Here is a 52,643-nt window from a genome sequence, read left to right on the forward strand (position 1 = left end):
GCTGGCGCGCAGATCATAGGTGCCGTTCAGCGCGTTGGATTGGGCGATGGGGCCAGGGGTCGGTTCCGGCGTGGCAGGGGCGACTTTGTCGCAGGCAGCAACAGCACCGACCAAAGCGAGGGCTGCCAGCGGAAGCATGAGTTTCTTGGTGAAGACCATTCGAATTCTCCCTTCTGTCAAGAACGCGCGGTTTCCAGACCGCGTCCTCTCAACAAAGCGTGAACCCCCGGTTTTCGTTCCCGAAATTTTAGCCAAAGTTCGTCTGCGGGCAGGGAATCGCCTTTCGACAGGATCCATTGTTCCAATTTTGCCGCAGTCTCGGGATCGAAGGCATCGCCCTTTTCCATGAAGGCCTCGAAGGCGTCGGCATCCATGACCTCGGACCACATATAGCTGTAATACCCCGAGGAGTAGCCGTCGCCCGAGAAGACATGCGCAAAATGTGGGGTGGCATGGCGCATCGGGATCGCGGCAGGCGCGCCCAATGCCGCAAGCACCTCGGCCTGTTTCGCCATCGGATCGGCGGCAGGCTCGCCCCGGTGGAAGGCCAGATCGACCAAGGCGCTTTCGAGATATTCGGTCGTGGCAAATCCCTGATCGGCATTGCCGGCCGCAATCATGCGATCGCGCAGCGCGGCGGGCAAAGCCGCGCCGGTCTCGGCATGGCGGGCATGGCGGTCGAGCACTTCGGGCTGTTCCAGCCAATGCTCGTAAAGCTGGCTCGGCAGCTCGACGAAATCGCGCGCGACCGAGGTGCCCGACATTGAGGGCCAGGTCACATCCGACAGGATATTGTGCAGCGCATGGCCGAATTCGTGGAAAAGCGTATGGGCATCGTCCCACGACAAATAGGCCGGAGCGCCGGGCTGTTCGGGCGGGGTGAAGTTGCAGATGTTCATGACAATGGCGCGATGACCGCCGCCGATCTTGTCCTGCTGGGTCAACGTCGAGCACCACGCGCCCGAGCGTTTCGACGGCCGCGCGAAATAGTCCCCGACGAAAATCGCCATCAGCTTGCCGTCGCGCGTGATCTCCCATGCGCGGGCCTCGGGCACCCAAAGCGGCGCCTCGAATTCACGGAACTCCAGTCCGAAAAGCCGGGTCGCCGTGTCAAAGACCGCGCCGATCATCGCCTCGAGATTCAGGTAAGGCTTCACCTCGGCCTCGTCGATCTCATGCTCGGCGCGGCGGCGGCGCTCGGCATAGAAGCGCCAGTCCCAAGGTTCCAGTGCGCCGTTAACGCCATCCGCATGCAGCGCCTGAGTGAAGGCCTCGGCGTCCAGATTGGCGCGGGCGACGGCGGGCTTCCAGACCTGCATCAGCAGATCCTCGACATTCTGCGCGGTCTTGGCCATCTCGGGATCGAGCTTATAGGCCGCGAAATCGGCATAGCCCAAAAGCTGGGCGCGCTCATGGCGCAGCGCCAAAATCTCGGTGACGAGCGGCAGGTTGTCGGTCTTTTCGCCGCCCGCCCCAGCCCCCGAACCACGCGCGCCCCAAGCCCGCCACGCGACCTCGCGCAGCGCGCGATCCTCGGCATATTCAAGAAACGGCACGATCAGAGAGCGGTTGAGCGTCACGACCTGCCCCGCCATGCCGCGTTCCTTGGCCGCCGCCCGCATCGCGCGCAAAAGCCAATCGGGCAGACCGGCAAGCTTGTCATCGGCGACCGACATGACGAAATCGCGCTCATCGGTCAGCACGTTTTGGGTGAAATCGGTGGTCAGAACCGCCAGCCTTTCGCGAAGCGCGGCCATGCGCTCGCGGTCGGCCCCGGTCAGCGCCGCCCCCGCCCGGCGCAACCCACGCAATGTCAGCTCGGTCAGGCGGCGATCCTCGGGGGCGAGCCCCTCGGCCGTCTCTGCCACCGCCTGCACGCGTGCGAAGAGACGCGGGTCCATGCTGATTTTCGAGCCATGCGCGGCCAGACGCGGCGCGATCTCGCGTTGCAGCTTTTCGCGCGCCGGATTCGAATCGACTCCGGTCAGCGTGTAGAAAATCGCGCAAAGCCGGTTCAGCCCCTCTTCCGAGGTCTCGATCGCGGCGATGGTATTGGCGAAAGTCGCGGGTGCCGGATTGGCGGCAATCGCTTCGGCAGCCGCTTCGGCGTCAGTCAGGCATTGATCGAAAGCGGCGGGGAAATCCTCGTCCTTGATCAGATCGAACCGGGGCAGACCCTGCGGACCGGACCAATGGGTGATTTCGGGATTCATCGCGATCTCCTTGATGGGCGGGGCTTTCCCCTTTGCTCAAGGATGTAACCCGCAGGCGCGGCTTGGCAAGGGCGGCAGGCCCCTCAGAGATGCACGCCGCCGCAAACCGGGCAACCTTCGCGGCGGCGGATGGTGATCGTGCGCGTCTCGCCCCAGAGCCCGTCGAAAATCGTCATGCGCCCGCGCGACACGGCGCCCGCGCCGGTGATCGCCTTGATCGCCTCGAGCGCCATCATCGAGCCGATCACGCCCGGCAAAGCCCCGACCACGCCCGCTTCGGCGCAAGAGGGCGCAAGGCCGTCGGCGGGTGCCTCGGGGAAGAGGCAAGCCATGCAGGGCGCGCCGCGCGCCGGGTCCCAGACGGTGAGCTGCCCCTCCCATTGCGCAATCGTGCCCGAGACCAGCGGCACGCCCGCCGCGACGCAAGCCGCATTGATCGCCTGCCGCGCGGCGAATGTATCAGTGCCGTCGAGCACCAGATCGAAGCCGCCGATCAGCGGAGCATCCTCGGCGGTGACGAAGCGCGGCAAGCTCGTGACCTCGACATGCGGGTTCAGCGCGGCCAGCGCCGCGCGACCGGCCTCGACCTTGGGCGCCCCGGCGTCGCTGCTGCGAAAAAGGATCTGGCGTTGCAGGTTCGAGATGCTGACATGATCGGCATCGGCCAAGGTGATCCGGCCAAAGCCCGCCGCCGCCAAATAGAGCGCAACCGGAGAGCCAAGCGCCCCCGCCCCCACGATCAGCACATTGGCGCGGCGCAGCTTGGCTTGGCCCGGGCCGCCGATCTCGCGCAGGACCATATGGCGGGCGTAGCGGTCCAGTTCGTCATCAGCAAGCAGAGCTTGCGGCCTGGGCGTCGCATTGGGAGCGCTTTCAGGATGGGGAGAGGTCCCGCCCGTCACCACCGGAACGGCCGCGCGATGGGCCAGTCCGACCAGACGGCGATAGGCCAGCACCAGAGCGACGATCACGCCGCCCATCACCCAGGCTTCTGGCCCGCCGCCGATGGCATGGGCGAGGCGGCTATCCGGTTGCAGCAGCTGCACAGCGATCACGCCAAGCCACAGCCCCAGCGCCGCGAGCCACAGATAAAGCGCGCGCAGACCGAAAAACCGGCCCGCCGCCCAGATGGCAAGAAAGAGGAACAGGACGAGCATAGCCCGCCCTCGTCAGCCGCGCCCGGTCGAGCCGAAGCCGCCAGCCGCGCGGTCAGAATCCGAAAGCACCTCGGCCATGACATAGCTTGCGCGCGTGACCGGGGCGATCACCGCCTGCGCGATCCGCTCGCCATGTTTGACAAGGAAGGTCTCGCGGCCAAGGTTGATCAGGATCACGCCCAACGGGCCGCGATAATCGCTGTCAATCGTGCCCGGCGCATTCGGCAGCGAAATGCCATGTTTCAACGCCAGCCCAGAGCGGGGGCGAAGCTGCATTTCATAGCCTTCGGGAATTTCGACGCGAAGTCCGGTCGGGATCAGCTTGATCTCACCGGGCGCCAGCGCAATCTCACCGCCGCCCAGATCGGCGCGCAAATCCGCACCGGATGCGCCTGCGGTCTGATACTCCGGAAGCGGAAGCGAGGGGTCGGCCCCCTCGTCGCGCATGACCAAAATCCGAACTTCCGGCATCATGCGCCTTCCCTTCCAAGTCTGTCGTCGTCGATGGTCCCGCCCTTATTTGGGCGAGATCATCATCACCATCTGGCGGCCTTCGAGCTTCGGCATCGACTCGACCTTGCCATTCTCGCCGACATCGGCCGAGACGCGGTGCAGCAGTTCAAGACCGAGCTGCTGGTGCGCCATTTCGCGACCGCGGAAGCGCAGGGTGATCTTCACCTTGTCGCCTTCTTCAAGGAACTTCAGCACGCTGCGCATCTTGACTTCGTAGTCATGGGTATCGGTCCCGGGACGGAACTTGATTTCCTTGACCTCGATGATCTTCTGCTTCTTGCGTGCCTCGGCCTCGCGCTTTTGCTGTTCATATTTGAACTTGCCGAGGTCCATGATCTTGCAGACCGGCGGCACGGCATTGGGCGAGATTTCGACCAGATCGAGACCCGCGGCCTCGGCCAGCTCGATCCCTTTTGCCGGGGTCACAACCCCGACGTTCTCACCATCCGCACCGATCAGGCGAATTTCCGGGACGCGGATTCGTTCGTTGACGCGGGGGCCGGTGTCACGGACGGGCGGTGCGTTATGCGGTCTGCGAGCTATGGTAGTGTTCCTTAGATGGTTGAGAATCTGTTGGGTTTAGATAGCGATCAGTGCCTGTGCTTTCAACCTGTTTCCGTGGTCTTTCGCGCCTTTTACTGGCGTTTTGGCGGCCTCCTGCGTGCAGGTATCGCGCGGGTGCATCGCGGGCGTGCACCGATCCGAGCCACGATCCTCCGATGCGGCGCGGTCTCTGCCGTCAAGCGGACTTTCCCGATGACGCCGCCCATGCGATAGAGGGGCGAACCCGCCCCGGTTGAAGCCGGGCCCGTCGAGGAGTGCGCGCCGATGTCCCGTTTCCTGACGCTTGCCGTCATCCTCATTCTCGCGCTTGGTGGCGCCTGGGTCTGGACCGAGGGCGACATCAGCCGCGCCACTCGGCTGATCGACACGGTCTTCCAGAAGGACGGCTCTGAGCAGAACGGCCTCCAGCAAGATGGCCAGATCGCGGCAGAGCCGGGCGACGGCACGCCGCAGGAGGGCACGGCCAACGTGCCCGCCGCCCCGGTTCCGGCGCCCATCACGGCCGCGCGTCCTGCTCCGGCGCCTGCCCCACAGGCCACGGCTCCGCAAGCCTCTGCCCCGCAACTTAGCCCTCAAGGGGCCGAAGGTGCCGCAGCTTCTGCCGCCGACCGGGCAGCGGATGCGGCTGCGATTGCAGTGGATGCGGCGGCGTCCGCCGTGGCCGCCGCGCCGTCAAGCTCGGCTGCGCGCGATGCCGAAGCCGCAGCGGAAACCGCAATCCGGGCCGCTGATCGCGCAGCAGCCGCAGCCGAAACGCTGGCCGAGACCCCCAAGCCGGAAGCTGCCGCCGCCATCGCGCGCGCGGCGAACGACACGGCAACCGCCGCCGCGGTCGCCGCAGGGCAGGCCGCCGACCGAGCCACAGACCAGGCCGCGACCCCGTCCCCAGATCAATCTGCGGGCCAATCTGGCGGGCAAACCGACCCATCGGGCGCGGATCAGCCTTTCGACCGCGAGAAGGTTCTGGCGCTGATTGCGGCCTCAGATCTGCCCGAAGCCCAGAAAAGCCAGCTGCGCGCCAAGATTGACGCGGCGGGCGACAAATCCGATGCGCTGATCAATGCGCTTGAAGAAGCCAAGGCCTCCCTGCAATGACCTCGACGACCATTCAATCTGCGACCCCATCCGAGATCCAGCCCGCTCTGAGCACCCCGGCCGCGCCGCCGTCCACGCGCCCGGCAGCGCCGACAACCCCGCCGCCGCATCTCGACTTCTCGGCTTTTTTGGCCGGGCCGACGCTCAAGAAGGTGAAGGGGCCGGTGGCGATTATCCTGATCGAGGATCCGGCGGCGGTTTCGGCGACGATCGCGCATCATCTGAAACTGGGCTTTCCGGTGATCCTCGTGCTCTCGGACGATCCCCTGCCCGCAAGTGTGCTGCCGCCCGAGGCCGTTGACCGGGTCTTCAGCCTGCGCTTCCCGGCCCGCCAGCCGAATTCCCATGTCCCGGCGGTCAATGCGGTGATTGCCGCCGTGCCGGACCGGAGCTGGCTTTACTACTGCTACAATGCCGAATTCCTGTTCTTCCCCTTCTCGGATTCGCGCAGCATCGGCGAGATGCTGACCTTTCACGCCGAAGAGCGGCGGCGGGCGATGCTGACCTATGTCGTCGATCTCTATCCGCCCCGGATCGAGCATTTTCCCGAGCGGATCGACCTCGACCAAGCGATGTTTGACCGGACCGGCTATTACGCTTTGGGTCGGCCGGACCGCTTCGGCGGCTTTCACGAACGCCAGCTCGATTTCTTCGGCGGCCTGCGCTGGCGCTTTGAAGAGCACCTGCCCGCAGATCGCCGCCGCATCGACCGAATTGCGCTGTTTCGCACCGAGCCGGGGCTGAAGATTCTGGCCGATCACCGCTTCAATGACGAGGAATACAACACCTACGCCTGCCCCTGGCACCACAATCTGACCGCCGCGATCACCTCGTTTCGGGTCGCGAAGGCCTTGGCGCGCAACCCGGGATCGCGCGCGGCGATCCGTGACTTTACCTGGGGGAACTCGCGGACCTTCGCCTGGAATCCGCAGCAGCTCATGGATCTTGGGCTGATGGAACCGGGGCAGTGGTTCTGATACAGGATTTTCTGCGCTATCCTGCCTCGGTCGCGAGACTTGCACCTAAAGGATACAGGGTGATAGACGGGAGCGCATCATTCCCATGGGGGCCAACCCCCATCCCAGACGACAGGCAGGCACATATATGACAATGACCCGGACCAGTTTCGACAAGGAAGCCCTGCTGGCCTGCTCGCGCGGGGAGCTCTTTGGTCCCGGAAATGCTCAGCTTCCCGCGCCGCCGATGCTGATGATGGATCGCATCACCGATATTTCGGGCGACGGCGGCCTGCATGGCAAGGGCCATGTCGTTGCAGAATATGATATCAACCCCGAGCTGTGGTTCTTCGAATGCCATTTCCCGGGCAATCCGATCATGCCGGGCTGCCTTGGCCTTGACGGCTTGTGGCAGCTCACCGGCTTCAACCTCGGCTGGCGCGGCTGGCAGGGTCGTGGCTATGCGCTTGGCGTCGGAGAGGTTAAACTGACCGGGATGGTCCGTCCGGACCGCAAGATGCTGCGTTATTTCGTTGACTTCACCAAAGCGATCCAGACCCGCCGCCTGACCATGGGCGTGGCCGATGGCCGCGTCGAAGCGGATGGCGAGACCATCTATGAAGTCAAGGACATGAAGGTCGCCCTTTCGGCAAGCTGACCTGAGAAGAAGGAGGACACCATGCGTCGCGTGGTTATTACCGGGCTGGGGATCGTCTCGCCCATCGGCAACAATGCCTCCGAGGTGCTCGACAGCCTGCGGCATGGCAAATCCGGCATTTCGGCAGCCCCGGAATATGCCGAGCTTGGCTTTCGCAGCCAGGTTCACGGCATGCCCAAGATCGCGGTTGAGGATCACATCGACAAGCGCAACCTGCGCTTCATGGGTCCGGGCGCGGCTTACAACTTCATCGCCATGGAGCAGGCTATTGCCGATGCCGGGCTTGAGGAAAAAGACGTTTCGAACGAGCGCACCGGCCTGATCATGGGCTCGGGTGGGCCGTCGACCTCGAATCTCTTCGAGGCCCATAAGATCACGCTGGAAAAAGGCGCGCCGAAGAAGATGGGGCCGTTCATGGTCACCCGCGGCATGTCCTCGACCAATTCGGCTTGTCTCGCGACGCCCTTCAAGATCAAGGGCGTGAACTATTCGATCACCTCGGCCTGTTCGACCTCTGCGCATTGCATCGGCAATGGCGTCGAGCAGATCCAGATGGGCAAGCAAGACATCGTCTTCGCGGGCGGCGGCGAAGAGCTCCATTGGACGCTCTCCTGCCTCTTTGACGCGATGGGCGCGATGTCGTCGAAATATAACGACACGCCCGAAACCGCCTCGCGGCCCTATGATGTCACCCGCGACGGCTTTGTCATCGCAGGCGGCGGTGGCGTCGTCGTTCTCGAAGAGCTGAGCCATGCGCTGGCGCGCGGCGCCAAGATCTACGGCGAAGTCACCGGCTACGGCGCGACCTCGGACGGCTATGACATGGTTGCCCCCTCGGGCGAAGGCGGCGAGCGCTCGATGCGTCTGGCGCTTGCGACGCTTGGCGAGCGCAAGGTCAATTATGTCAACGCCCATGGCACCTCGACCCCGGTCGGCGATATCGGCGAGGTCGAAGCGATCCGCCGTGTCTTCGGCGCAGACAAGATGCCGAAAGTCGCCTCGACCAAATCGCTCACCGGCCATTCGCTTGGCGCGACCGGCGTGCATGAGGCGATCTATACCCTACTTATGATGCAAAATGGCTTCATCGCCGCTTCCGCCAACGTCACACAGCTTGACCCGGCGCTGAAGCCAGAGGAAATCGCACTGGAACGCATCGACAATGTCGAGTTCGACACGGCTCTGTCCAACAGCTTCGGCTTTGGCGGGACCAATGCGACGCTCGCCATGTCTGTCTACCGTGATTGATCGAGAAGGGTGAGGCCATGACCGAACTGCTCAAGGGAAAACGCGCTCTGGTCATGGGAGTCGCGAATGACCGCTCCATCGCCTGGGGCATTGCCAAGGCCTTGCATGAGGCGGGGGCAGAGCTTGCCTTTTCCTATCAGGGTGAAGCTTTCGGCAAGCGGGTCGAACCGCTGGCCGCCTCGCTTGGCTCGGATTTCCTGATTGATCTCGATGTCGTCGATGACGCCTCGCTCGATGCCGGTTTTGCCGAGATCGAGAAGCGTTGGGGCAAGTTCGACATTCTGGTCCATGCCATCGCCTTCTCGGACAAGAACGAGCTGACCGGGCGTTTCATCAACACGACGCGCGACAACTTCAAGAACTCCATGACGATCTCGTGTTTCTCGCTGATCGACGTGGCGCGGCGCGCGCATGGGCTGATGAATCCGGGCAGCTCGATCCTCACGCTGACCTATGCCGGCTCGAACCGGGTGACGCCCTACTACAACGTCATGGGCGTGGCCAAGGCAGCGCTGGAATCGGCGGTGCGCTATCTGGCCAATGACCTCGGCCCCGAAGGCATTCGCGTCAATGCGATCAGCCCCGGCCCGATGAAGACGCTGGCAGGCGCGGCCATTGGCGGCGCACGCAAGACCTTCCGCCACACCGAGGCGAACGCGCCCCTGCGCGCCAATGCCACGCTGGAGGCGATTGGCGGCACGGCGGTCTGGCTGAGCTCGGATTGGGGTGCCTGCACTACGGGCGAGACCATTCTGGTCGATGGCGGCTACCACGTTCTCGGTATGCCGCAATCGGAAAACCTCTGATGGAGACGCGCCATTACCTCGCAGCCGATGGCGCCCGACTTGCTTACAGCGATGAGGGCGAAGGGCTGCCGGTTTTGGCGCTCTCTGGCCTGACCCGGACGGGTCGGGACTTCGACTATCTCGCGCCCCATCTCAGGAACATCCATCCCGCGGGCGTCCGGCTGATTCGCCCCGATTATCGCGGGCGCGGCGGCTCGGATTGGACCGGGGCGGCGAGCTATACCGTTCCGCAAGAGGCTCAGGACGCGCTGCGGCTGCTCGACGAGCTCGGGATCGAGAAAGCGGCGGTGCTTGGCACCTCGCGCGGCGGGCTGATCGGCATGTTCCTCGCCGCGACCGCCAAGGACCGGATGCTCGGCCTTGCGCTGAACGATGTCGGGCCGGTGCTCGAGCGCGCGGGCCTTGAGAAGATCATGGATTATGTCGGTCGCAATCCCGCCGCAAAGACCCATGTCGAGGTCGCGGTGAAGATGCCGAAGCTGATGGCCGGTTTCGCCCATGTGCCGGAAACCCGCTGGTTTCAGGAATCGCAACACCATTACATCGAGACACCCGAGGGGCTGCGGATCAACTACGACCCCGAGCTGCGCACCTCCTTCCTCGAAGCCTTCAAGGTCAGCCCGCTGCCCGAGGTCTGGCCGCTCTTTGACGCGGCCGAGGGCCTGCCTCTGGCGCTGATCCGGGGCGCGAATTCGGATCTGCTGTCCGAGGCGACCGCCGATGAGATGCGCCGCCGTCGCCCCGACATGATCTTCGCCGAAGTGCCCGACCGCGCACATATTCCCTTCCTCGACGAGCCCGAGGCGCTTGCCGCGCTCGAAAGCTGGCTTGCGGCGGTGGCTAAGGCGTAGCTGCGGCTAGGGCGTAGCGGTGGCTAAGGCGTAGGGCTCGCCTCCAACTCGGCATTCTCGCGCTCGATTTCATCGAAGAGAAAACTGCGAAACTGGCGAATTGCCGGGCGGTTGCGGCTGGTCGTCGGATAGACCAGCCAATGGGCAAAGCCATTGGTGGTCGTCAGGCTGAACGGCTGGATGAGCGAGCCGGTCGCCAGCTCGAAGCGGAAAAAGCGTGGGGTCAGCATCGCGACCCCCTGCCCCGCCACCGCGGCGCGCCCCTCATTGACCTGACTGCCCAGCCCGAGCCCCGGAATCGGCACGAGCTCGGGATAACGGACGCCTGCCTTGCCCATCCAGACTCCCCAATCGGGATTGCCGCTGTCGATGATCGGCAGCTTCAGCAGATCCTCGGGCACGCGCACCCCGGCTTCTTCGGCCAGACGCGGCGAGAGCATCGGCGTGATCGTATAGTCAAAGAGCAAATGGCTCTCGACGCCGGGCCAATCGCCCTTGCCGTAACGGATCGCCGCATCGAAATCGTCGCGGCTGAAATCCATCATCCGATCCGAGGATTCCAGCCGCAGCGCGAGCTCGGGATGGGCGAATTGGAACTTGCCCAGCCGCTGGCTCAGCCAATGGGTCGCGATGCTGAGCGGCGTGGTGATCGCGAGCGTGGTGTTGCGACCCTCGGTCGGGGCATAGGTCTCACGCAAGAGATCGAAGGCCTCGGTCGTCGGCCGCGCCAGCTCTTCACCCAGACGGGTCAGGCGGACCTCGCGCGGGCGGCGCAGAAAGAGCGGCCCGCCCAGACGCTCTTCGAGCAGCCGGATTTGGTAGCTGACGCCCGCTTGCGTCATGCCAAGCTCTTCGGCGGCGCGGGTAAAGCTGAGGTGACGCGCAACGGCCTCGAAGGCACGGATCGCGGCAAGGGGCGGAAGATGCATAAGTCCTCCTTATGGCCGCTTATCGGGGTTTGGTTGGTCAGCCAGCCCATAACGTAGCATTCTGTGTTCATCGATCAACAAGGCAATTCGCCTGAGGAGATGAGACATGAACGCGATCACGCAGAAAAGCGCTCGCAGCGCGTCACCTTTCGTCGCCCGGCTGCTGGAACGGCTGCACGACTGGCAGGCGCGCCGCGCCTACCGGAAATCGCTGGCTTTGGTCCCCGAAGATCTGCGCTGGGACGTTGGCCTTGATGGCGGCGCCGAGCTTGAAGCTCTCGATTTCAGCCGGGGTCGGAGCTTCGACCATCTGAGCCGACCGGTGCCAGCGCCCCGCTTCTTCTGACCGGTCCACCGCGACCGGACTGGCCCTCCCTGGCCGGACTGGGCGCCCCCGAGAGGAGGCGCCCTTTTTCGTCGGACCAATAGCTCCGCTTATTTCAACCCTTCGCAGAACCCTTTGATCCGCGCGCAGGCATCGGCGAGAATCTCGTCCGAGGTCGCATAGGAAATGCGGAAGCAGGGCGAGAGGCCGAAGGCCGCGCCAAAGACCACCGCAACCCCGGTCTCGTTCAGAAGCGCGGTCGCGAAGGCTTCGTCGTCGGCGATCAGCGTGCCACCGGCCGAGGTCTTGCCGATCAGGTGGTGGATCGAAGGATAGACATAGAAGGCGCCTTCGGGTTTCGGGCAGGTGATTCCGGGGCAATCGCGCAGCCCGGCCACGACCAGATTGCGGCGACGCTCGAAGACCGCGCGGCTTTCCGCGATGTAATCCTGCGGCCCTTCCAGCGCGGCCAAAGCCGCATATTGGCTGATCGAGCTCGGGTTCGAGGTCGATTGCGATTGCAGCTTGCTCATCGCCTTGATCAGGATCTCGGGCGCGGCGCCATAGCCGATGCGCCAGCCGGTCATGGCATAGGCTTTCGAGACGCCATTCATCGTCAGGACGCGGTCCTTCAGCTTCGGCTCGACCTGCGCGATCGTCCAGAATTTGAAATCGTCAAAGACGAGATGCTCATAGATGTCATCGGCGAGCACCCAGACATCGGGATGGCGCAGCAGCACATCGGCGAGCCCTTGCAGATGCTCGCGCGTGTAGCCCGCCCCGGTCGGGTTCGAGGGCGAGTTCAGGATCACCCATTTGGTCTTGTCGGTGATCGCCGCCTCAAGCTGCTCGGGCGTCAGGCGGTAGCCGTTCTGCATCTCGGTCTCGACCGCGACCGGCGTGCCGCCCGCGAGGAGGACCATATCGGGATAGCTCACCCAATAGGGCGCGGGAATGATGACCTCATCGCCCGGGTTCAGCGTCGCCATCAGCGCATTGTAAAGGATCTGCTTGCCGCCAGTGCCGACGGTAACCTGCGCGGGCGTGTAATCGAGCCCGTTCTCGCGCTTGAACTTGGCGCAGATCGCCTTTTTCAGCTCGGGAATGCCATCGACCGCCGTGTAACGGGTATGGCCCGCATCGATCGCGGCTTTGGCGGCCTCGCGGATATGCGCGGGCGTGTCGAAATCGGGCTCACCGGCCGAGAGGCTGATGATGTCACGACCTTCCGCAGCCAATTCGCGGGCGCGGTTGGTGATGGCGATGGTCGGCGAGGGTTTGACGCGGGCGAGCGTCTGGGACAAAAAGCTCATCGGACATTCCTGCAACTGATGCGGCTCTCTTCTAGGCCCGCGCGGCGATGCAGGCAACCGGGGCAAGAAAGCGTGACCGAAGAAGAAGCAAGACTGAAGCGGCTGTCGATGCGCAGCTGGCGGCGCGGCATGAAAGAGATGGATCTGATTCTCGGCCCGTTTTCGGACAGCGAACTCCGCAGCCTGACGCCGGAAGATCTCGATCTTTACGAGCGTTTGCTCGAAGAAAACGATCAGGACCTCTACCCGTGGATCACCGCGCGGACGCGGGGAGAGCATCCCGGACCCGAGGGGCTTGAGCCCCTGCTCGACCGGGTTGCGGCCTTCTCGCTTAACCGTTTGAGAACCTAGTTCGACGTTTGTCACAGAAATTTCGTGGCAATTAACTGAAGATTGGGGAAATTGCGGCAGATTGATCCGTGACTGAACTTCCACGGATATGCCATGTCTCGCATGACTGCCCCTGCCCTGCGACCGACGCTCGCCCGCGATAGGGCGGGCTCTTACGTCGAAAGCCTGCAGATTCTTGAACGGCTGCACCGCCTGCTCCTTGATCTCATCAAGGATGAATTCGAACGGCTGGGTCGCGATGACCTGACCCCGATTCAGGCGCTGATCCTTTACAACCTCGGCGGCTCTGAGGTGTCGGCGGGCGAATTGCGCTCGCGCGGGATCTATCAGGGCTCGAATGTGTCCTATAACCTCAAGAAGCTGGTTCAGATGGGCTATGTCAGCCATGAACGCAGCGAAGCCGACCGCCGCTCGGTCCGTGTCCGCCTGACCACCACGGGCGAACAGATCCGCGACACGGTGACCGAGCTTTTCCTGCGCCACAGCGCCGGGCTAGAGGTCTCGGGCATTCTCGACGATCCGCCGATCGAGCAGGTGAACCTGCAATGGCGCCGGATCGAACGCTTCTGGTCCGAGCAGATCCGCTACATCTACTAGGCCCTAACGGTCGAGCGCGCGCAGCTTTGCCAGCGCGGGCCCGTCCAGCCGATAATGCCCGGTCAGGGGATAGCGCCGCAGCGCATCCTCTTCGCGCGCGCCCGCCCCGATATTGTGGATGACCAAGGGCCCTGCCCGGCCCGCCCGGTCGCTCACCACCATGATATGGGGCAGATTGCCGGGCAGCATCGAGGTCACCAGATCGCCCGGCAAAAACGCCACATCCTCGGGCAACTTCGCACCGACGCGCGTCAGCAACTTCTGGAGGTTGGGGACGCGACGGTGGTCAATGTTCGAATCCGGACGCTTGAGGCCCCAGCTTTGCGGATAGCTGGCGAAATTCCCGGCCATATCGCGGTTGACCGCCCGTTGCAGATCAAGCCCCGCGCCGTCGCGCAAGGCTCGGATCACCACATCCGTGCACACCCCGCGATCGCGCGGCGGATCCCCGCCGGGAAAAGCCAGCCGCAAATAGGCCGGGTCATAGGTCACCGTCTGACCAACCTGAGCCCGCGCGGCCCCAATCACCGCCTCGGCAACCGCGCTCGCTTGCCCGGGCGCAGAGGCGCGAACCTCCGGACGGGCGGGCGGCCGGGTGTCGGGTCTGGCTTCGGCCACAACCGGCAGCGCCAGAAGCACTGCCAAAGCCAGACCCGCGCCGCGCATCACCAATGGCCGACGTTCGGCAGGCTGACCCAAGGCTCGGCGGGCGGCAGATGGTCGCCTTCCTGCAAGATCTCGATCGAGACATTGTCGGGCGAGCGTACGAAAGCCATATGGCCGTCGCGCGGCGGCCGGTTGATGGTCACGCCCGCATCCATAAGTGTCTGACAAACCGCGTAAATATTCTCGACCCGATAGGCGAGATGGCCAAAATGGCGGCTGTCCGACGGCAACCCCTCATCGCCATCCCAGTTATAGGTCAGCTCGACCGGGCATTCCGGCTGGCCGGGAGGCGCCATGAACACCAAAGTGAAACGCCCGTTCTCGTTCTCGATCCGACGCGTCTCTTCCAGCCCGAGCAGCGAGAAGAATTCCATGGTCTTCCCCAAATCCTTCACGCGGACCATGGTATGCAGATAGCGGATTTTCATGAAACCTCTCCGGATTGGCAAACTCTGACGACAGAGTGCCACGCCCTCGGGCCGGGAACAACATCACCTGACCTCCCTTTCAGCGTTGCTGGACCGGCCTTGACATGACAAAAGAGCTTGACAGAATTTAGGATACTGCCATGCCTCTGACCCCCGAACAACAAGCCGAAATCGAGGAGCAGCGCGCTCATCCGCAGCCGACCCTGCGCGCCGTCGCACCGGGGATGGAAAAGCATCTCTACACCGCCCATCAGGTGCTCGACCACGGCCTCGTCCGGGTCATCGACTATATGGGCGACGACAATGCGATCACCCAGGCCGCCCGCGTCAGCTATGGGCGCGGCACCAAATCGGTCTCGAATGACGAGGGTCTGATCCGCTACCTCATGCGCCACTGGCACTCGACCCCGTTCGAGATGTGCGAGGTGAAGTTCCATGTGAAACTTCCGGTCTTCGTCGCGCGCCAATGGATCCGCCACCGCACCGCCAATGTGAACGAATATTCGGCGCGCTACTCGATCCTCGACCGCGAATTCTACATCCCCGCGCCCGAACAACTCGCCGCGCAATCGACCGTGAACAACCAGGGTCGCGGCGCCGTCCTTGAGGGCGCAGAGGCCGCCCGCGTCCTCGATCTCCTGCGCGAAGACGCGATGCGCAGCTATGACAATTACGAGCAGATGCTCAGCCAGGACGGCCAGCAAGGCCTCGCCCGAGAGCTCGCCCGCATGAACCTGCCCGCCAATATCTACACGCAATGGTATTGGAAGGTGGATCTCCACAACCTCTTCCACTTCCTGCGCCTGCGCGCCGATGCCCATGCCCAGTTCGAAATCCGCGCCTTCGCCGAAGTGATGTGCGCCATCACCCGCGACTGGGTGCCCTACGCCTATGCCGCGTTCGAGGATTACCGCCTCGGCGGCACCCAGCTTTCCGGCAAAGGCGTCGCCATCCTCAAACGCCGCCTCGCGGGCGAAACCGTGACCGCCGAGAACTCAGGCCTGAGCAAAGGCGAATGGCGCGAATTCGCCGCGATCTGGGGCGAAAACTAAGCCCCCCTGACGCCCCCGCACCGACACAACCAAAAAGGCCGCCCCTCACCGGACGGCCTTTCTTCATCATCCAAATACCCAATGAACCGGGCAAACGGCCCTACATCGCCGTCCAGCCACCATCGACCGAGATCGTCGTCCCGGTGATCTGATCCGCCGCCGCCGAGCACAGGAACACCGCCGTCCCGCCGATTTGCGCGGTGGTGGCAAACTCGCCCGAGGGCTGGCGGTCGAGCATGACCTTGGCGATCACATCCTCGCGGCTCATATTATGGGTCTTCATCTGATCCGGGATCTGCTTTTCGACAATCGGCGTCAGCACATAGCCGGGGCAGATCGCATTGGCCGTGATATGTTCGCGCGCGGTCTCCAGCGCGGTAACCTTGGTCAGCCCGACGATGCCGTGTTTGGCCGCGACATAGGCCGATTTGAACTCCGAGGCGCGCAACCCATGCGCCGAGGCGATATTGACGACCCGGCCCCAGCCCGCCTTGCGCATCATTGGCAAAGCCACCGCGGTGGTATGGAAGGCCGAGCTCAGGTTGATTGCGATAATCGCATCCCATTTCTCGACGGGAAACTGGTCGATCGGCGCGACATGCTGGATGCCGGCATTATTGACCAGAATATCGCAGCGCCCCGCCTGTTCGATCAGCGCTCGACATTGCTCGCCCTTCGACATATCCGCCTGAATGTAGCGGACCTTGACGCCATGCTCGGCGGCAAGGCTCTCGGCCAAAGCATGATCTTCGGGCGCATCGGTGAAACTGTTGATCACGAGATCCGCCCCCGCCCGCGCCATCTCATGCGCGATACCAAGCCCGATCCCGGAATTCGAGCCGGTGATCACGGCGGTTTTTCCTGAAAGAAATTTCTCGAACATCCCGCATCTCCCGTGGTTTGCACCTGCAGCATAACCATTCCGAGGGGGAGCAGTTCCAGAAAAAAAACGCCCGCACAAGGCGGGCGCTAAGTCATGAGGCAGGTTTCATACAGGCAAGAAACCTATCGAGCAGTGACTAATCTATAAGCTTTTTCCCGCATGAGTCCAAGGAGGAAGTTTGCCACGAGGTTAAGGGGGCGCTAGTGTCGCCCCGAAATCGGAGCAGCACAGAAAATCCGGGCAGGACTCGCATGCGATTCTTCAAATTCTTTAACGAATCCGCGATTCCGCGTGTTTTGGTGACAATTTTATGTGTTGCAGGGATGCCTCTGGCAAGCCTTGCCGAACCACACCATGCCATTGCAATGTATGGAGAACCAGCGCTTCCAGAGGGCTTTCAGGCGCTGCCCTATGCCCGTCCAGACGCCCCAAAAGGCGGCACGATTCGCCTTGGCGAGCCGGGAACTTTCGACTCACTCAAGCCTTGGGTGCTGATGGGCAACCCCGTCTGGGCGGTCGGGACTCACGTTTCCGAGAGCTTGATGGCCCGTTCGATCGACGAACCTTTCACGCTTTACGGCCTGCTTGCGGAAAGCGTCGAGACCCCGCCCGACCGCGCTTGGGTCGAATTCACCCTGCGCCCCGAGGCGCGTTTCTCGGACGGCTCGCCCGTCACCATCGAAGATGTCATGTGGTCGAACGAGACCCTCGGCACCCAAGGCCACCCGCGCTATGCCATCGTCTGGTCGAAAGTCGCGAAGATGGAGCAGACCGGGCCCCGCTCGGTGCGCTTCACCTTCACCCAGCCCGACCGCGAAATGCCCTTGCTGATGGGCCTGCGCCCGATCCTCAAGAAAGCGCAATGGCAAGGAAAGGATTTCCGCCAATCGAGCCTTGAGATCCCGATCGGCTCTGGCCCCTATGTCATCGCCAAAGTCGATCCCGGGCGTCAGGTCATCTTCCGCCGCAACCCCGATTATTGGGGCAAGGATCTTGCGATCATGCGCGGGCTGAACAATTTCGACGAGATCCGCTACGATTACTTCGCCGATGCCAACGCCATGTTCGAAGCCTTCAAGGGCGGCGAGACCGATATCTGGCGCGAGCTTGGTGCCGCAAAATGGGACCGCGATTACGATTTCCCCGCCGTCCGCGACGGCCGCATCGTCAAGGATGAGATCCCCCATCACCGCCCCTCGGGCATCATGGGCCTGGTGATGAACACACGAAACCCGGTCTTTGCCGATTGGCGGGTGCGGCAGGCGCTGATCGAGGCCTTCAATTTCAAATTCATCAATCAGGCGCTGACCGGCGGCAAGGATCCCCGCATCACCAGCTATTTCTCGAATTCGCCTCTGGCGATGGCGCCGGGTCCGGCCACGGGTTATGAGGCCGAGCTGCTCGCGCCCTTTGCCGCCGATCTGCCTCCGGGCACGATCGAGGGCTACAGCCTGCCTGAAGGCGGTGAGCGTGTGGTCGATCGCGCGGGCATCCGCCGCGCTCTGGCGCTGTTCGCCGAGGCCGGCTGGCAGGTCGATCAATCCGGCGTTCTGCGCAACAATGAGGGCACGCCTTTCCGCTTCGAGATATTGCTCAATCAGAACGGCTCGGCGATGCGCAGCGCCTCGGAGACGCGCCAGATCGTCGATATTTTTGTCGAATCGCTGAAGAATCTCGGCATTGCCGCAACCGTCACCCAGCTTGATTCCGCCCAATATATCGAGCGCACCAACAACTATCAGTTCGATATGAGCTGGTATGAACGGGCCTTGTCGCTGTCTCCGGGCAATGAACAGCTGCTTTACTGGGGTCACGATGGCGTGACAAAACCCGGGACGAAGAACTGGATGGGCATGAATTCTCCGGCAGCGGAAGCCGCGATTTCGGCGCTTTTGACCGCAGAATCCCCGGAAAACTACGCAGCCGCGGTCCGGGCGCTTGATCGAATCTTAACCGCAGGGCGCTATGTTATTCCGGTCAGCTATACTCGGATTTCACGCTTGGCCCATTCATCCGTCCTGCATTATCCTGATAAGATACCGCTATATGGCGATTGGCCGGGGTTCATGCCTGAACTCTGGTGGCAAGAGGAGAAGGAATGAGACTACTGTTCACCGCCGCAATCCTTGCGACCATGGCGCTTGCGGGCTGCAATACCGTCTCGGGCGTGGGTCAGGACATCACCGGCGCCTCGCGTCTGGTTCAAGGTAGCGTAGGAGGGGGAGGAGGCTACTGATGAAGTGGCAACAGGTTCAGGACAATTGGGCCGCCTTCTTTGAAGCGATTGCCGAGAAATGGCCCGAGGCCGATGAAAGCGATCTCGAAGAGATCGACGGCGATCAACGCGACTTCATCAAATATATCGCCGAGGTCACCGGACAGGAGGTCGCGGAAGCCCGCGACGAGATCCGTGAATGGCTGAGTGGCGAAATCCCCTCGGATGTCGTCATGGACCCGAGCCATGACAATCGCTCGATGGTGCTCTCGTCGAAATATATCGGCGAGGGCGAGGATACCTATGACGACGACCGCCATTTCGGCGATGACGGTGAATATCCCGATGACGGCGATCTGACGCCGACTGGGTAGTGCGGAGGTTGCGGGGGCGCCCTGTGGCCGACGGGCGGGGGCTCCCGCCCCCATCGCCCTGACGGGCGATTCCCCCGGGGATATTTCGGCATGAAAGACGAGGCCGGGTGGCGGCGCGTGGTTTGATGATGAAAGCGGCGTCCCTTGGGGAGCGCCGCTTTGTTTTTTCATGCAGTGCCTTTGGCCGTCACGTTGGCTGCCTTAGGCGGCGAGATCGACCCAGACCGGGACGTGATCGCTTGGCTTTTCCGCCGCGCGCTGGTCGCGGTCGATGCCTGCGTCGATCACAAGGTCCGCGGCCTGTGGGCTGAGCAGCAGATGGTCAATGCGGATGCCGTTGTTTTTCTCCCAAGCGCCCGCCTGATAGTCCCAGAAGGTGAAGGGGCCGGAGGCGGCATCAAGGTTGCGCAGGCGCAGGATCTCGGTCCAGCCCTGATATTCGATGCGGCGCAGGCTGGCGCGGCTTTCGGGTAAAAAGAGCGCATCCGTCAGCCATTTTTCGGGGAAAGCCGCGTCGCGGGGCTGGGGGATGACGTTGTAATCGCCGAGCATCACCACCGGCATCTCGGATTTCAGGAATTCGGCGGCGCGGGCGGCGAGACGCTCCATCCAGGCGAGTTTGTAATCATATTTCGGACCCGGCGCCGGGTTGCCATTCGGCAGATAGAGGCCCGCGATGCGCACGGCGCGATCGCCGATCACGGTCGCCTCGATCCAGCGCGATTGCTCGTCGCTGTCATCGCCGGGCAGGCCGCGCGAGATGTCCTCGAGCGGCAATTTCGACAGGATGGCGACGCCGTTGAAGCCCTTTTGGCCGAAGGTCTCGACCGTCCAGCCGCGATCCTCGAGTTCCTCGCGCGGGAAGCTTTCGTCCTGCGTCTTGATTTCCTGCAGCACGACGACATCGGGCGCGCTTGCCTCGAGCCAGTCGGTCAGTTGCTGAATGCGGGCGCGGACGCCGTTGATGTTGAAGCTAGCGATTTTCATGCTAGGCAGAATAGGCCGGAACCGGAGGAAGAGGCAAATGAAGTTCACCCAGACCGCGCCTGTTCTGCGTATCTTCGACATTGCCAAGGCGCGGGAGTTCTATTGCGGCTTTCTCGGCATGGGCTGGGATTGGGAGCATCGCTTCCACGAGGGCGCGCCGCTTTATGCGCAAGTGAGCCGCGCCGGGCTGGTCCTGCATCTGAGCGAGCATCACGGCGATGCGACGCCCGGCTCGACGGTTTTCGTGCGGATGGAGGGGATCGCCGCGTTTCACGCCGAGGTCATCGCGCGCAACTATCCCTATCTGCGGCCGGGGATCGAGGAGATGCCTTGGGGGCGGATGATGACCGTCACCGATCCCTTTATGAACCGTATCCGTTTCAATGAGGATATCGGCGAGGCGTAGCGCCTAGTCGTCGGGCGCGGTCACGATCAGCTTGTCGATGCGCATCGCATCCATATCCGCGACCTCGAACTGCCAGCCCTGATAGGTGAAGGTTTCGCCGGTGCGGGGGATCTGGCCAAGGATAGTGAGGACAAGCCCGGCCACGGTCGAGTAATCGCCTTCCGGCAGTGGCAGGGGAAAGCCGGTCTCGCTTGCGAATTCATCGGCGCTTTCCGAGCCTGCGACCAGCCAGCTGCCATCGGCACGGGTGACGATATCGGGCTCATCCTCGATGCCATCGGCGAAATCTCCGGCAATCGCCTCGAGCAGGTCCATCGTATTGATAACGCCCTGAAAGTGGCCGAATTCGTCATAGACGAAGACCATGCGTTCGGGGGTGTGGCGCATGATCTCGATCACGGCCATTGCATTGGCGGTATCAAGCACCATCGGCGCGTCGCGCACCAGCTTGCGGATATCCGGGCGGTTGACGCCGATCAGATCGCGCAAAGCGATGACCCCGATGATATTGTCCTCGGCCCCGTCGCTCACGGGCATCCGCGAGGCGCGCGCTTCGCGGGCCTTGGCGATCACCTCTTCGGGGCTGTCCGAGATATCGACCGTCTCGACCTCGCGCCGCGGCGTCATCATCGCCCGGGCCGAGCGGTCGGCGACGCGCATCACGCCGGCGATCATGCCGCGCTCATCAGGGAGCAGCACGCCCGCCTTGGTCGCCTCGGCAATGGTCATGCGCACGTCTTCGTCGGTGATATCGGCCTCGTCGCGCGGGTTGAAGCCGATGAGGCGGAAAATCAGATTGGTCGAGCCGTTGAAGAGCCAGACCAGAGGCGTCGCGATCCGCGCCACTACGGCCATGGCGGGCGCGACGCGGGCGGCAATCGCCTCGGGGCGCGCCATGGCAAGCTGTTTCGGGACCAGCTCGCCGACGACCAGTGAAAGATAGGTGATCGCGGCGACGACAAGGCCGACGCCAAGCGGTGCCGCGACGCCCGCAGGCACACCCGAGGCCGCCAGCGCATTCGAGGCGCGCAGGCCCAAGGTCGCGCCCGAGACCGCGCCGTTCAGGATGCCGACCAGCGTGATCCCGACCTGCACCGCCGAGAGAAACCGCCCCGGCTCTTCGCGCAGCTTCAGCGCGATCTGCGCGCCATGGCTGCCCTTATCGGCCATGGTCGCCAGCCGCACCGGGCGCGACGAGACCACCGCAAGCTCTGCCATCGCCAACAGGCCGTTGACGACGGTCAGGACCAGAATAACGGCGATTTCAATCCACATCAGATCAAGCAGGCCACATCAGATCGAGAAGGACGTGCCACAGCCGCAGGAAGAGGTCGCGTTCGGGTTCTCGATGGTGAAGCGCGCGCCGATGAGTTCGTCGGCGAAATCGATCACCGCGCCGGTCAGGAAGGGCAAAGACACCGGGTCGATCACGACCGCCTGCCCCTCGCCTTCAAGGACCAGATCATCCTCGGCTTTGTCGTCGAGGCGGATGTCATATTGAAACCCCGAGCAGCCACCGCCCAGCACCGCAACGCGCAAGGCGCGAGCGTCCTTGGCCTCGTTGATCTCGGCCAGTCGGGCAAAGGCCCGTTCAGTCACTTTAGGGGGCAGGTTCAATGCCACGTTCATGAGGCGTTCCCATTTCCGTCTTATAATCTCGAATATAGGCTTTGCAGTGAACCGCCGCAAGGAAAGCGCCGCAAGGAATAGCATGACCGCACTCTATGCCTGCCAGCCTAACGACAGTCGCGGCCGCCATTGGCCGGAAACCATGTCCACCTTCCGCAGCCCGTGGCAGCGCGACCGCGACCGGATCATCCATTCCTCGGCCTTCCGTCGCCTCAAGCACAAGACGCAGGTCTTCGTCGAGCATGAGGGCGATTATTACCGCACCCGCCTGACCCATACGATCGAGGTCGCTCAGGTCGCGCGCACGATTGCGGGCACTTTGGGGCTGAACACCGATCTCGCCGAAACCGTGGCTTTGGCCCATGACCTCGGCCATCCGCCCTTCGGCCATACCGGAGAGGATGCCTTGGCGGTGCTGATGGCGCCCTATGGCGGCTTTGACCACAATGCGCAGGCGCTGCGGATCGTGACGAAGCTCGAACGCCATTATGCCGATTTCGACGGGCTGAACCTGACCTGGGAAAGCCTTGAGGGCATCGCCAAGCACAATGGCCCAATCACCGGCCCCCTGCCCTATGCTCTGGCCGATGTGAATGCCGAATGGGATCTGGAGCTTCACACCAATGCCAGCGCCGAGGCGCAGGTCGCGGCGGTCGCCGATGACGTGGCCTATAACCACCATGACCTTCACGACGGGCTGCGCGCGGGGCTGTTCTCTGAAGAGGATCTGGCCCAGCTTCCGGTGATTGGCGAGGCTTTTGCGCAGGTCGATGCGCTCCATCCCGGGCTTGAGCCGATGCGCCGCCGCCACGAGGCCCTGCGCCGCGTCTTTGGCGTCATGGTCGAGGATGTGATTGCGGTGGCGCAGAACCGGCTGACCAGCCTTCAGCCGCAATCGGCGCAAGATATCCGCGATATGGACGGGCCAATCATCCGCTTTTCCAAGCCGCTTTATCAAAATCTCAAGGCGATCAAGAGCTTCCTCTTCACGCGGATGTATCGCGCGCCGACCGTGGTCGTCGAACGCAAGCGCGTGACCGAGATGCTGAACGGGCTCTTTCCGCTTTACCTCAATGATGCGGGCAAGCTGCCCGATCATTGGCGCGCGGCGGCAGAAGCGGCGGGCTCGGAAACAGCGCGCGCGCGGATTGTCCTCGATTACGTCGCGGGCATGACCGACCGTTTCGCCATTCAAGAGGCCGAACGGCTGCTCGGCTGATCCCTCAGAGGAAGATCAGCGCCATCCCGGCAACCGCCAGCGCCGCCCCGGCCCAAGAGGTGCCCGAGGGGCGCTGGCCCGTGACCAGCCACAGGACCGGCAGGATCAGCACGGGCGAGAGCGCCGACAGCGTTGCGACAATGCCGACCTTGCCGCCTTGCAGCGCAAACATCAGCAGCGTCATGCCCATGATCATCGCCAAAAGCCCCGAAGCGGCGGTCAGCGCCAGCGTTTTCGGCGTGATCGCCCCGCGCTGACGCGCCCAGGGGAAAGGCAGCGCCATCAGGATCCAGACCCCGACCACGGCCACGCCGACCCGGATCAGCGAGGCCGCATAGGGATCAAAGCCCCCCGCCATCACCGGCCGCGCAATCAGCGAGCCAAGCGCCTGCCCGCTGGCCGACAAGAGGCCAAAGCCGACGGCGATCGCGAGATTGCCATGCACGGCCTCAAAGCGGTGCGAGCCCGAGCGGCCGGGTCTCCCCAGCACCGCCAAAGTGACCCCGCCTGTCACCAGCGCGATCCCGGCAACAGCGCGCCACGACAGATCCTCGCCCAGCACCGCCCAACCGAGCAGCGCCGACATTGGGGCATTCAGTGCGAAAAGGGCTCCGGATCGCCGCGGCCCGAGCAAGGTCAGCGAGAAATAAAGCATCGTATCGCCGATGAAGATGCCGATGACCCCCGAGAGCGCGAGGCGCAGGAAATCGTGCTGGCTGACCCCATGCCAACGCCCGGTCGCGATCACGATCACCGCCAGCGTGACGGCAACCATGGTCTGGCGCAGGCGGTTGAAGCCGAAGGGCCCCAGCCGGTCCGCCGGATCTTTCGACAGCAATCCGGTCACGCTCCACAGAAAAGCCGCCCCGAGGGCGGCAAGCTCGTGCACTGGCATCTGATCCTCCGTAACTCCCGATAGGCCGCGCGTTGAACTCGCGCAAGCATTGCCGCGTTGTCCTCTGCCAGTGCCGCGCCTCGTCCGGTTTCTCCGGTCCTGTTTGACGGCGCTTTGCGCAATCTTGTCGCGCGACCAACAGGAGGAAAGACCATGATCAAGAGAACCGGATCGGCTCATTGGAACGGTGGGCTGAAGGACGGAACGGGCAAGGTCAGCACCAAATCCGGTGCGCTGAAGGAGCTGCCCTATGGCTTCAACACGCGCTTTGGCGACACGCCGGGCACCAATCCCGAAGAGCTGATCGGCGCGGCCCATGCGGCCTGTTTCTCGATGGCTCTGGCCAATCTGCTGGGCGAGGCCGGGATTGGCGGCGTGGTGATCGACACCAGCTCCGAGATCACCATGGATCAGGATGCGCAGGGGTTTTCCATCACCAAGGCCCATCTGATCACCCGGATCAAGGCGGATGCCGATGAGGCGCAGGTGCGCGAGATTGCCGCCAAGGCCAAGGCCGGATGCCCGGTCTCGCGCGTGCTGAATGCCGAGATCACCATGGATGCAACTGTGGTCTGAGCCCGATCCCCGGGCCGATCACCCTGCGCCGCAACCGCTTCCCGGAGTGTCACGATGCTTCTCCGCTACGGCTATCGCATCGTCTTTGAAACCGACGGGGCGCTGCCGCTGGTCACCCAGCTGGCAGCGCGCCCCGAGCGGCGGATGGACCTGCGTGTGCCCGAAATCGTCCGGACCTTCCCGGCCGTTCATCACACGAGCTACACCGACGGCTTCGGCAATCTCTGCACCCGGTTGACCGCGCCCGATGGCCGGTTCGAGCTGACCAGCGACGCCATCATTGCCGACAGCGGCCTGCCCGATCCGATCTGCCCCGAGGCGGGGCAGGATCCGGTGGACGAGCTTCCCGACGACGTGCTGATCTATCTGCTCTCGTCGCGCTATTGCGAGGTCGATCTGATGGGCCCCACCGCATGGGAGCTCTTTGGCCAGACACCACCCGGCTGGGCGCGGGTGCAGGCGGTCAGCGACTGGGTCAATGACCATATGCGCTTCAGCTACCACGAGGCCAATCCGCGCCGCACCGCCTTCGGCGCCTATCAGGACCGGGTGGGCGTCTGTCGCGATTACACCCATCTCGCGATCACCATGTGCCGCGCGCTGAACATCCCGGCGCGCTACATCAACGGCTATCTCGGCGATATCGGCATCCCGCCCGAGCCGACGCCGATGGATTTCGCGGCCTGGATGCAGGTCTGGCTTGGCGGGCAGTGGTGGACCTTCGATCCGCGCAACCACGCGCTGCGGGTCGGGCGGATCGTGGTCAGCATCGGGCGCGACGCGACCGATTGCGCGCTGATTTCTAGCTTCGGCCAGCACCGGCTGCAAGAGTTCAAGGTCTGGACCGATGAGGTCAACGAGGCCGGAGAGAAAATCTCGCCCGGCCCCTCGGCTGCGATCTATCCGCGTCCCGGTTGAGCGGGCCGGACGACGGCAGCTTCAGATCATCATCTCTTTCGTCGCCGTCAGCTTCAGCTCGGGGTGATCGCGGGTCACGCGGTCGATGTCCCATTGCAGACGCGTCAGATAGACCATGTCGCCGTCATGGTCCTGCGAGATGTGCTGTTTGTTCGTGTTGACGAAGGCCTCGACCTTGTCCTTCGGCCCCGAAAGCCAGCGCGCCGAGGTGAATTGCGACGCCTCGAACCGGACCGGGATGCCGTATTCGATCTCGATCCGGCTGGCCAGCACCTCGAATTGCAGCGCGCCGACGACGCCGACGATAAAGCCCGAACCGATCATCGGCTTGAAGACCTTGGCCGCGCCCTCTTCGGCGAATTGCATCAGCGCCTTTTCCAGATGCTTGGCCTTCATCGGATCGCTGGAGCGCACCGATTGCAGCAGTTCCGGCGCGAAGCTCGGGATGCCGGTGAAGCGCAGCGTTTCGCCCTCGGTCAAAGCGTCGCCGATGCGCAGCTGGCCGTGGTTCGGAATGCCGATAATGTCGCCCGCCCAGGCCTCCTCCGCCAATTCGCGGTCGGCGGCCAGAAACAGCACAGGGTTCGAAATCGCCATCGGCTTTTTCGTGCGCACATGCAAAAGCTTCATACCGCGTTCGAAATGGCCCGAGGCGAGACGCACGAAAGCGACACGGTCGCGGTGCTTGGGGTCCATATTGGCCTGTACCTTGAAGACAAAGCCGGTCACGGGCTTTTCCTCGGGCAGAACCACGCGCTCGGCGGCCTTTTGCGGCTGCGGTTGCGGGCCATAGGCGCCGATGCCGTTCATCAGCTCGCGCACGCCGAAGGAATTGATCGCCGAGCCGAACCAGATCGGCGTCATCGAGCCCTCAAGGAAACGCTCACGGTCGAAGGCGGGCAAAAGCTCGCGCGCCATTTCCAGCTCTTCCTTGAGCTGCGCCAGCATCTCGGCGGGCACATGTTCGGCAAGCTTGGGATCGTCGAGCCCCGAGATCTCAATCGATTCCGCGATCTTGTTGCGATCGGCGCGGTCCATCAGTTCCAGCCGGTCGTTCAGGATGTCGTAGCAGCCCAGAAACTCGCGCCCCGAGCCGATGGGCCAGCTTGCCGGCGACACGTCGATAGCAAGGTTTTCCTGAATCTCGTCGATGATCTCGAACGTGTCGCGCGCCTCGCGGTCCATCTTGTTACAGAAGGTCACGATCGGCAGATCACGCAGGCGGCACACCTCAAAGAGCTTGCGCGTCTGGCTTTCGACACCCTTCGCCCCGTCGATCACCATGACGGCGGTATCGACCGCGGTCAGCGTGCGATAGGTGTCTTCCGAGAAATCCGAGTGGCCGGGCGTGTCGACCAGATTGAAGCGGAACTGGCCATAGTCGAAAGACATGGCCGAGGCCGAGACCGAAATCCCGCGATCCTGCTCCATCTTCATGAAGTCCGAGCGCGTCCGCCGCGCCTCGCCCTTCGCGCGCACCTGACCGGCCATCTGAATGGCGCCGCCATAGAGAAGGAACTTTTCGGTCAGCGTGGTCTTACCGGCATCCGGATGCGCGATGATCGCGAAGGTCCGGCGGTTGGCGATTTCGGGGGGCAGATCGGGACGGTTGCTCATGCCCGGCCTTTACCGCGCCCGAAGCCGCTTCTCAAACGAATTGTTCGCGCGTCAGCCGTTCCTCGAGCCCATGGCCCGGATCAAACAGCAGCCGATGCTCGACCGTATCCTCGGATTGCACTTCGACCCAGAGAACCGGGCGCACGCCGCGCCCATCGGCATCGGCCATGACCGGGCGCTTGTTCGCCTCGAGCACGTCAAAGCGCACCTTGGCCGATTTCGGCAAAATCGCACCGCGCCAGCGCCGGGGCCGGAAGGCCGCAATCGGGGTCAGCGCCAGCACATTCGAGCCGATCGGCAGGATCGGACCATTGGCCGAATAATTATAGGCGGTCGATCCGGCGGGCGTGGACAGAATCGCCCCGTCGCAGACCAACTCTCCCAACCGCTCACGCCCGTCGATCGTCACTCCGAGCCGCGCCGCCTGCGAGCCCGCGCGCAAGAGGCTGACCTCATTGATGGCGAGCGCGTGATAATCCTCGCCCTCGATGGTTTCCGCCGTCATCGCCAGTGGATTGATCGCGGTTTCTTCGGCCTGCGCGATCCGTTCGGGCAGATCCGCCACCTCATATTCATTCATCAGAAAGCCGATGGTGCCGCGATTCATCCCATAAACCGGCAGGCCCCGGTGCTGGTGCATGACGCTCAGCATCAGACCGTCGCCCCCGAGAGCGACAATCACATTGGCAACGTCCAGCGCAGCATGGCCATAGCGCCGGGCAAGGACATGATAGGCGGCCTCGGCGGTCTCTGTCCCGCTCGAAATGAAATGCATTTTCATGGTCGCTATCTTGCCCTGTCCGTTGGCCAAGGCAAGATCAGACCTAGCGCCTAGGATCTACAGCCTGCCCGTCGCAACTGTCCTAGCAAAGCTGCGGGAAAGGGGCTAGAACCCGGCGAGCAAAAGCGCTGCCGCATCACGACAGGACAGGAGGACGCGATGTCAGACAAAGGCTTCTTCACGGAAGATCTTTCCACCCGCGATACCGCGATTTTTGACGCGATTGAGAAGGAGCTCGGTCGTCAGCGTCACGAGATCGAGCTGATCGCGTCCGAGAACATCGTCTCGAAGGCGGTGCTTCAGGCCCAGGGCTCGGTGCTGACCAACAAATATGCCGAGGGCTACCCGGGCAAGCGCTACTATGGCGGCTGCCAATTCGTCGACATCGTCGAGGATCTCGCGATCGAGCGCGCGAAAGAGCTCTTCAACGCGGGCTTTGCCAACGTTCAGCCGAACTCGGGCAGCCAGATGAACCAGGCCGTATTCCTGGCGCTTCTCCAGCCCGGCGACACCTTCATGGGGCTCGACCTGAATTCGGGCGGCCACCTCACCCATGGCTCGCCGGTCAACATGTCCGGGAAATGGTTCAACGTCGTCAGCTACGGCGTGCGCAAGCAAGACCAAGTCCTTGATATGGAAGAGATCCGTGCCAAGGCGCTCGAGCATAAGCCGAAGCTGATCATCGCCGGCGGCACCGCTTACAGCCGCGTCTGGGATTGGGCTGCCTTCCGCAAGATCGCGGATGAAATCGGCGCCTATCTCATGGTCGACATGGCCCATATCGCGGGTCTCGTCGCCGGTGGCCAGCATCCCTCGCCGCTGCCGCATGCCCATGTCGTGACCACCACGACCCACAAATCGCTGCGCGGTCCGCGGGGCGGCATGGTGCTGACGAACCACGAAGACATTGCGAAAAAGATCAACTCGGCGGTCTTCCCGGGCCTGCAGGGCGGTCCGTTGATGCATGTCATCGCCGCCAAAGCCGTGGCTTTCGGCGAGGCTTTGCGCCCCGACTTCAAGGACTATGCGGCTCAGGTCGTGAAAAACGCTCAGGCCATGGCCGATGAGCTGATGAAGGGCGGCATCGACATCGTTTCGGGCGGCACCGACAACCACCTCTGCCTCGCCGACCTGCGCCCGAAAGGCGTGACCGGCAAGGCGACCGAGGCGGCGCTCGGCCGTGCCCATATCACCTGCAACAAGAACGGCGTGCCGTTTGACCCGGAAAAGCCCTTCGTGACCTCGGGCGTGCGTCTGGGCGCACCGGCCGGCACCACGCGCGGCTTCAAGGAAGAAGAGTTCCGCCAGATCGCGCGCTGGATCGTCGAAGTTGTCGACGGGCTGGCCAAACATGGCGACGCGGGCAATGCCGAGATCGAGGCCAAAGTGAAGGCTGAAGTCGAGGCTCTGTGCCAGCGCTTCCCGCTCTATCAGGGCATGTAATCACCCCTGGCGCGGGGGTCTTAAAGGCTCCCGCGCTCGACCAAGATCCAGATCGCGACCCCACCGATCACGACAAGGCCAAGCGCCAGAGCCGCGCCCAAATGCAGCGCCCGCTCCCGCCACCGCGCCCCTTTGCCAACGCCGTTCAGATGTGACACCAAAGCGCGATGGGCGCGAAGATGTAACGTCCTGACAGCGGCTTACATGCTCTCGTCGGAATAGCGCACCAGCGTCCAGCACGGCTGCGCGCGGAACTCATAGGTGATCAGCGTGCCATTGCCGAGGCCGCGGAACACCACCTCTTTGCCGCCCCCGTCCAGATCCTTGACCAGCACCTCCTGATCATTGGCATCGGCCCCCTGCACATCGGTCATCACCGGCCATTCGACCTTGGCCAGCGGCGTCTCTGTCCGTTCGAGCTTGGGTTCAGGGTCGGCCTCGGGGTCCAGGATCTCGATCACCAGCGGATCGGCGGTCGAGGCCTCTTGCACCGCGATCTCGCGCGAGAACCGGCTCAGGAAGGCGTCAAACTCGGGCTCGGGGCAAGTGGCGGGACTTTCGGCCAGCGCGGGGCCTGCGAGAAGCAGGCTGGCGAGAAGCGGGAACCGGACCCTGATCGGGGTCAGAGCGCGTGCGGCAGACTGAAGCAAGGGATCACTCCGAAAGATGCAGGGCCTATCGCCTCTGTTTCGACCGGCCCGGCGCGAAAAACAAGCGTTAAGACATCACCATACCGGCATGGCGGGCGCGCGCAGGACGTGCTGAGCGCGCGGCAGAGGCCATCACAACGCCCGGGGACCGCGGCGGCATCCGAAGGCGATCGGGGCCTCTGTTCAGCCCTCTCGCATCCGTCGCAATGTCAGGGACAGAGCCGCCAAGCGGGAGGCCAAAAACAAAAGGTCCCCGCGAGGGGACCCTTGACCACCCGACGATCATCGGGTGGGAAAATGGTAGCGGAGGAGGGTTTCAGCCGATCCCACCGAATGCCCGAGCCCATGTTTATCCTCCGTCACGCTGCATAAATCAAAGTGGAGAAAGCTATGCAGCAGGCCCCCCAACTTCCAGACAACCGTCAAGATCCTACCCTCACCCCGCCCCACGCCGAGACTGCGCCGCCCGCCGATCAGGCGGGGGCGATCAGCACCGACAACCTGCGCAAGCTGCTGGATGCGGCAACGCCGGGACCATGGACTGGTGCGAACATGGTTCACGCAGACAGAGGCGATGCTATGACCCCGGAGGAGATAGGGGAATACGTCTGCAACAGCGTTCGCATTGGTGATCCGGCGCACTTCCTGTTCGTCAGCGGCAAGCATGACGATGGTGGCGATGCGGATATCTGCCATACAGGCAACGGACCCAGAGGGCCTTGGAATACGGCTCTGATCGCGCTCGCGCCGCAACTTGCCGCCGAGGTGCTGGCCCTGCGCGAGTTGATCGCGACTGGCGGTGCAGCATGAGCGCCGTGGACAAGGACGCGCCGGGGTGGCGCGCAGAGATGGGCCCTTACTCCAGCGTCGTTGGAAACAGCGTCCATCTGATCGCGCCGGAGGGTCATTTCGCCGGTCAGGTGATGATAATCGGGCAGGATGATCGCCTGCGCGAAAAGGACGCTCAGCAGCGCTTGCTGCAGGTCATCCACGACCTGCTGAACAGCCGTATCGATCTCTCCGCCCTCGCTGCACAGCCTGCGGTTGATGCTGGACCCACATTGGCAGAAATGATCGGATGGCATGTCGATGCCGATAATCTGCACGCCTCTGCCGCCCCCTCTACGCCTGCCGAGGTCGAAGGTCTGGGCGGACAGGCACTCTACGACCTGTTATACTCATTCGTTAGCGATGACGGTTTAACCCGCGCCCTGCGGATGGAACTGAACCGGCGTTTCCCCACCGCCCTGACCGCGTTGCAGGCCCGCGCCGAGAAGGCAGAGGCCGATCTTGCCGAGGCGCGGGACGAGCGCGACGTGATCGCTGCGGCAGCGTTTGAGAAGGTTGCACGGGCGGCAGAAGCTCGGGTTTGGTCAGTTGGCCTTGCGGGGCATGAAATCCGAGCCCTCACCCCCGACGATGCCACCGCAGCCCTTGCCGAGCATGTCCAGCGGGCCGTCGAGGCTGAGACGCGGGCGTGTGCGGCGAAATGCACGCGAGGAGATGACAGAGCCGCCATCCTCGCCCGCCTCGACCAGCCCAAGGGCGGGGAGGGAAAGGTATGACGATGCTGCGAATTATCCGGCAACTGATTTGCCGCCACACATATCGGCTGTGCAGGTTCCAATCCCTTGGCACTCGCGGGGATTACGAGTGCTCAAAATGCGGAAAGCGGGAGTATGACCAATGACCCCCACCAATCCCGCCCCTACGGGGTGCGTCAAGCTCAATGCTGTCGCCGATGCTCTAAACAAATGGGCAGATACGGTGCGGGACGGCCGACAGGTCGAGCCGAGTGTAACCGGCCTGCGGCTCATGGCGACAGCGGTTAGATCCGCCGCGATCCAGCCCGCCAGCGCGCAGCCGGTGGTGCGAGAGCAGGACACCATATGCGACGACTGCGGCAAGCTGTTGCGGCATGATCTGGCTCACTGGATGGAGGATGGCGCATCCTACTGCCCGACCTGCCGACCTAGGCCAGCCCCTGTCGCGGGTGACGCGGTGAGCGTGCAGGAGGCCGCGCGGGTGTTGCTGGAGGCCTGCCCTAATCCGATTTTCGACAGGCTAAAGCCCGCACTAATGGGCGAGGTGACCGAACGCGAGGCCTATACCGACGAGGATGGCAACGAGGGCTATTACGACGGGCCCGTGTCCTGGGACGCGATGAAGCGGGTCATCACTGCCGCCCTCCGCGCCCTCGGGGGAGAGAAGCCGTGAGCGAGGCGTGGACCGGAAGCAAAAAACAGAAAGCGGCGTTGCGGGAGAAATATGGCGGGCGCTGCGCTTACTGCGGCGAAATGCTGACCAAGATGCACGCAGATCATCTGCAACCCATCGTCCGCATCACGACAGACCCTTGGGGGCGTCCGCTTTCGGCAGAAGACCGCAAGATGCTGAGTCCTGAACGCAATATCGTGTCGAACATGATGCCGTCGTGCGCCCCCTGCAACCTGAACAAAGGAGGTTTTTCGCTGGATGGATGGCGGGAGCTCTTATCCAGATCAGCGGCAATCGTGGCGCGCGAGAAGTCGATCTTTCGCGCTGCCGTCAGGTTTGGACTGATCGAGGTCAAAGATCAGCCGGTGGTGTTTTATTTCGAGCGAAATCAGGAGCCCTGCCCATGACCGCGAGCAAACAGGACCCGGAGAGGTGGGGCAACCGCCGCGTCCCGCGCATGTATGCCCAGATCAACGCCCTTCGCCGCGCCATTGCGGCCGAGGGCAAGTCTTGTCGAAAACTGCTGACGATCCAGTGATAATAGCTCTATATCTTGCTGGACTCACTTAGAGAATTGATAAAGAAGGGCGATCCATGACAAAGGCACAAGGATGGATTCTTGTTGCGCTCGTCGCATTAGGTGTGAGCTATTACATCCAGGGCGAACGAGCCAAGCAGCCTTCCGAGGGCGCGCTCGCCATCCGTGATTTTCACCGCATGATGTGCTCAACGGAAGGCAAATACTGTGACAAGCTCCCCTGAGGTCAAGGAGCATATCGACTTTGCCTATCAGCGAAGCAATGACCAATCACGGACCAGATGGGCTATATGCCCTTAATCCGCAATAATTGGAAAATTCAAGCTAGCGTCTGATGTTCCGCTCAAAGTATGGCTGAGGGATTAACATAGCATATGTTGGCCAGTGGACTTTAGTACCGCGATCACCAAGTGAAATACCCGTCCCACACGATTCAAAGATACTATCTCTTATTCGGCCTCCATCCAAGTTGGTTGACCTATCATCGAACTTCACCACGACATCTCCGAGCAACATTGTTCCAGCCACACGCGCGGTGTCATTTCGAATATCAATTTCAAAAAAAGTTTCATCTTCCCTGTGCACCTTCAGGTAATTTGTTCTAAATTCGAAATCCCATAGGTGCCCGCGATTAACAAGCATCTCATTGTCGACAATCCGTAGACTTGGCCACAGTTCTCGATCGGGCAGATAAATGCTCAGCAGAAATTGCCCATCCTCAATTCTATAAGAAATAATTGGTTGCTCGAAATACGAAAAAATAACAGGCGTATTAATATAGGTATTCGAACCAACTACAAATCGATCAATATGAGCTTCAGTCCCCAAGCACCCCTTAATAAACCCATGCACCTGATTGTGTGGATTTTGCTTTAGCGCGTAGCTTTTACTACGCGGCATTTTTCCTAGTTCGCGATGATGAGTTGGGCAGAGCGCAATCATATGCTCGGGGTCGTTATGATTGTCTTCCGCCCATGGAATGATATGATGATACTCAAGGATAGGCGATCCACAGGCCGCACATCCGAAGAAGGATTCTTGACGTAGCTGCCTCTTTACAGGCACCGGAATGTTTCTGCTCATCATAAAACTATTCGTAGAACGAAGCATAAAGAAATGCAAATAGGTCGCTATCCTCGAGAGAGCGCTGCCGTTCTGACCACTACGGGCCTGAGCATTATTTTGCGCAATCCTTGCGCTGCTGACCCTGTCTCCCTCCGCACACCGGCGGCGCGGGCCGTGATATGTGAGACCAGCCGGTCACCGCACCCGCCCTCGATGAGCTTCCTCAATCAGCCTGGCCACGCGGCGGAGCTCCTGCTGCCGCAGCCCCGTGACCGGGATCGCGGCACCTTTGTCCCAAGCGATCCGGAGCATGTCCCCCTTGGGATGATCCTTGCAGGCGATCCAGAGGGCGACGTTGACGTTCGCGTCCACGCGCACATCCAGCCCGGCCGTGCGCACCGCAGCGGTGTGCAGGGTCTCGATCGCGCGTATCAGCTCCTCGCGCCCGGCGATCTGTTCTGACCAGGCACCGCCAAAGGCAACGTTCCGCAGCTGATCTTTCCTGTCCATTTCGTCCTCTTGCGATTCTTGAGAACAAAAATAGAACATACGGGACAGAAATCCAGCCACTCCGTAGCGACATGACCCCTTTCCGCGTCCTCTACATTGATATGAATTCGTTTTTTGCCTCGGTCGAGCAACAGCTCGAGCCCGCGCTGCGCGGCAAGCCGGTGGCGATCACCGCGGTCGATTCGGAGGCCGGAGCCTGCGTCGCCGCGAGCTACGAAGCCAAGGCCTTTGGCGTCCGCACCGGCACGCGCGTCGCTGAGGCGCGGTTGCTTTGTCCGGGCATCATCTTTCGCGCCTCGCGTCATCGCGTCTATGTCCGCTTCAACCTCGCGGTCGCCGATGTGCTCGATCGCCACGCCGAGCTGACCCATATTCGCAGCGTCGATGAGTTCCAGCTCGCGCTGTCTGGGGAGGCGCAAACGCTTGAGGGCGCGGCCGCGCTGGTCAGACGGCTCAAGGCGGCCGTGGCGGCCGAGGTGGGCCCTGCCCTGCGTTTCTCGGCCGGAATCGGCCCCAACCATCTGCTGGCGAAGATCGCGGGGAAATTGGAGAAGCCCGACGGCTTCCAGTGGCTCGCGCCCGAGAACATGCCCGAGCGCATCGCTCACCTTGTCCTGGACGATCTGCCGGGGATCTCACGCGCGTTGAAGGAGCGTCTCTATCGCGCGCGGGTCTTCGATGTGCCGACGCTCTGTCAACTCGATCCGCGCCATGCCCGGCAGATCTGGCGATCGGTCGAGGGCGAGCGATTCGTGCGGATGCTGCAAGGCATGGACATCCCGATCATGCCGACGATTCGCGGCGGCTATGGCAACTCCAAGGTGTTGTCGCCAGAATTCAGGGATCCGCGCCGCGCCTATCAGGTTGGGCGCTGGCTGACCGAGAAAGCAGCCGCCCGCCTGCGCCGCGATGGCCGCGTGGCCGGGCGATTCTCGCTCACGGTTTCATTCCTGTCCGGGCATAGCTGGGTCCGAGGCGTGTCCTGTTTTCCGACACAGGATACCTCCTTCTTTCTGCGGCTGCACCGGGCGCTCTGGCGCGCGCTGTGGCGCGGCGGGCGGCCCGGGCCGGTTCTGTCGATGGGGGTGAACCTGACCAATGTCGATTTGCTCACGGCGCGCCAAGGTGATCTGCTGGCCCCGCTCGCGCCTGCCGAGCGCACCCGCGGCGAAGAGGTCTCAGTCGCGGTTGACCAGATCAACGCGCGATTCGGCGACGGCATGATTCGCTATGGTATCCACCTGCCGCATCCGGGATTCTTCGAGCGCGGATGATGGGGTGGTATGGAGTAGGTTTGCGGTAGCGATGCGGGACAAAGCTGCCAGTCACATTCTGGTCAAGAAACCGAATATGAAAACGAGGCCTATAGCGACGAGGCCGGGCAACCATGATCTCCAAGAGCAAGGGAAGGCATAGGATTCCAAGTGAGCGCGACAAATGCGCTTACACATTCTCCAAGCGCGCTCCACGAATCTGCGCAGCGATGTTCCGCCGTCATCTGGGTCAATCATAGGACGAGCTTAGCATAGCTGCGACTGACGGCTAAGGGGCTCAAAGCGTCGATGACCTGATCCCGGCCTCAGAGCCGATTGGGTAAGAAATCTGACGGAAAGCCATCAATACCTGACAGAACATACAGATGGTGTCAGGTTTCAGAGATTTTTGACTCACGGAGAGAGGCATTGCTGACCCAGTGTGCCGGAGGCACGGCATATGCTATGCGGACATTCCGGGCAGTCAGGGAAGCTTTTCGTCGGGGTCATAGTCCTCGGCGCGCAAGGCCAGCTTGGGCTTTGGCGACCCTCCGCCATCCTGCAGAAGCGCTTCGACTGCATGCAGCAGACCAACCATGGCTTTGGATACCTCGTAGCCCATTGCATCCTTCAAAGCGCTCTCGATTCCAGCGTCTAGCGCCCAATGAACGTAAGCCCAACGCACTGCCCTTGCGCTTTCAGCATAGGCATTTTCGACAGCTACGTAGAACTCGTCGCGAACTTCCACCGTTGCGGCCTCTTCATCGTATTCGCTGAATACTGGCCGACACTGGCAATGACCGCAATGGGCTCCAAATCTACATCACCCCGGATCTGCCGAGCCGATCCCAGCAAGCCTCAAGCCTCGATTGGCTCGATCAGCTCGGGACCGTCATCGCGGATCCCGAAGGGGCGCACGGGATAATGGGAAAGCCGGGCGCCCGCGCCGATTTCAAGGTCGTTGGATCCGCCAAGCCACGCGTCCCGTTCGTCTGAGTTCAGGATCACGGGCATGCGTGTGTGGATCTCTTGGACCGAAGCATTGGCGGCGCGGGTCATGACCGTGCATGTCAGCAGATCGCCCCACCGCGACGCCAAGCCCGCGACCCAGAGCGTATCCTCATTGCCCGCAGAGCGGATAAAATGCGGCTGCTTGTGGCCGGTTTCGCCCGTCCATTCGTAATAGCCCGCCACCGGGATCAGGCAGCGGCCATATTTCCAGACCCCGCGAAACGTCGGCTTGCTCTGCGCCTCCTCGATTCGGGCATTGAAGGTGGCAGCCTTCCAGTCCTTCAGCTCACCCTTGTGCCAGCTCGGCACCAGCCACCAGCGCGCGATCATCGGCTCGAGAGGCTGCTTGCCGAAGATCAAGATGTCCTGCGTCGGTTTGACGTTCCAGCGCCGAGGCAAGGGATCGACCCTGATCTCGGAAAACTCCTCATCGGAGCCGCGGCGGTTAGGGTCTGCGAAACGTCCACACATAGACCGAGGCTACGCCCCACCCGCCCGTTGGACAAGCACCTGCCGTTTTAGACAGGAAACCCGTTCTGCATCGCAGCGTTGTCTTTGCGTGATGAGTGACGCCTGTTGATTGTGTTTTTAGCGAGTGCATATTTTGGTGACCGCCCAGGATGTTTTCTGGCGGTTGCTCGCTGTTCAGGGGCGGTTTTTTCCGCCCCTTATCAGCCCCCAGAGCAGCGCAGCCAGCACTGCGCTGGCTAGCAGCACCGCGATCACGTCGCCCCGCCTTTCTTCTTGGCGACACGCGACCAGATCACGGTCGCCGCATAGATCACGAGCCCCGCGAGAACGACAGCGAGGTCGTTCAGATAGATGGTGAGCATGCCCGTTGCCTCATCGAAGCTGACGAAGCCAAGCGCGGTCAGCGCGCCGGCCAGCGGGTAGAGGATATAGCGGATAATCAGAGCGATTTGCCCAAGCATAGGAACGGTTCCTTTCGGTTTCAGAGGGTGGAGAGTTCGCGGGAGACGAGATCGCGCAGGCGATCGCCCACGCTGATCGGATCAGCGGGACCGGCCATGCCGGGTAGCACCGTGATGTCCCATTTGTTTTTCTGGACCACGCCGAGGCTCGGCTGGATCTCGGCATGAGAGAGCGTGGACCAGCGCGACACCGGAATGTCGTAGAGCCGGCACAGCCGCGCGGTCTCGCGCGCGAGCGCCGACACCTGCACCGGCCGGATCGGGGCCCGGCCCCAGACGAACGGACGTTCATTGGCACCGGCCATTGCACAGATGGAAAGGCCGATCGCGCCGCCATTGGCGCCTTGCGTATGCGTGCGCTGCGTCGCGGGACCGGCCAGCCAGCGCACCTCACCATCGCCGAGGATCAGCGCATGATAGGCGGCGATGGCCTCGGTGCTGGCGGCATAGCCGCTCACGGCCCAATGCCAGTGAATCCGGGTGACCCCGCTCGGATGCTGAAACGGCAGGCCCCGCGCCTTCTGCGCGGCCAGCGCCGCTGCATAGGCCGCGCGCGTCCGACTGCCGTCGATCCCGTCGATCGGGCCCGGCCAAAAGCCCAGGGCAGCGCAGCGCGCCTGCCGCGCGCGCACCGCGTTCATGACTGCGGTCATGTTCTCTCTCCTGAAATGAAAAAACCGCCCGGAGGGGCGGCAGCGTGTGGTATAGTTTTAGAGGGTCTGCGCCTTCCGGTGAGACGCCGGCAGACCTAGGCCCTCAGCTTGTGCGCACACACTCTCTGAGGGCCTAACTATCCTAGACAAATTAATTTAATCTGCTGTAAGCTTAATTATCTGGTTGCGATCGGCCCAGTTCACATAGCTTGCCGTGATCGGATACGGCCCCCGTCTCGCATGTCAATCAACGGGGGCCGCTCATCCTCGCTCGCGCATTTCTGTATAGATCCGATCGAGCGTCAACTTGATCCCAGACAGAGCCTCTTCAACCCGGACCATTTGCAGCGCATGCGACTGGATTGATTGCTCCAACCCACGCAACCGTGCTTCATGCCGGTCAAGTCTATCTGTATCTCCTTTGTCATTTGCGCTGACCCGGCCTTCGAGGCGGACCAACCAGACCACGACACTGATCGCAGCAATGATGAGCGGTAAAAGCTCTTTGAGTGGTTCGATCATTGCGCCTCCTGCGCATCAGAGAAAGGTCGAATGGTGGCGGGATGATTGCGCGGTATGGTTGTCTTACCGTCGGGTTGACGAAGGCGACGGTATGGTCAGGCTTCCCTGTTCTTCTCGCTCCTGGCCATCTGACTGCGCAGGGTTAGCGCTCCGCCATCTCGCTGACCCTGCATCTTTCTCTTAAGTCTCAGATCCGCACCTCAGGCAATCGGCACCTCGAAGCTGTGCATCGGGCGATAGACCGGCAGGCCGGTGATCGGGCCGGTGCCCTGCCAGACCTCGCGGATCGAGCCCGCTGAGGTGACATAGCGTGTGTCGATCTCACCCGCATTCGGGCGGCGATAGACATATTGCAGCCGGGCCGAGCTGTTCGGCGTGCCCGAGAGGCTCAGGGTGATCTCGCGATCCCCGGTTTGCTCAACCCCGGTGATTGTGGCGCTGTCGTTCGAGAGGCTGAAGCCGAGATGGGGATCGAGCGGCACCATGTCCCGGTCGATCATAATCGGCGTCAGGCTCTCGACCGCGAGGATCACCTTGTTGCCGAGCCCGGCGGCGCGCTCGCCTTTGGGAAAGGCACACCACCAGGGCAGGCCCGCAACGTGGTTGCGATAGGCAAAGGCATCCATCTCGCGCAAACGAACCTGCGACAGATAGGAGGTGTGGATATGATCGGGCGTCCCGCCGCGCGCCGTGCCCATCGGCAGGTGATAACGCGGCCCGACATCGACCACCCGATGACCCGCCAGGCGCGCCTGTCGCATCAACTCGCGCAAAGCGTATTTGACCTGCCAGTCGCTACCAAACGCGGACATGGCTGTGGTGCCGCCCGGAATATCGACCAGCCAGACCACCGGCAGGCCGGTGAACGCCAGATCGGCCTCGATATCGGCCATGTAGCCGAGCCCGTCAGCCGTATAGGTCGCCCACGGGTCGCGCCGGTTGGTCTCGCCATGGGTGAAGGCGATCACGATTTCCGTGGGCGGAACCGGGGCATAAGTCATCACCGCTGTCACCCACTCGATCATGCGAATGCGCTGGGGCGCCGGCGCGCCACTCGGCAGGACTTTCCAGATCGCAAAATTCGGATCGGTCGCCGTGAATCCCGCGCCGCCGCGCCCATGACTGCCGGCGTAGATCACCCCGGCCCCGCGCGGATCGAGCGCGTTCGACGCAGAGGCAAGAGCCTCGGCCGAGGATTGGACGCCGGTGATCTCGGCGGGCACAAAGCCGGTGATCGCCTTGCCCGGAGGTTGACCATTCCAGCCGCGCAACGCGCCGAGCTCGCCGACACCATCATTCGACATCAGCACGAAGTCGGGCGTTTTCGCTGGAATATAGAGCGGAGGGCCCTCCATCTCGGAGACAGCTGCATTGGACTGACCCAAGACCATGACAATCGCGACCCGAGACGGCAGCCAGTGCCATGCCCCGTCGCCGCCGACCGTATAGCGCGCCGCAGCGCCGATCCCGGCATCGCCAACCAGCTGGGTTACGCCGCCAACGCGGCGCGGCAATAGGGTCGCCGAGGCGGGCAAGGGCTCGGGGGGCGTATAGCCGCCGCCCGAGCCGCTGCCCGAGACCGTGGCCAGCGCGGCCTGCATCTGGGCGAAGGTCGGATGATCGCGGGCGACCCATTCCGACGACCACCGCAGGATCCACCACTTTGCATCGAGGTCTTTTGCATATTCATCGGTTTCAGGCAGGTCGGGCAGCCTGCCAATCGTCGCCCAGATTGCCTCTCCCGGCGCGTTGCCCTTCGTAATGACAAGCACTTTCGCTCCTGCCGGGACGGTGATCCCAGACGGTCGCAGATTGTTTGCGACGACGCGCTTGACGGCGCCGTCGTACATGTCATCCCGCAGCACCTGGGAAGACGAGGCCCGCCGCCACCATTGGTTACCCGTGCCGTCGCGGCGCAGCGTGTCCGTTACCACGCCATCGCTCGGCGCAGAGGCTCGAACCCATTTCGCGGATTCCGTCCCGACTGATTTGGTGACGTCGATGCACTGCGTCCCGGTCGGGGGGATCGCGCCGTCGATCGTCAGGCTGTTGTTCGCATATTGCCAGACCCGACCAGAGCGCAGTTCGGAGGTGTCAGCCTTGGCCGCGAGATCACTCTCGATCGACGTTGTCGAGAACGTGCGCCCCCACCATTGGCCGGTCGCATCCTGAACCAAAACATCCGTCGCGCCGCCGCTCGTCGGCGCCGATCGTCGAACCCAGTCGGCCTGGCCAGATCCGGTCGTCTTATGCACCGCGATCATTTGGGTGCCGGTCGGGGGCGTAGCGCCCACCGGCGTCAGGTCATTGCGGGCATAGCGCCAGACCCGGCCATTGGGCAGATCGGTCTCAACGGCCGAGACCCGCGCCTTGATCGCCGGCGTATCCTCGGAGAGATACCACCACGCGGCATCGGCGGTCTGGGCATGGATCGCCGGATTGACCGGGTTCGGAGCCGATCCAAGCCGACGCCAGTTAAAGGTCCCGGAGTTATTGGCGACGATGATCTGGTTCGTGCCGGGCGGCGGGGTCTGCGCGGAGAGATTGGTGCTCGAGCTGTGCCAGAGCCTGCCATTGCGCAGATCCGTGAGCTCAGCATTCGTGCCCGTCTGCATCTCCGTCATCCAGGTCCGGATATCGGCCTTGGGCACAGCGGAGCCATTCGGGTAAATCTCACCCGGCGTCTTGGTCGTCGTGACCATGGGGAACCTCAGTCTTTAAGGGAGATATTGGCCGACAAGCACCTCAGCCGAGGTCTTGCCGCTTTGATTTTCTGATCGGAGCCAGTAGCGCGCACCCTCGGACGGGATGCTGGCCGTGATCGCGACCTCGGACGAGGTGTCGTAATTCCAGCGCTGAAAGACCGCCGCGCTGAACGGCGCGCCCGGCGCCGCGCGCCACAGTCCGGTGCGGTAGTAATTGGCGCCGAGATCCGGAGCCATGATCACCGTCAGCGTGCCGCCAGCCGTCCCGGACTTGCTGATGATCTGCGGCGCATCGGGGGGCGTGGTATTGGCGACAACTTCGATGCCCGTCACCGTCGTAATTTCCGACGCCGCATCATTGCCGCCCGGCGCCGCGCCGCTATCTGGGCGCGCGCTATACCAGCCGATCCCGATCTCATATTCGCCGCGATCGGCATTGGGCAGGCTCCGCGCGACGAGCTTGCCACCCACCCGGATGTCCTGCACCTCGAGCCCATAGCGAAAGCTCGAGCCCGCGCGCCGGTAATAGCCGCCGAGATAATACGGCCCGTCAATCGGATCGACCTCGATGCGGATATAGGGCGGCCCGTCATTGTTGACGATGGTCAGGGAGGAGATCACCGGCGCCGCGAGAAGCTGCGGACCGGGCTCGGTCTTGTCCGGGACCGAGGGCGGGTCGCCCTCCTCCGCGGCAGTCCAGCTAAAGCTCGCCGGATCTGCCGCGATCAGCTGGACCGTGACCACGCCCTCATCGCCCTCGGCGTCAAAGGCAAAGCCGTCGATCCAGGCGCTCGCATTAATCAGCCCAAGCTCGGGCAGATGCAGGCGCACGGTTTCTTCTTCGAGGAGCAGCAGCCCCCAGAAGCGCAGCCGCACCGTCGCCCGCCAACTCGGGTTGAGCTTGGCCATCTTGATCTTGCCAAGCCTTCGGGCCTGCCCGTGGCTTTGCACCCAAGGGAGATCGATCTCTTTCGCCGCGCTCTCGCCATAAAGCGCCAGCGCCGCCGCATCATCCCATGGGTCCGCGCTGGTCTGCTGCCAGCCGATCTCAGGCGCGACATATTTGGGGACCAGCGTGGTGACGCGCTCGAACTCGCCCGAGCCCGGCCCGATGTCGAGGCTGACGATATGCTCCTCCCGGATCGTGTAGCTCGGCGCGCGCCATTTGCCGACCCGAAAGCCGATCTTGCCCTCGCTGGTGATGTAGAACCGCCCCGCAGAGGCATCCTCGAGGCGGCGCAGGACATCGACCACCGGTTCGGACAGGGCATAGCTGCCGCCGCCGATATAGCGCCGCGCCGTGCCCGCCGCCTTGCGCGGGATTGGATCCTCGCAATCGGCAATGGCCTGGGCGAAGGAGGCCGTGTCGAGATCGGCCAGCCGCAGCGGGCCATAGCTCGGATGGGTCAGCACATCGCGCGCTTGCACGGCAAGATTGTCGGACCAGGTCGCGTCGCCGGTGATCGGGTTGTGGCAAGCATCGCCCTTGATCAGCGCCGATATCTGCGGATCGCCCCCGCTATAGATCTCCGAGATCTTGTCGCCTTTGACCGCATCGAAGGTGCCCAAGATCGTGCCGACCCCGCGCAGCCGGTGGTTCGGCGTCCAGCCCGGAAACGCTGCCTGCAGCGCCGCATAGGCCCCGCCCGATTGCAGGGCGCTCTGCCCTGAGCGCCAGTCGATGCTGACCACGCCGGCATAGGGTTTGCTGGTCACGGCAGTTCCTGAGAGCGTGATCTCTTTGTCATTGAGCCAGACCGTCTCAACCGCCGAGATCCCGCCCTGCCCCATCGCCAAGAGCTTGAAGAGCCGCCGCTGGCCGCCGACCTGCGCCCAATCCCAAAACATCGCGGCGCCCGAGGCGCGCACCCGGCCAAGATGGCGGATGCGCTGCGCGTTGCTGTCGCGCAATTCGGTCTGCAGATCGCGCGGCTTCGGCCCTTTCGGCTGGTTGACCTTGGCCACCGCCATATTCAACGCGATGGCTGCCGCCGTGCGCAACAAGAAACCTGCCGTTGTCTGCGCCGTGATTGTAGCGGCCAGCCAAGGACCAACTTGTGGCATTCATCTTCCCCAGATCTGGATTGCTTCGGCGCGGACCAGCCCGACACCATGCGGCTTGCGAAAAGCCCATTTCTCGCCATGGCGGATCGCCGCGACCTCATGGCCCGCGACCGCGATCACCGCGACATCGCCCTCGCGCGCAGCCGCGCGTTGCGGCAGCGGGCATTCCCGCGCCAGAAACCCCGGAAGATTGCCGCCGGTGATCCTCCGCATCTCCACCTCGGTCGCATAGCGCCCGCGCCAGCGCGCCGCCGGATCGAGGTCCCAATGCAGGCGGCACCAATCCGCGACCCAGATCGTGCAATCGACCTCGCCCCAGCTCCAGGGCCGGTGCCAGCTCTGGCGGATGTAATCGCCTACCCGCGCAGCCAACCGGTGATGACCTTGCCGACGAGGGTCGGGGCAAATTCGCAGCCGCGATCCCCGGCCGAGCGCCGTTGCTGGTCGCGGTCGGTATATTCGCCAAGCGGTGTCATATTGCGGATGTCGAGCGGGCTCTCGGCGCGGATCTCGAGATATTCGAGTTCAGCGGTCTGGACCTTTTTGACATCGCGGATCTTACCCCGATGCATCGAGACCATCGGCCCAACCGGCACGCCGCCGGAATAGAGCTGCAGGTATTGCTGGATCGGACGCCCCCACCATTCGGCGCGGTTGTCGAGCGCGGCGAGCAGGAGCGGCAGAGGGTTCTTGCCGATGCGATAGATCGCGGGCACCGCCTCCAGCGGACCACCGGATTCGATCGCCGCCGCCTGGACCCAATCATGGGCGGGTTGCCAGGTGACCCCGCCGAGCGTGTCCGGCGTGCTGCCCTCGATCAGCCGATAGCTCGCGCTGGCAAATGCGACATGGAACAGGCGCCGACACTCGACCAGCTCGCGATTGGCGTCGAGAAGCGCGACCTGCGCAGGGGTGAAAGCCATTATCGATCAAACGCCTCGACAAAGTTGACGGTGACCTGCTGGCCCAATTTGAGGTTCTCGCGTACCCGCCGCCCCTCATCGTCCGAGGCAAAGCGGCCATAGAACCGCGGCGGATCTGTGACGAGCCGGACGCCAAGCGGCAGGTTCGCGCGCAGCGGTGGCTCGAACGAGACCTGACCGCCGGGCTGGCTGTCGGTGACCCGATAGAGAAATCCATCGCGCGAGAACATGTCGCCGGGGCGCAGGTTCGGGCGCGTCGGATTGCTGGTCTCGGTCACGAAAGAGGTCGCGCCGGCCGAGGCCGCCGCTTTGAGCAGGAGATCCTGCATGCCGCTGGTCGGATCCGCGAGTCCGGTGCCGTCCGAGAACCAGACGTCATCGTCGAAGGGCCATTGCCGGGACGCGACCCGCGGGCCGTAGCGAAACGGATCGCAGATGCAGAGGCTCGCGATATTGGTCCGCCCCCGCATCCGCGTCACCAGCACCTCGAAGGCGCGCAGCCGGTCAGCTTTGAAGGTCTGGGCAAAGGTCAGCGAGACCTCCCAAACCGCCGAGTTGACCCCGATAACCTGCTCTGACCCGGCAAGGTTGCGCCCGGCGCTGCGCGTGGTCCATTTCAGAAAGAAATCGGTATCGCGCAACCCAAGGCCGCAGGGCCATTCGATGATCTCTGGCATTCATGTTCTCTCGCCGAGTAATTTTTGGGCAGCCCGGTAGCGGGAGATGAACTTGTCATTCTCGCGCGCCAACGCCGCGTTGATGAGCGTCACGGTCTTCTCGCTAGCATCGCCCGCGATATGGATCTGCGGCGCAAAGGTTGCGCTGCCGCCGCCCTGCCCCCCGCGCAGCGCGGCCTGTGCTTGCGGCACGCTCAAGATCCGACCATTGACTGCGGGGACGAATGGCTCCGGCCCGCGCTCGCCCGTCATGTACATCTGACCGGCTGTGACCGGGCCGCCGTTGGCGCGTCCAGGGAGGACTGCAGGCGCGCCCGCAATACGCAGCGCCCCGGTCAGCTTGTCGCCCCCGCCGAAGATGCTGCCAAACAGCCCGCCAAGAAGGCCCGATCCGCCACCGCCAGAGAATGGCCCAGACCCGAACAGTGCCGCTTCCAGCGCGGCTTTGGCCAGCATCTTGGCGACATTGCCGAGGACATCAGCAAAGCTGTTGCCCGCCACGATCGCGTCGAGCAGGCCGTCCTTGAGGGTGTCCTGGACGCTCGCCATGAACTGCTGGCGCTCGGCCACCTTGCCTTCCGCAACAGCACGCTCATTCGTTGCGATGATGTCAGCCTTTTTGGCCTCGCCCAGAGCCTCGATGGCCTGCTTGTAGGTCAGGGTGCTACCGGTCATCAGCGTATCGAGATCGACATTGCGGCGCTTGGCGTCGGCAACCAACATCATGATGGTCTTTTGCTTTTCGAACTCGCCGTTGATTTCTGCGATGGCACGTGCCTGATCCTGCGCGCCCATGCCGGAGGCTTTGACCGCCGCAATCTGGTCAGATTGCTGGCGGGCCATCTCGACAGTCTGCTGCTGGGTCAAAAGGTTTTCAGAAAGCGTCTTTCCGTATTCCTTGGCTTGCTTGGCAAGACGCTCGCGCTCTTTGATCTCCTCATCCAGCTTCTTCTGGATCTCGGGATCAGCAAGCGGAATGGACTGCTGGCCCCATGCCGCGTTTATCACGGAGCGATTGACACCCTGCGTTGACGTCCAGACCCGACCCAGATGCTCAACGTCTCCGGGTTTAATCTCGCGCAGCAACTGCTGCGCAAGACGGTCCTGAAGCTCGGCGGTAAACAGCGTGTCCAAAGAGAGATTGAGGGTCTTAATCAGCCCGCCGCTGCCATCGAGACCTTTGCCGCCGAGCGTCGACCCGACAATCTGATATGCACCAACAGCAGAACTGTTCTTGGTGTTCTCCGGGTGCGACAGCATCTGCTTTTGCAGTGCAAGCACTTCACGGAGGGTCATATTGACAAGGTTGACGGAGCCTCCGGTATACTTCCCATGATCCAGCGTCACATTGTAGTCGCCACCGCTCTCTCGGCGCTTGATGAGTTCGAGGATGCCTTTTTGCGCCGCCGCTCCATCCCGCCCCCATTCGGTCGCGGTATTGCCAGTCACGCTCTGAACCAAGCCGTCGATGAACCCGCCGGCACCGGCCTTTAGACGCTGTTGCATGGCCTTGAACAAATCGTCATTGGCAAGGGCCAGTGCCCTGGTCTTATCCGCCTCTTGGTCGATGAGATTAATCCGCTCCCGAGCCATCCTGATTGCCTCGGCATTTCCGGATTTGATCGCCTCATCCAGCATCTTCTGCGCCGTGAGCCGGTCGTCAGACAGCTTTTTGAGCTTTTCGGTATCGGTCTGATATTGCTCAGTGACGCGCTCGATTTCGCTCCGCGCGGCCCGGATCTGCTTCTGTGCGGCGGTCATGGTGGCTGAAATTTGGCCTGCCCAACCTTCAAGAAAAGCTTGATCTGCACCTTTGTTTCGCGACAGCTCCACAACCAAAGAGAGTAGATTTTCAGCATCTTTCGCGACCGCGTCGATGCTGTTTGAACTATCAGTTCGGTTGAGAGCCATCATCAGCCGTTCGGCCTGCTCTGCGGTCGCTCCCGTCCTGCGCTTAAGCAGGTCCATCTGACCCGCCAAGCGCTGCTGCTCGAGGTAGGCCATCTGGCGGTTTGCGGAACCATCAGCCCTTTTCGGCACCCGCTGGGGGTTGAGGTCGACCCCGAGTTCAGCGCTAAGGGCGCGGGATGCACCAAGCAGATCTTTCTGAGCCCTTAACGACGACAACCCGGACATAAATCCGTTTGCCCGCGCAACCTCATCGGCAAGATCACCATAACGCTGACGCAGCACATCAATCGGGGTCGCAGCTTCCTCGGCAGATCGCGCATAGGCATCCGTGCTGTCATTGAGCCGCTTTATGCGATCATCCAGTGACTCCGCGTCAAAGGCTACCTTAAGAAGGGCTGCGCCAAGAGGAATAGCGATAGCCGCGCCGGCGCCAGCAATTGCGCCCCAAGCGCCAAACGCGCCGAGCAGCTGAGGCAACTGTTGACCCAAAGCCTGCGCCGCGCTGGTCCCTGAGCCCACCTGCACAGCGAAGTCGCCAACCTGCCAACCAACCTGTTGCAGCTGTCCAGACATATTGCCAGATTTTCGCGTGGTATTCTCGATGGCACCGGTTGCGATGTTCAACTCGCGAGCCGCGCGCCCAACCTGCTCAGCATATTGCTTCTGCCCGATCGCCCCGACGTCCAACGCACGATCGAGCCGCTTGAGCTCATCTTCATAGCGCTTTGCGGCTCGATAGACCGGGTCGTAGGCTTTGCTAAGCTTATCAAGTTCGCGCTCATGCGCCTTAACGGCTTGGGTATTCGTCACTTTTCCCTGGGCATCGACAAAGGCCTTTTGCGCCTCCTCCCCACGCTTCTTGTAGAAGGCGACGACCTTGTTCGCCTCTTTGACAAGCTGCGAATCGGAGAAGCCAGCCGATACGACAAGATCTGGTTCATCAGCCATCAGAAGCCCTCAACACCCATTGCTGCGAGATCGGCATCGGACAGTTCACCGCCCGCGCCGCGTGTTTTCCAGCCATTGGCCTTGCCGTAACCATCGACCCGGGCCGTGAACTCCCAGACGCTGAGCTGAGCCAAATCGGCGTGCGTCATGCCAATGGCGGCTGCGAGGCCGTGGATGGCGCTGAACTTCCACTGTCCGTTTTTTCGCTGTTCTCCGGTGTCGGCGTCACCGGCCCAGGCTCCCCCACAGGATCATCCGGCGGGCCATAGAGCGCGTGTCCGAGAATGGCCTGCGCCGGGACCTTGAACTCGATCAAGGGATGCCGGTCGAATGCAGCCATGACGCGCGCCTGGGCCTCGACGGCGGAAAGTCCGCCGCCAATCAACCCGGCACGAACCGTCTCGAACAGATCGGTTGCCGCCCATTGCCCAAGGTTGATCCGGTTCAGCAAGAACTCTGGACCCGCCTCGGTCTTCTGCTGAAGCAACTCCAACTGGGCGAGCGGCAGACGGAATGCATGTTCACCACCCGGCCAAATAAGGACCAGCGCTTCCATCACGGCCCCGCTTTCACGAGACGAGCAGGAACGCCGTCAAATTGAAGCTCGATCGCACAGGTGACTTTCTGACCCTTGGTGCGCTGATTGGTCAGTGTGGTCAGCAGTGCCGGCCCGACTTCATATTCGGTGTCACCGGGCGCTGCGTTCAAATGGCCGACGCGGATCTGTTTCGGCGCCCCAGAATAGAACCAGTCCAGCATATCGCCGTGCGACTGCTGGGCCCAGGATCCATCAGCGGACACAGAGACATCGATGCTGCGAACCGCCTTTTCGACATCGAGCGGCAGGCTTTCATCATTGCAGTCGCCCGGAACCTCCGAGGTGTCGACCTGCGCGCTCCGCGTGATCGTGACGCCGATCAGGCCGCAAATCCGCGTCCAGGCCGTGCCGTTTTCTGAGGTTTCGAGCACCATCTGCTCGAACTTTTCTGTAATGGGCTTCGCCATTGGGTCTCTCTCCATGAAAAAGCCGCCCGAAGGCGGCACCGGATGACAATCTCTGTAAAAGGGCTATTCGGCCTTTTTATTTCCTGTGCTCGAGCGGCTTGCCGAACTGCTAGCATTCGGCAGGACCTCGGTCGCACGACCCGCCGCGACCGCCGCATCAATCAGCTCGCGTGGGAAATACTGCGGCTCCGGTGACGGATAGACCGACCACCCTGCGTTGCGGATCCGGCTCGAATAGTGAAACTCACCATGGAAGATCGCCTTAGCCATTGCGCCAAGCCTCCTTGATCGCTGCGCGTACTTCCTTGCGGATTCGCTTGCGAAACTCCGCTTTCCTGGCCTTCCAAACCGGAAAGAAAAATGGCTGCGCCGGAACGCCTGTACTGGTTCCGAACTCATGGAAGCGGGCATAAAAGGCATCGGCATTGCCGGCGTAGATCTTGATACGCAGGGTGGCATATTGATCGCCCTTGTTCTTCCCGCTGCGAATCTCATCGATCATGAACGTACCGGCGGGAACTTCGCCCCAGGTCCAGCCAATGGAATCACGCAGATCGCCTTGATCATGCGGGGCCGCTGCTTTCATGGCCGCAACGATTTCCGCCGCGCCCTCTTCCATGGCTTTTTGTGCAGCCTCTACAGCAACCGCTGGGATGTTCTTGAGCTTTGCAACAATGCGAGGGTTGAGCCTGGCCATTTTCTCTCCTGTAGTTGGCAGCGCTCTGCCTTCCGCTCGCGCGGCGATGGGCACGCGAACCTCAAGCAGCCCCTAGGCTTCAATCTCAACCTCGATCTGCAGAACGCCGTGCACGTAATCAGGATCGGGATCACCCATGACACGAACCATGCTGACCGTGACGGGATGCATGGTGACCGCGTCAATATCGGACCAACCCTGCAGGCATGCTGCAATATCATCTGTGAGGTCCTCCATCGCCCCTTTCGTGGTTCCATGCCCCCAAACGTCGATCTGCAAGGTGAGCACGCGGCCATCGATGCAATCCGCATCGTCCGACGCCCAGTGGCTTGGCCCGAGCGTCACATATGGCGAGGGCGTTACCCGCCCTGCCTGATCAAACACCCGCCCGCCCAAGTCTGGCACCGCAGCGATCATCCGGTCCATGACGATCTGACGAAGTATGCGCCCTGCCCTCAACCCCCTGCCTCCACCAACATCTCCAGAAAGCGCGGACGATTCGTCCGCCGCGGCAATTCCTTGAGATCAAAGATCCGGCCTTCCACCACCGCGCGCCAATCGGCCATGATGCGCAAGGTTTGCGCCGAGAGCCTAACGGACAAGATTGCGGGCGCTCTAGCCGAAACCCGCGCCTGCATCACCGCCTCGCTGCCGCGCAGTGGCTTGACGTGAGCACTGACTGTGAACTGGTCTTCCCAGCCCTGAACCAATTTACCGTCGCGATCCCGACTTTCGACGGGCGACTGGAAAACGACCGTGTCGCGTCGACGCCCCGACCTGAGATGATCCTCGCTCACCACGCCCCCCGCCGATGATTGCTCAAGAGACCGTCGACCACCGTCCAAGCGGGGCGAGCCTCGTTTTCACGATCCCAATCCGCATTGCCGACGAGGAGCAGGATCGCGTGCTTAACGTCATCGGGAGTCGCGTCGCCAAAGGTGCCCGTAATGCTAATACGCGAGCCTTGCTGGATATGCGGCCATACCGCCCCATGATTCAGCACAATCTTCGGATCAAGCCCATCGGCACGAATGGCAAATACACCTTGATCCAAGACCTGAGCCTCACCGGCGGGATCGACGAAGGCAATTTCCGTAATGGACAGCAAAGGGGCGGCCGGAACGCGTGCAAAATCCGCAAAGCTGTCGCATCCCCATGTCATGAGATGCGCGGCAAAGGACCTGTTGCAATAGGCCTCGACATGCGCCCGTGCCGCAGACACAAGAAAGCCGATCTCGGAGGTCAACTCATCCTCGTTGACACCGAGATAGTCTGCGACGATCTCTGGTGCCACGGCCTCCGCCGTCACCTCATCGGAAACCGGATACCACATGATCAGGCTTTCGCGCGCTTTTCTGACGCAGGCTTCTTGGTCGCGGTCTCGACCGCCGGATCCATCGCAACGGCAAAGCCGGCCGCAATCAACCGCAAACCCTCAGCTTTGGGAAAGTCGTGCTCATCTCCCGGCGCAAGATTGTATTCTGGCCCGCTCAGTCCGGTCAGCATTTTGACTCTCATCATGCCCTCCAATGAAAATGGCGGGGCCCGAACCCCGCCAGATTGACTTATGCCGCCGTGATCAGGTGCTTGACCGCAGCGGTGTCGCCGAGCTCGCCATCAAACCGGATCAGACCAGCCATGCCGAGATCGGGCCAGAAGCGCTCGCGCAGAACGCCGATCACCGGCTGCCCGACCTTGCGCACGAAATACTTGCCGAAATCGCCGAAGATCATCGGCTTCGACGCAGCCTCCAGCCCGGCCATCGCCTGGTTGATGCTGTAACGGTAGCCGAGCAAGGTACCGGGGATGCCGTTCTGGATATCGCCACTGCTCCAGATGTAGCGCCCCTCGCCATCCTTCAGCTTGCGGATCGCCGCCAGCGTCAGGTCGTTGAACATGAAACGCACCTTCGGCGACTGGCGATAAGCCGGATTGACCGAATGGATGAGGTCGATGATTTCATCCACCGTGATGGCGGCTGCCGCGGCGGCCGTCTTGCCGAGGGACGAGGCGGTGACGATGCCGTTCGGATCGCCCACCCCGTCGCCGACAGTGAGCTCGCGGTTGGCAATGCGGCCGAGGCGCTCACCGAGCAGCTCGCCCAAAAGGCTCTCGAAATTGAAGATGCTGTCCTGTCCCAGCTCCATGGACCAGCGCACGAATTCGGTATCATAGACATAGGCGTCCAGCGACTTCTGCCCGAAGGTGACATCCTTGCCGCCGTCATCGGTCAGGGCCGCGCCTTCGGTGTGCTTTTCGGCTGTTACCGCCGTATCGTCCACCGTCGGGATCTTCACGGGATTGCCCGAGGCCGTGACCATCGTGGTGGTGATATCCTCGTCATACATCGGCCCCCATGCCGCCATCGATTTGATGATCTGGTTTGCCAGCTCGGTCGGAACGGTAAAACCACCCGCAGTGGTCGTGCCGGTGTTTTGCGCGCGCATTTCCTGGGCGCCCGCCTTCAGAACCGCGCGCTCTTCCGCATTGAGTTCGCCCAGATCGGCACCATGGGTGACGAACTTGTGGAAGACCTCGCGGTATTCCAGCTTGTCGCCACCGTCCTGACCTCGGCCTTCACCACCGGAAATCGGACGCTGGCGCGAGCGCTGTTCGTCTTCAGCATCCGCCGCGCGCTTTTCCGCATCGACCATACGCTGCTCGCGCTGGATCTGGCCTTCGACCTTGTCGAAGTCG

66 protein-coding genes (2 of these 66 only partly in view) are annotated in these 52,643 nt (G+C 62.6%); 25 read left to right on the plus strand and 41 right to left on the minus strand.

Annotated features, from left to right (window positions below):
• From JCM7686_RS14495 to infC, 5 genes are all read right to left on the minus strand, one after another.
• A protein-coding gene (locus JCM7686_RS14495; RefSeq protein WP_041527380.1) for a hypothetical protein crosses the window boundary here: on the minus strand, positions 1-159 show its start. Its footprint begins 300 nt before the window's first position; only the first 159 of its 459 coding nucleotides appear in the window; its start codon is at positions 157-159; its stop codon lies beyond the left edge, outside the window.
• Positions 160-176: 17 nt separating this feature from the next.
• Positions 177-2,213, minus strand: coding sequence for a M3 family metallopeptidase (locus JCM7686_RS14500; RefSeq protein WP_020951564.1), 2,037 nt, complete (start codon positions 2,211-2,213; stop codon positions 177-179).
• An 83-nt stretch (positions 2,214-2,296) separates the two neighbouring features.
• Positions 2,297-3,370 carry a HesA/MoeB/ThiF family protein gene (locus JCM7686_RS14505; protein ID WP_020951565.1) on the minus strand — a complete coding sequence of 358 codons (1,074 nt, stop codon included), beginning with the start codon at positions 3,368-3,370 and terminating at the stop codon, positions 2,297-2,299.
• Between the two features lie 12 nt (positions 3,371-3,382).
• Positions 3,383-3,844, minus strand: a complete 462-nt coding sequence (gene dut, locus JCM7686_RS14510) for a dUTP diphosphatase (protein ID WP_020951566.1) — start codon at positions 3,842-3,844, stop codon at positions 3,383-3,385.
• Between the two features lie 42 nt (positions 3,845-3,886).
• Entirely contained in the window at positions 3,887-4,453 is a 567-nt protein-coding gene (gene infC, locus JCM7686_RS14515; RefSeq protein ID WP_456238438.1) for a translation initiation factor IF-3, read from the minus strand.
• Positions 4,454-4,711: 258 nt separating this feature from the next.
• Here infC and JCM7686_RS23565 point away from each other — a divergent pair, with 258 nt between their 5' ends.
• From JCM7686_RS23565 to JCM7686_RS14545, 6 genes are all read left to right on the plus strand, one after another.
• Positions 4,712-5,542 carry a hypothetical protein gene (locus JCM7686_RS23565; protein WP_020951568.1) on the plus strand — a complete coding sequence of 277 codons (831 nt, stop codon included), beginning with the start codon at positions 4,712-4,714 and terminating at the stop codon, positions 5,540-5,542.
• The gene (locus tag JCM7686_RS14525) at positions 5,539-6,519 is read left to right on the plus strand and encodes a glycosyltransferase family 2 protein (protein ID WP_020951569.1); all 981 of its coding nucleotides are present in this window, start codon (positions 5,539-5,541) and stop codon (positions 6,517-6,519) included. The genes JCM7686_RS23565 and JCM7686_RS14525 overlap by 4 nt, the downstream gene beginning before the upstream one ends.
• A gap of 127 nt (positions 6,520-6,646) precedes the next feature.
• Complete coding sequence (gene fabA / locus JCM7686_RS14530; protein WP_041527381.1) at positions 6,647-7,156, plus strand: bifunctional 3-hydroxydecanoyl-ACP dehydratase/trans-2-decenoyl-ACP isomerase; 510 nt, start codon at positions 6,647-6,649, stop codon at positions 7,154-7,156.
• Between the two features lie 21 nt (positions 7,157-7,177).
• The gene (gene fabB, locus JCM7686_RS14535; protein WP_020951571.1) at positions 7,178-8,404 is read left to right on the plus strand and encodes a beta-ketoacyl-ACP synthase I; all 1,227 of its coding nucleotides are present in this window, start codon (positions 7,178-7,180) and stop codon (positions 8,402-8,404) included.
• Positions 8,405-8,421: 17 nt separating this feature from the next.
• Positions 8,422-9,210 carry an enoyl-ACP reductase FabI gene (locus JCM7686_RS14540; RefSeq protein ID WP_020951572.1) on the plus strand — a complete coding sequence of 263 codons (789 nt, stop codon included), beginning with the start codon at positions 8,422-8,424 and terminating at the stop codon, positions 9,208-9,210.
• Positions 9,210-10,061, plus strand: a complete 852-nt coding sequence (locus tag JCM7686_RS14545) for an alpha/beta fold hydrolase (protein WP_020951573.1) — start codon at positions 9,210-9,212, stop codon at positions 10,059-10,061. Before JCM7686_RS14540 ends, JCM7686_RS14545 begins: the two co-directional genes overlap by 1 nt.
• 23 nt (positions 10,062-10,084) lie before the next feature.
• Here the strand turns inward: JCM7686_RS14545 and JCM7686_RS14550 are convergent, their stop codons facing one another.
• Positions 10,085-10,990: a LysR substrate-binding domain-containing protein gene (locus tag JCM7686_RS14550; protein WP_020951574.1), complete on the minus strand. Its 906-nt coding sequence runs from the start codon at positions 10,988-10,990 to the stop codon at positions 10,085-10,087.
• A gap of 106 nt (positions 10,991-11,096) precedes the next feature.
• On the opposite strand from JCM7686_RS14550, the gene JCM7686_RS14555 reads away from it, so the two are divergent.
• Positions 11,097-11,336: a hypothetical protein gene (locus JCM7686_RS14555; RefSeq protein WP_020951575.1), complete on the plus strand. Its 240-nt coding sequence runs from the start codon at positions 11,097-11,099 to the stop codon at positions 11,334-11,336.
• 89 nt (positions 11,337-11,425) lie between these two features.
• Here JCM7686_RS14555 and JCM7686_RS14560 read toward each other — a convergent pair whose 3' ends face one another.
• The gene (locus tag JCM7686_RS14560) at positions 11,426-12,628 is read right to left on the minus strand and encodes a pyridoxal phosphate-dependent aminotransferase (protein ID WP_041527382.1); all 1,203 of its coding nucleotides are present in this window, start codon (positions 12,626-12,628) and stop codon (positions 11,426-11,428) included.
• 108 nt (positions 12,629-12,736) lie between these two features.
• Here JCM7686_RS14560 and JCM7686_RS14565 point away from each other — a divergent pair, with 108 nt between their 5' ends.
• Both JCM7686_RS14565 and JCM7686_RS14570 read left to right on the plus strand, forming a co-directional pair.
• Entirely contained in the window at positions 12,737-12,979 is a 243-nt protein-coding gene (locus tag JCM7686_RS14565; protein WP_084621170.1) for a succinate dehydrogenase assembly factor 2, read from the plus strand.
• Positions 12,980-13,072: 93 nt separating this feature from the next.
• Positions 13,073-13,576, plus strand: coding sequence for a MarR family winged helix-turn-helix transcriptional regulator (locus tag JCM7686_RS14570; protein ID WP_020951577.1), 504 nt, complete (start codon positions 13,073-13,075; stop codon positions 13,574-13,576).
• Positions 13,577-13,579: 3 nt separating this feature from the next.
• On the opposite strand, the gene JCM7686_RS14575 is transcribed toward JCM7686_RS14570, so the two are convergent.
• A complete protein-coding gene (locus JCM7686_RS14575; protein WP_020951578.1) occupies positions 13,580-14,242 on the minus strand; it encodes a DUF1287 domain-containing protein in 663 nt (220 codons plus the stop codon).
• Complete coding sequence (locus JCM7686_RS14580) at positions 14,242-14,670, minus strand: VOC family protein (RefSeq protein ID WP_020951579.1); 429 nt, start codon at positions 14,668-14,670, stop codon at positions 14,242-14,244. The genes JCM7686_RS14575 and JCM7686_RS14580 overlap by 1 nt, the downstream gene beginning before the upstream one ends.
• 140 nt (positions 14,671-14,810) lie before the next feature.
• On the opposite strand from JCM7686_RS14580, the gene thyX reads away from it, so the two are divergent.
• Positions 14,811-15,722 (plus strand): FAD-dependent thymidylate synthase, encoded by a 912-nt coding sequence (gene thyX / locus JCM7686_RS14585; RefSeq protein WP_020951580.1) that lies wholly within the window; start codon positions 14,811-14,813, stop codon positions 15,720-15,722.
• A 100-nt stretch (positions 15,723-15,822) separates the two neighbouring features.
• Here thyX and JCM7686_RS14590 read toward each other — a convergent pair whose 3' ends face one another.
• Positions 15,823-16,605: a 3-hydroxybutyrate dehydrogenase gene (locus JCM7686_RS14590; protein ID WP_020951581.1), complete on the minus strand. Its 783-nt coding sequence runs from the start codon at positions 16,603-16,605 to the stop codon at positions 15,823-15,825.
• Between the two features lie 251 nt (positions 16,606-16,856).
• Here JCM7686_RS14590 and JCM7686_RS14595 point away from each other — a divergent pair, with 251 nt between their 5' ends.
• Genes JCM7686_RS14595 through JCM7686_RS14600 form a run of 3 tightly spaced genes read left to right on the plus strand, consistent with a single transcriptional unit; the run spans position 16,857 to position 19,194 of the window.
• The gene (locus JCM7686_RS14595) at positions 16,857-18,707 is read left to right on the plus strand and encodes an extracellular solute-binding protein (protein ID WP_020951582.1); all 1,851 of its coding nucleotides are present in this window, start codon (positions 16,857-16,859) and stop codon (positions 18,705-18,707) included.
• Complete coding sequence (locus JCM7686_RS24825) at positions 18,704-18,841, plus strand: hypothetical protein (protein ID WP_169449575.1); 138 nt, start codon at positions 18,704-18,706, stop codon at positions 18,839-18,841. Before JCM7686_RS14595 ends, JCM7686_RS24825 begins: the two co-directional genes overlap by 4 nt.
• Positions 18,841-19,194: a hypothetical protein gene (locus tag JCM7686_RS14600; protein ID WP_020951583.1), complete on the plus strand. Its 354-nt coding sequence runs from the start codon at positions 18,841-18,843 to the stop codon at positions 19,192-19,194. Before JCM7686_RS24825 ends, JCM7686_RS14600 begins: the two co-directional genes overlap by 1 nt.
• Positions 19,195-19,395: 201 nt before the next feature.
• Here JCM7686_RS14600 and xth read toward each other — a convergent pair whose 3' ends face one another.
• Positions 19,396-20,181 carry an exodeoxyribonuclease III gene (xth, locus tag JCM7686_RS14605; protein ID WP_041527384.1) on the minus strand — a complete coding sequence of 262 codons (786 nt, stop codon included), beginning with the start codon at positions 20,179-20,181 and terminating at the stop codon, positions 19,396-19,398.
• A 37-nt stretch (positions 20,182-20,218) separates the two neighbouring features.
• On the opposite strand from xth, the gene JCM7686_RS14610 reads away from it, so the two are divergent.
• Positions 20,219-20,587, plus strand: coding sequence for a glyoxalase superfamily protein (locus JCM7686_RS14610; RefSeq protein ID WP_020951584.1), 369 nt, complete (start codon positions 20,219-20,221; stop codon positions 20,585-20,587).
• A gap of 3 nt (positions 20,588-20,590) precedes the next feature.
• On the opposite strand, the gene JCM7686_RS14615 is transcribed toward JCM7686_RS14610, so the two are convergent.
• Entirely contained in the window at positions 20,591-21,862 is a 1,272-nt protein-coding gene (locus JCM7686_RS14615; protein ID WP_020951586.1) for a hemolysin family protein, read from the minus strand.
• An 18-nt stretch (positions 21,863-21,880) separates the two neighbouring features.
• On the minus strand, positions 21,881-22,216 hold the full coding sequence (locus JCM7686_RS14620; protein ID WP_020951587.1) for a HesB/IscA family protein: 336 nt from the start codon (positions 22,214-22,216) through the stop codon (positions 21,881-21,883).
• 82 nt (positions 22,217-22,298) lie between these two features.
• Between JCM7686_RS14620 and JCM7686_RS14625 the strand changes: the two genes are divergently transcribed.
• Complete coding sequence (locus JCM7686_RS14625; RefSeq protein ID WP_020951588.1) at positions 22,299-23,435, plus strand: deoxyguanosinetriphosphate triphosphohydrolase; 1,137 nt, start codon at positions 22,299-22,301, stop codon at positions 23,433-23,435.
• 4 nt (positions 23,436-23,439) lie between these two features.
• Here the strand turns inward: JCM7686_RS14625 and JCM7686_RS14630 are convergent, their stop codons facing one another.
• Positions 23,440-24,330 carry a DMT family transporter gene (locus JCM7686_RS14630; protein WP_020951589.1) on the minus strand — a complete coding sequence of 297 codons (891 nt, stop codon included), beginning with the start codon at positions 24,328-24,330 and terminating at the stop codon, positions 23,440-23,442.
• Positions 24,331-24,483: 153 nt separating this feature from the next.
• On the opposite strand from JCM7686_RS14630, the gene JCM7686_RS14635 reads away from it, so the two are divergent.
• Together JCM7686_RS14635 and JCM7686_RS14640 are read left to right on the plus strand one after the other, a co-directional pair.
• Entirely contained in the window at positions 24,484-24,906 is a 423-nt protein-coding gene (locus tag JCM7686_RS14635) for an OsmC family protein (RefSeq protein ID WP_020951590.1), read from the plus strand.
• A gap of 54 nt (positions 24,907-24,960) precedes the next feature.
• Positions 24,961-25,824 carry a transglutaminase-like domain-containing protein gene (locus tag JCM7686_RS14640; protein WP_020951591.1) on the plus strand — a complete coding sequence of 288 codons (864 nt, stop codon included), beginning with the start codon at positions 24,961-24,963 and terminating at the stop codon, positions 25,822-25,824.
• A gap of 21 nt (positions 25,825-25,845) precedes the next feature.
• Here the strand turns inward: JCM7686_RS14640 and JCM7686_RS14645 are convergent, their stop codons facing one another.
• Together JCM7686_RS14645 and JCM7686_RS14650 are read right to left on the minus strand one after the other, a co-directional pair.
• A complete protein-coding gene (locus JCM7686_RS14645) occupies positions 25,846-27,441 on the minus strand; it encodes a peptide chain release factor 3 (protein WP_020951592.1) in 1,596 nt (531 codons plus the stop codon).
• A gap of 31 nt (positions 27,442-27,472) precedes the next feature.
• Positions 27,473-28,222 (minus strand): NAD kinase, encoded by a 750-nt coding sequence (locus JCM7686_RS14650; RefSeq protein ID WP_041527385.1) that lies wholly within the window; start codon positions 28,220-28,222, stop codon positions 27,473-27,475.
• A 159-nt stretch (positions 28,223-28,381) separates the two neighbouring features.
• Between JCM7686_RS14650 and glyA the strand changes: the two genes are divergently transcribed.
• Entirely contained in the window at positions 28,382-29,665 is a 1,284-nt protein-coding gene (gene glyA, locus JCM7686_RS14655; protein WP_020951594.1) for a serine hydroxymethyltransferase, read from the plus strand.
• A gap of 20 nt (positions 29,666-29,685) precedes the next feature.
• Here the strand turns inward: glyA and JCM7686_RS24745 are convergent, their stop codons facing one another.
• Both JCM7686_RS24745 and JCM7686_RS14660 read right to left on the minus strand, forming a co-directional pair.
• Positions 29,686-29,823 carry a hypothetical protein gene (locus tag JCM7686_RS24745; protein WP_158442369.1) on the minus strand — a complete coding sequence of 46 codons (138 nt, stop codon included), beginning with the start codon at positions 29,821-29,823 and terminating at the stop codon, positions 29,686-29,688.
• 42 nt (positions 29,824-29,865) lie between these two features.
• A complete protein-coding gene (locus JCM7686_RS14660; RefSeq protein ID WP_020951595.1) occupies positions 29,866-30,315 on the minus strand; it encodes a hypothetical protein in 450 nt (149 codons plus the stop codon).
• A 390-nt stretch (positions 30,316-30,705) separates the two neighbouring features.
• Here JCM7686_RS14660 and JCM7686_RS14665 point away from each other — a divergent pair, with 390 nt between their 5' ends.
• The 6 genes from JCM7686_RS14665 to JCM7686_RS24750 all read left to right on the plus strand — a co-directional run bounded on the left by JCM7686_RS14665 (position 30,706) and on the right by JCM7686_RS24750 (position 33,294).
• Positions 30,706-31,125, plus strand: a complete 420-nt coding sequence (locus tag JCM7686_RS14665; RefSeq protein WP_041527386.1) for a hypothetical protein — start codon at positions 30,706-30,708, stop codon at positions 31,123-31,125.
• Positions 31,122-31,880 (plus strand): hypothetical protein, encoded by a 759-nt coding sequence (locus JCM7686_RS14670; protein ID WP_041527387.1) that lies wholly within the window; start codon positions 31,122-31,124, stop codon positions 31,878-31,880. Before JCM7686_RS14665 ends, JCM7686_RS14670 begins: the two co-directional genes overlap by 4 nt.
• Positions 31,881-32,001: 121 nt before the next feature.
• Positions 32,002-32,532 (plus strand): RING finger protein, encoded by a 531-nt coding sequence (locus JCM7686_RS23570; protein ID WP_020951597.1) that lies wholly within the window; start codon positions 32,002-32,004, stop codon positions 32,530-32,532.
• Positions 32,529-32,939, plus strand: a complete 411-nt coding sequence (locus tag JCM7686_RS14680) for an HNH endonuclease (RefSeq protein WP_041527388.1) — start codon at positions 32,529-32,531, stop codon at positions 32,937-32,939. Before JCM7686_RS23570 ends, JCM7686_RS14680 begins: the two co-directional genes overlap by 4 nt.
• Positions 32,936-33,070 (plus strand): hypothetical protein, encoded by a 135-nt coding sequence (locus tag JCM7686_RS25045; RefSeq protein ID WP_268935162.1) that lies wholly within the window; start codon positions 32,936-32,938, stop codon positions 33,068-33,070. The genes JCM7686_RS14680 and JCM7686_RS25045 overlap by 4 nt, the downstream gene beginning before the upstream one ends.
• 56 nt (positions 33,071-33,126) lie before the next feature.
• Positions 33,127-33,294, plus strand: a complete 168-nt coding sequence (locus tag JCM7686_RS24750) for a hypothetical protein (RefSeq protein ID WP_158442370.1) — start codon at positions 33,127-33,129, stop codon at positions 33,292-33,294.
• A gap of 100 nt (positions 33,295-33,394) precedes the next feature.
• Here JCM7686_RS24750 and JCM7686_RS24070 read toward each other — a convergent pair whose 3' ends face one another.
• Together JCM7686_RS24070 and JCM7686_RS14685 are read right to left on the minus strand one after the other, a co-directional pair.
• Positions 33,395-34,153, minus strand: coding sequence for an HNH endonuclease signature motif containing protein (locus JCM7686_RS24070; protein WP_158442371.1), 759 nt, complete (start codon positions 34,151-34,153; stop codon positions 33,395-33,397).
• A gap of 177 nt (positions 34,154-34,330) precedes the next feature.
• A complete protein-coding gene (locus JCM7686_RS14685; protein ID WP_020951599.1) occupies positions 34,331-34,645 on the minus strand; it encodes a hypothetical protein in 315 nt (104 codons plus the stop codon).
• A gap of 71 nt (positions 34,646-34,716) precedes the next feature.
• Here JCM7686_RS14685 and JCM7686_RS14690 point away from each other — a divergent pair, with 71 nt between their 5' ends.
• Positions 34,717-35,919 (plus strand): DNA polymerase Y family protein, encoded by a 1,203-nt coding sequence (locus JCM7686_RS14690; protein ID WP_020951600.1) that lies wholly within the window; start codon positions 34,717-34,719, stop codon positions 35,917-35,919.
• Between the two features lie 463 nt (positions 35,920-36,382).
• On the opposite strand, the gene JCM7686_RS24470 is transcribed toward JCM7686_RS14690, so the two are convergent.
• The 21 genes from JCM7686_RS24470 to JCM7686_RS14780 all read right to left on the minus strand — a co-directional run.
• On the minus strand, positions 36,383-36,646 hold the full coding sequence (locus tag JCM7686_RS24470; RefSeq protein WP_041527329.1) for a hypothetical protein: 264 nt from the start codon (positions 36,644-36,646) through the stop codon (positions 36,383-36,385).
• Positions 36,647-36,756: 110 nt separating this feature from the next.
• Positions 36,757-37,380 carry an SOS response-associated peptidase gene (locus JCM7686_RS14695; protein ID WP_020950730.1) on the minus strand — a complete coding sequence of 208 codons (624 nt, stop codon included), beginning with the start codon at positions 37,378-37,380 and terminating at the stop codon, positions 36,757-36,759.
• A 251-nt stretch (positions 37,381-37,631) separates the two neighbouring features.
• Complete coding sequence (locus JCM7686_RS14700; RefSeq protein WP_020951601.1) at positions 37,632-37,841, minus strand: Pam3-gp28 family putative phage holin; 210 nt, start codon at positions 37,839-37,841, stop codon at positions 37,632-37,634.
• 20 nt (positions 37,842-37,861) lie between these two features.
• Positions 37,862-38,494, minus strand: coding sequence for a peptidoglycan recognition protein family protein (locus JCM7686_RS14705; RefSeq protein ID WP_020951602.1), 633 nt, complete (start codon positions 38,492-38,494; stop codon positions 37,862-37,864).
• A 261-nt stretch (positions 38,495-38,755) separates the two neighbouring features.
• Positions 38,756-39,016 carry a hypothetical protein gene (locus JCM7686_RS14710; protein ID WP_020951603.1) on the minus strand — a complete coding sequence of 87 codons (261 nt, stop codon included), beginning with the start codon at positions 39,014-39,016 and terminating at the stop codon, positions 38,756-38,758.
• A 200-nt stretch (positions 39,017-39,216) separates the two neighbouring features.
• Complete coding sequence (locus tag JCM7686_RS14715; protein ID WP_020951604.1) at positions 39,217-41,718, minus strand: hypothetical protein; 2,502 nt, start codon at positions 41,716-41,718, stop codon at positions 39,217-39,219.
• A 15-nt stretch (positions 41,719-41,733) separates the two neighbouring features.
• A complete protein-coding gene (locus JCM7686_RS14720; RefSeq protein WP_020951605.1) occupies positions 41,734-43,785 on the minus strand; it encodes a phage tail protein in 2,052 nt (683 codons plus the stop codon).
• The gene (locus JCM7686_RS14725; protein ID WP_020950950.1) at positions 43,786-44,157 is read right to left on the minus strand and encodes a DUF6950 family protein; all 372 of its coding nucleotides are present in this window, start codon (positions 44,155-44,157) and stop codon (positions 43,786-43,788) included.
• A complete protein-coding gene (locus JCM7686_RS14730; protein WP_020950951.1) occupies positions 44,142-44,708 on the minus strand; it encodes a hypothetical protein in 567 nt (188 codons plus the stop codon). Before JCM7686_RS14730 ends, JCM7686_RS14725 begins: the two co-directional genes overlap by 16 nt.
• Positions 44,708-45,385, minus strand: coding sequence for a hypothetical protein (locus tag JCM7686_RS14735; RefSeq protein ID WP_020951606.1), 678 nt, complete (start codon positions 45,383-45,385; stop codon positions 44,708-44,710). Before JCM7686_RS14735 ends, JCM7686_RS14730 begins: the two co-directional genes overlap by 1 nt.
• Positions 45,386-48,244, minus strand: a complete 2,859-nt coding sequence (locus tag JCM7686_RS14740) for a coiled-coil domain-containing protein (RefSeq protein ID WP_020951607.1) — start codon at positions 48,242-48,244, stop codon at positions 45,386-45,388. It lies immediately after the preceding gene.
• Positions 48,244-48,393 (minus strand): hypothetical protein, encoded by a 150-nt coding sequence (locus tag JCM7686_RS24755; RefSeq protein WP_020950953.1) that lies wholly within the window; start codon positions 48,391-48,393, stop codon positions 48,244-48,246. Before JCM7686_RS24755 ends, JCM7686_RS14740 begins: the two co-directional genes overlap by 1 nt.
• Positions 48,390-48,800: a gene transfer agent family protein gene (locus JCM7686_RS23575; RefSeq protein ID WP_051201551.1), complete on the minus strand. Its 411-nt coding sequence runs from the start codon at positions 48,798-48,800 to the stop codon at positions 48,390-48,392. Before JCM7686_RS23575 ends, JCM7686_RS24755 begins: the two co-directional genes overlap by 4 nt.
• Positions 48,800-49,288, minus strand: coding sequence for a phage tail tube protein (locus tag JCM7686_RS14750; protein ID WP_236635820.1), 489 nt, complete (start codon positions 49,286-49,288; stop codon positions 48,800-48,802). Before JCM7686_RS14750 ends, JCM7686_RS23575 begins: the two co-directional genes overlap by 1 nt.
• Before the next feature lie 24 nt (positions 49,289-49,312).
• Positions 49,313-49,519, minus strand: coding sequence for a hypothetical protein (locus tag JCM7686_RS24075; RefSeq protein WP_084621067.1), 207 nt, complete (start codon positions 49,517-49,519; stop codon positions 49,313-49,315).
• On the minus strand, positions 49,512-49,946 hold the full coding sequence (locus JCM7686_RS14755; protein ID WP_020950956.1) for an HK97-gp10 family putative phage morphogenesis protein: 435 nt from the start codon (positions 49,944-49,946) through the stop codon (positions 49,512-49,514). The genes JCM7686_RS24075 and JCM7686_RS14755 overlap by 8 nt, the downstream gene beginning before the upstream one ends.
• A 72-nt stretch (positions 49,947-50,018) precedes the next feature.
• Complete coding sequence (locus JCM7686_RS14760) at positions 50,019-50,372, minus strand: DUF3168 domain-containing protein (protein ID WP_236635821.1); 354 nt, start codon at positions 50,370-50,372, stop codon at positions 50,019-50,021.
• Between the two features lie 29 nt (positions 50,373-50,401).
• Positions 50,402-50,743 carry a head-tail adaptor protein gene (locus JCM7686_RS24080; RefSeq protein WP_041527848.1) on the minus strand — a complete coding sequence of 114 codons (342 nt, stop codon included), beginning with the start codon at positions 50,741-50,743 and terminating at the stop codon, positions 50,402-50,404.
• Positions 50,740-51,279 carry a head-tail connector protein gene (locus JCM7686_RS14770; RefSeq protein ID WP_020951608.1) on the minus strand — a complete coding sequence of 180 codons (540 nt, stop codon included), beginning with the start codon at positions 51,277-51,279 and terminating at the stop codon, positions 50,740-50,742. Before JCM7686_RS14770 ends, JCM7686_RS24080 begins: the two co-directional genes overlap by 4 nt.
• A 2-nt stretch (positions 51,280-51,281) precedes the next feature.
• Positions 51,282-51,464 carry a hypothetical protein gene (locus JCM7686_RS24475; protein ID WP_041527303.1) on the minus strand — a complete coding sequence of 61 codons (183 nt, stop codon included), beginning with the start codon at positions 51,462-51,464 and terminating at the stop codon, positions 51,282-51,284.
• Between the two features lie 47 nt (positions 51,465-51,511).
• On the minus strand, positions 51,512-52,643 hold the 3' portion of the coding sequence (locus tag JCM7686_RS14780) for a phage major capsid protein (protein WP_020950959.1). It continues 134 nt past the right edge of the window; the window shows 1,132 of its 1,266 coding nt (coding positions 135-1,266); its start codon lies beyond the right edge, outside the window — the gene reads right to left on this strand; it ends in the stop codon at positions 51,512-51,514.

Origin of the sequence: Paracoccus aminophilus JCM 7686, from assembly GCF_000444995.1 — a bacterium.
Classification (GTDB): domain Bacteria; phylum Pseudomonadota; class Alphaproteobacteria; order Rhodobacterales; family Rhodobacteraceae; genus Paracoccus; species Paracoccus aminophilus.

What these genes read in the sequence shown, in the direction of transcription:
- JCM7686_RS14720 (WP_020951605.1), bottom strand. Translation starts at nt 43,785, where the DNA reads ATGCCACAAGTTGGTCCTTGGCTGGCCGCTACAATCACGGCGCAGACA.
- JCM7686_RS14560 (WP_041527382.1), bottom strand. Translation starts at nt 12,628, where the DNA reads ATGAGCTTTTTGTCCCAGACGCTCGCCCGCGTCAAACCCTCGCCGACC.
- JCM7686_RS14580 (WP_020951579.1), bottom strand. Translation starts at nt 14,670, where the DNA reads ATGAAAATCCGCTATCTGCATACCATGGTCCGCGTGAAGGATTTGGGG.
- JCM7686_RS14590 (WP_020951581.1), bottom strand. Translation starts at nt 16,605, where the DNA reads ATGTTCGAGAAATTTCTTTCAGGAAAAACCGCCGTGATCACCGGCTCG.
- JCM7686_RS14640 (WP_020951591.1), top strand. Translation starts at nt 24,961, where the DNA reads ATGCTTCTCCGCTACGGCTATCGCATCGTCTTTGAAACCGACGGGGCG.
- JCM7686_RS14610 (WP_020951584.1), top strand. Translation starts at nt 20,219, where the DNA reads ATGAAGTTCACCCAGACCGCGCCTGTTCTGCGTATCTTCGACATTGCC.
- JCM7686_RS23565 (WP_020951568.1), top strand. Translation starts at nt 4,712, where the DNA reads ATGTCCCGTTTCCTGACGCTTGCCGTCATCCTCATTCTCGCGCTTGGT.
- JCM7686_RS14645 (WP_020951592.1), bottom strand. Translation starts at nt 27,441, where the DNA reads ATGAGCAACCGTCCCGATCTGCCCCCCGAAATCGCCAACCGCCGGACC.
- JCM7686_RS14615 (WP_020951586.1), bottom strand. Translation starts at nt 21,862, where the DNA reads ATGTGGATTGAAATCGCCGTTATTCTGGTCCTGACCGTCGTCAACGGC.
- JCM7686_RS14555 (WP_020951575.1), top strand. Translation starts at nt 11,097, where the DNA reads ATGAACGCGATCACGCAGAAAAGCGCTCGCAGCGCGTCACCTTTCGTC.
- JCM7686_RS14505 (WP_020951565.1), bottom strand. Translation starts at nt 3,370, where the DNA reads ATGCTCGTCCTGTTCCTCTTTCTTGCCATCTGGGCGGCGGGCCGGTTT.
- thyX (WP_020951580.1), top strand. Translation starts at nt 14,811, where the DNA reads ATGCCTCTGACCCCCGAACAACAAGCCGAAATCGAGGAGCAGCGCGCT.
- JCM7686_RS23570 (WP_020951597.1), top strand. Translation starts at nt 32,002, where the DNA reads ATGACCCCCACCAATCCCGCCCCTACGGGGTGCGTCAAGCTCAATGCT.
- JCM7686_RS14625 (WP_020951588.1), top strand. Translation starts at nt 22,299, where the DNA reads ATGACCGCACTCTATGCCTGCCAGCCTAACGACAGTCGCGGCCGCCAT.
- JCM7686_RS14545 (WP_020951573.1), top strand. Translation starts at nt 9,210, where the DNA reads ATGGAGACGCGCCATTACCTCGCAGCCGATGGCGCCCGACTTGCTTAC.
- JCM7686_RS23575 (WP_051201551.1), bottom strand. Translation starts at nt 48,800, where the DNA reads ATGGAAGCGCTGGTCCTTATTTGGCCGGGTGGTGAACATGCATTCCGT.
- JCM7686_RS14685 (WP_020951599.1), bottom strand. Translation starts at nt 34,645, where the DNA reads ATGGACAGGAAAGATCAGCTGCGGAACGTTGCCTTTGGCGGTGCCTGG.
- JCM7686_RS14670 (WP_041527387.1), top strand. Translation starts at nt 31,122, where the DNA reads ATGAGCGCCGTGGACAAGGACGCGCCGGGGTGGCGCGCAGAGATGGGC.
- JCM7686_RS14730 (WP_020950951.1), bottom strand. Translation starts at nt 44,708, where the DNA reads ATGGCTTTCACCCCTGCGCAGGTCGCGCTTCTCGACGCCAATCGCGAG.
- xth (WP_041527384.1), bottom strand. Translation starts at nt 20,181, where the DNA reads ATGAAAATCGCTAGCTTCAACATCAACGGCGTCCGCGCCCGCATTCAG.
- JCM7686_RS14770 (WP_020951608.1), bottom strand. Translation starts at nt 51,279, where the DNA reads ATGTGGTATCCGGTTTCCGATGAGGTGACGGCGGAGGCCGTGGCACCA.
- glyA (WP_020951594.1), top strand. Translation starts at nt 28,382, where the DNA reads ATGTCAGACAAAGGCTTCTTCACGGAAGATCTTTCCACCCGCGATACC.
- JCM7686_RS14500 (WP_020951564.1), bottom strand. Translation starts at nt 2,213, where the DNA reads ATGAATCCCGAAATCACCCATTGGTCCGGTCCGCAGGGTCTGCCCCGG.
- JCM7686_RS14525 (WP_020951569.1), top strand. Translation starts at nt 5,539, where the DNA reads ATGACCTCGACGACCATTCAATCTGCGACCCCATCCGAGATCCAGCCC.
- JCM7686_RS14695 (WP_020950730.1), bottom strand. Translation starts at nt 37,380, where the DNA reads ATGTGTGGACGTTTCGCAGACCCTAACCGCCGCGGCTCCGATGAGGAG.
- JCM7686_RS24750 (WP_158442370.1), top strand. Translation starts at nt 33,127, where the DNA reads ATGACAAAGGCACAAGGATGGATTCTTGTTGCGCTCGTCGCATTAGGT.
- JCM7686_RS14600 (WP_020951583.1), top strand. Translation starts at nt 18,841, where the DNA reads ATGAAGTGGCAACAGGTTCAGGACAATTGGGCCGCCTTCTTTGAAGCG.
- JCM7686_RS24070 (WP_158442371.1), bottom strand. Translation starts at nt 34,153, where the DNA reads ATGAGCAGAAACATTCCGGTGCCTGTAAAGAGGCAGCTACGTCAAGAA.
- JCM7686_RS14735 (WP_020951606.1), bottom strand. Translation starts at nt 45,385, where the DNA reads ATGCCAGAGATCATCGAATGGCCCTGCGGCCTTGGGTTGCGCGATACC.
- JCM7686_RS14740 (WP_020951607.1), bottom strand. Translation starts at nt 48,244, where the DNA reads ATGGCTGATGAACCAGATCTTGTCGTATCGGCTGGCTTCTCCGATTCG.
- dut (WP_020951566.1), bottom strand. Translation starts at nt 3,844, where the DNA reads ATGATGCCGGAAGTTCGGATTTTGGTCATGCGCGACGAGGGGGCCGAC.
- JCM7686_RS14630 (WP_020951589.1), bottom strand. Translation starts at nt 24,330, where the DNA reads ATGCCAGTGCACGAGCTTGCCGCCCTCGGGGCGGCTTTTCTGTGGAGC.
- JCM7686_RS14550 (WP_020951574.1), bottom strand. Translation starts at nt 10,990, where the DNA reads ATGCATCTTCCGCCCCTTGCCGCGATCCGTGCCTTCGAGGCCGTTGCG.
- JCM7686_RS14665 (WP_041527386.1), top strand. Translation starts at nt 30,706, where the DNA reads ATGCAGCAGGCCCCCCAACTTCCAGACAACCGTCAAGATCCTACCCTC.
- fabA (WP_041527381.1), top strand. Translation starts at nt 6,647, where the DNA reads ATGACAATGACCCGGACCAGTTTCGACAAGGAAGCCCTGCTGGCCTGC.
- JCM7686_RS24825 (WP_169449575.1), top strand. Translation starts at nt 18,704, where the DNA reads ATGAGACTACTGTTCACCGCCGCAATCCTTGCGACCATGGCGCTTGCG.
- JCM7686_RS24755 (WP_020950953.1), bottom strand. Translation starts at nt 48,393, where the DNA reads ATGACGCACGCCGATTTGGCTCAGCTCAGCGTCTGGGAGTTCACGGCC.
- JCM7686_RS14620 (WP_020951587.1), bottom strand. Translation starts at nt 22,216, where the DNA reads ATGAACGTGGCATTGAACCTGCCCCCTAAAGTGACTGAACGGGCCTTT.
- fabB (WP_020951571.1), top strand. Translation starts at nt 7,178, where the DNA reads ATGCGTCGCGTGGTTATTACCGGGCTGGGGATCGTCTCGCCCATCGGC.
- JCM7686_RS24475 (WP_041527303.1), bottom strand. Translation starts at nt 51,464, where the DNA reads ATGAGAGTCAAAATGCTGACCGGACTGAGCGGGCCAGAATACAATCTT.
- JCM7686_RS14565 (WP_084621170.1), top strand. Translation starts at nt 12,737, where the DNA reads ATGCGCAGCTGGCGGCGCGGCATGAAAGAGATGGATCTGATTCTCGGC.
- JCM7686_RS14540 (WP_020951572.1), top strand. Translation starts at nt 8,422, where the DNA reads ATGACCGAACTGCTCAAGGGAAAACGCGCTCTGGTCATGGGAGTCGCG.
- JCM7686_RS14700 (WP_020951601.1), bottom strand. Translation starts at nt 37,841, where the DNA reads ATGCTTGGGCAAATCGCTCTGATTATCCGCTATATCCTCTACCCGCTG.
- JCM7686_RS14755 (WP_020950956.1), bottom strand. Translation starts at nt 49,946, where the DNA reads ATGGCCAGGCTCAACCCTCGCATTGTTGCAAAGCTCAAGAACATCCCA.
- JCM7686_RS14575 (WP_020951578.1), bottom strand. Translation starts at nt 14,242, where the DNA reads ATGCGCGGCGCGGGTCTGGCTTTGGCAGTGCTTCTGGCGCTGCCGGTT.
- JCM7686_RS14715 (WP_020951604.1), bottom strand. Translation starts at nt 41,718, where the DNA reads ATGGTCACGACGACCAAGACGCCGGGTGAGATTTACCCGAATGGCTCC.
- JCM7686_RS14635 (WP_020951590.1), top strand. Translation starts at nt 24,484, where the DNA reads ATGATCAAGAGAACCGGATCGGCTCATTGGAACGGTGGGCTGAAGGAC.
- JCM7686_RS14760 (WP_236635821.1), bottom strand. Translation starts at nt 50,372, where the DNA reads ATGGACCGGATGATCGCTGCGGTGCCAGACTTGGGCGGGCGGGTGTTT.
- JCM7686_RS14710 (WP_020951603.1), bottom strand. Translation starts at nt 39,016, where the DNA reads ATGATCGAACCACTCAAAGAGCTTTTACCGCTCATCATTGCTGCGATC.
- JCM7686_RS14570 (WP_020951577.1), top strand. Translation starts at nt 13,073, where the DNA reads ATGTCTCGCATGACTGCCCCTGCCCTGCGACCGACGCTCGCCCGCGAT.
- JCM7686_RS14705 (WP_020951602.1), bottom strand. Translation starts at nt 38,494, where the DNA reads ATGACCGCAGTCATGAACGCGGTGCGCGCGCGGCAGGCGCGCTGCGCT.
- JCM7686_RS14690 (WP_020951600.1), top strand. Translation starts at nt 34,717, where the DNA reads ATGACCCCTTTCCGCGTCCTCTACATTGATATGAATTCGTTTTTTGCC.
- JCM7686_RS14595 (WP_020951582.1), top strand. Translation starts at nt 16,857, where the DNA reads ATGCGATTCTTCAAATTCTTTAACGAATCCGCGATTCCGCGTGTTTTG.
- JCM7686_RS24075 (WP_084621067.1), bottom strand. Translation starts at nt 49,519, where the DNA reads ATGGCTAAGGCGATCTTCCATGGTGAGTTTCACTATTCGAGCCGGATC.
- JCM7686_RS14650 (WP_041527385.1), bottom strand. Translation starts at nt 28,222, where the DNA reads ATGAAAATGCATTTCATTTCGAGCGGGACAGAGACCGCCGAGGCCGCC.
- JCM7686_RS25045 (WP_268935162.1), top strand. Translation starts at nt 32,936, where the DNA reads ATGACCGCGAGCAAACAGGACCCGGAGAGGTGGGGCAACCGCCGCGTC.